At 68.4% G+C, this 51,532-nt stretch carries 48 protein-coding genes and 3 pseudogenes; 26 read left to right on the top strand and 25 right to left on the bottom strand.

Going from position 1 to position 51,532, the window contains the following annotated elements; genetic code table 11:
- The 3 genes from A5711_RS15830 to bioB form a co-directional block, all read right to left on the bottom strand.
- Positions 1 to 307 (bottom strand): DUF2567 domain-containing protein (locus A5711_RS15830; protein ID WP_156744962.1); only part of this gene is annotated, 307 nt, incomplete at its 3' end.
- A gap of 11 nt (positions 308 to 318) precedes the next feature.
- Complete coding sequence (locus tag A5711_RS15825; protein WP_067948084.1) at positions 319 to 546, bottom strand: hypothetical protein; 228 nt, start codon at positions 544 to 546, stop codon at positions 319 to 321.
- 14 nt (positions 547 to 560) lie between these two features.
- A complete protein-coding gene (gene bioB, locus A5711_RS15820) occupies positions 561 to 1,595 on the bottom strand; it encodes a biotin synthase BioB (RefSeq protein ID WP_067948082.1) in 1,035 nt (344 codons plus the stop codon).
- 131 nt (positions 1,596 to 1,726) lie between these two features.
- Here bioB and A5711_RS27280 point away from each other — a divergent pair, with 131 nt between their 5' ends.
- The 4 genes from A5711_RS27280 (at position 1,727) to A5711_RS15805 (ending at position 5,556) form a co-directional block, all read left to right on the top strand.
- Entirely contained in the window at positions 1,727 to 1,900 is a 174-nt protein-coding gene (locus A5711_RS27280) for a hypothetical protein (protein WP_197501001.1), read from the top strand.
- 78 nt (positions 1,901 to 1,978) lie between these two features.
- Positions 1,979 to 3,823, top strand: a complete 1,845-nt coding sequence (locus A5711_RS15815; RefSeq protein ID WP_067948080.1) for a hypothetical protein — start codon at positions 1,979 to 1,981, stop codon at positions 3,821 to 3,823.
- Positions 3,824 to 3,826: 3 nt separating this feature from the next.
- Complete coding sequence (locus A5711_RS15810) at positions 3,827 to 4,195, top strand: hypothetical protein (protein ID WP_067948078.1); 369 nt, start codon at positions 3,827 to 3,829, stop codon at positions 4,193 to 4,195.
- Positions 4,192 to 5,556: a hypothetical protein gene (locus A5711_RS15805; protein ID WP_067948076.1), complete on the top strand. Its 1,365-nt coding sequence runs from the start codon at positions 4,192 to 4,194 to the stop codon at positions 5,554 to 5,556. Before A5711_RS15810 ends, A5711_RS15805 begins: the two co-directional genes overlap by 4 nt.
- On the opposite strand, the gene A5711_RS15800 is transcribed toward A5711_RS15805, so the two are convergent.
- From A5711_RS15800 to A5711_RS15785, 4 genes are read right to left on the bottom strand one after another with little or no spacing between them, the layout of a single operon-like run.
- On the bottom strand, positions 5,553 to 6,062 hold the full coding sequence (locus tag A5711_RS15800) for a 2'-5' RNA ligase family protein (RefSeq protein WP_067948074.1): 510 nt from the start codon (positions 6,060 to 6,062) through the stop codon (positions 5,553 to 5,555). The genes A5711_RS15805 and A5711_RS15800 overlap by 4 nt on opposite strands.
- Positions 6,062 to 6,742, bottom strand: coding sequence for a dethiobiotin synthase (gene bioD / locus A5711_RS15795; RefSeq protein WP_067948072.1), 681 nt, complete (start codon positions 6,740 to 6,742; stop codon positions 6,062 to 6,064). The genes A5711_RS15800 and bioD overlap by 1 nt, the downstream gene beginning before the upstream one ends.
- Entirely contained in the window at positions 6,739 to 7,923 is a 1,185-nt protein-coding gene (locus A5711_RS15790) for an 8-amino-7-oxononanoate synthase (protein ID WP_067948070.1), read from the bottom strand. The genes bioD and A5711_RS15790 overlap by 4 nt, the downstream gene beginning before the upstream one ends.
- 6 nt (positions 7,924 to 7,929) lie before the next feature.
- Positions 7,930 to 9,234 (bottom strand): adenosylmethionine--8-amino-7-oxononanoate transaminase, encoded by a 1,305-nt coding sequence (locus A5711_RS15785; protein ID WP_067948068.1) that lies wholly within the window; start codon positions 9,232 to 9,234, stop codon positions 7,930 to 7,932.
- Positions 9,235 to 9,296: 62 nt separating this feature from the next.
- On the opposite strand from A5711_RS15785, the gene A5711_RS15780 reads away from it, so the two are divergent.
- From A5711_RS15780 to A5711_RS26920, 7 genes and pseudogenes are all read left to right on the top strand, one after another.
- Complete coding sequence (locus A5711_RS15780; RefSeq protein WP_067948065.1) at positions 9,297 to 9,749, top strand: hypothetical protein; 453 nt, start codon at positions 9,297 to 9,299, stop codon at positions 9,747 to 9,749.
- Positions 9,750 to 10,073: 324 nt separating this feature from the next.
- Positions 10,074 to 10,739 (top strand): annotated as a pseudogene (gene ripD, locus A5711_RS15775) (NlpC/P60 family peptidoglycan-binding protein RipD); the annotation flags it as partial.
- A gap of 370 nt (positions 10,740 to 11,109) precedes the next feature.
- The gene (locus tag A5711_RS15770) at positions 11,110 to 13,266 is read left to right on the top strand and encodes an acyltransferase family protein (protein ID WP_067948061.1); all 2,157 of its coding nucleotides are present in this window, start codon (positions 11,110 to 11,112) and stop codon (positions 13,264 to 13,266) included.
- 39 nt (positions 13,267 to 13,305) lie between these two features.
- Positions 13,306 to 15,504, top strand: a complete 2,199-nt coding sequence (gene glgX / locus A5711_RS15765) for a glycogen debranching protein GlgX (protein WP_067948060.1) — start codon at positions 13,306 to 13,308, stop codon at positions 15,502 to 15,504.
- A gap of 3 nt (positions 15,505 to 15,507) precedes the next feature.
- Positions 15,508 to 17,808: a malto-oligosyltrehalose synthase gene (gene treY / locus A5711_RS15760; protein WP_067948058.1), complete on the top strand. Its 2,301-nt coding sequence runs from the start codon at positions 15,508 to 15,510 to the stop codon at positions 17,806 to 17,808.
- On the top strand, positions 17,801 to 19,543 hold the full coding sequence (gene treZ / locus A5711_RS15755; protein ID WP_067948056.1) for a malto-oligosyltrehalose trehalohydrolase: 1,743 nt from the start codon (positions 17,801 to 17,803) through the stop codon (positions 19,541 to 19,543). The genes treY and treZ overlap by 8 nt, the downstream gene beginning before the upstream one ends.
- A 51-nt stretch (positions 19,544 to 19,594) precedes the next feature.
- Complete coding sequence (locus tag A5711_RS26920; RefSeq protein WP_156744961.1) at positions 19,595 to 19,747, top strand: hypothetical protein; 153 nt, start codon at positions 19,595 to 19,597, stop codon at positions 19,745 to 19,747.
- 7 nt (positions 19,748 to 19,754) lie between these two features.
- Here the strand turns inward: A5711_RS26920 and A5711_RS15750 are convergent, their stop codons facing one another.
- Entirely contained in the window at positions 19,755 to 21,083 is a 1,329-nt protein-coding gene (locus A5711_RS15750) for an aminotransferase class I/II-fold pyridoxal phosphate-dependent enzyme (protein ID WP_067948054.1), read from the bottom strand.
- A gap of 35 nt (positions 21,084 to 21,118) precedes the next feature.
- On the opposite strand from A5711_RS15750, the gene A5711_RS15745 reads away from it, so the two are divergent.
- The gene (locus tag A5711_RS15745) at positions 21,119 to 21,769 is read left to right on the top strand and encodes a pyridoxamine 5'-phosphate oxidase family protein (protein ID WP_067948052.1); all 651 of its coding nucleotides are present in this window, start codon (positions 21,119 to 21,121) and stop codon (positions 21,767 to 21,769) included.
- On the opposite strand, the gene ilvA is transcribed toward A5711_RS15745, so the two are convergent.
- From ilvA to A5711_RS15730, 3 genes are read right to left on the bottom strand one after another with little or no spacing between them, the layout of a single operon-like run.
- Positions 21,766 to 23,049, bottom strand: a complete 1,284-nt coding sequence (gene ilvA / locus A5711_RS15740) for a threonine ammonia-lyase (RefSeq protein ID WP_067948050.1) — start codon at positions 23,047 to 23,049, stop codon at positions 21,766 to 21,768. The two genes, A5711_RS15745 and ilvA, sit on opposite strands and share 4 nt — an antisense overlap.
- A 38-nt stretch (positions 23,050 to 23,087) precedes the next feature.
- Positions 23,088 to 23,525 carry a nitroreductase family deazaflavin-dependent oxidoreductase gene (locus A5711_RS15735; protein WP_067948048.1) on the bottom strand — a complete coding sequence of 146 codons (438 nt, stop codon included), beginning with the start codon at positions 23,523 to 23,525 and terminating at the stop codon, positions 23,088 to 23,090.
- A 10-nt stretch (positions 23,526 to 23,535) separates the two neighbouring features.
- Positions 23,536 to 24,108, bottom strand: coding sequence for a TetR family transcriptional regulator (locus A5711_RS15730; RefSeq protein WP_067948046.1), 573 nt, complete (start codon positions 24,106 to 24,108; stop codon positions 23,536 to 23,538).
- Between the two features lie 94 nt (positions 24,109 to 24,202).
- On the opposite strand from A5711_RS15730, the gene A5711_RS15725 reads away from it, so the two are divergent.
- Together A5711_RS15725 and A5711_RS15720 are read left to right on the top strand one after the other, a co-directional pair.
- The gene (locus tag A5711_RS15725; RefSeq protein ID WP_067948044.1) at positions 24,203 to 24,610 is read left to right on the top strand and encodes a hypothetical protein; all 408 of its coding nucleotides are present in this window, start codon (positions 24,203 to 24,205) and stop codon (positions 24,608 to 24,610) included.
- The gene (locus A5711_RS15720) at positions 24,607 to 26,052 is read left to right on the top strand and encodes an FAD-dependent oxidoreductase (protein WP_067948042.1); all 1,446 of its coding nucleotides are present in this window, start codon (positions 24,607 to 24,609) and stop codon (positions 26,050 to 26,052) included. The genes A5711_RS15725 and A5711_RS15720 overlap by 4 nt, the downstream gene beginning before the upstream one ends.
- Positions 26,053 to 26,054: 2 nt before the next feature.
- On the opposite strand, the gene A5711_RS15715 is transcribed toward A5711_RS15720, so the two are convergent.
- The 3 genes from A5711_RS15715 to A5711_RS15705 form a co-directional block, all read right to left on the bottom strand.
- Positions 26,055 to 26,840, bottom strand: a complete 786-nt coding sequence (locus tag A5711_RS15715; RefSeq protein ID WP_067948040.1) for a DUF6065 family protein — start codon at positions 26,838 to 26,840, stop codon at positions 26,055 to 26,057.
- A gap of 322 nt (positions 26,841 to 27,162) precedes the next feature.
- Positions 27,163 to 28,410 (bottom strand): HNH endonuclease signature motif containing protein, encoded by a 1,248-nt coding sequence (locus tag A5711_RS15710; protein WP_067948038.1) that lies wholly within the window; start codon positions 28,408 to 28,410, stop codon positions 27,163 to 27,165.
- Between the two features lie 85 nt (positions 28,411 to 28,495).
- Complete coding sequence (locus A5711_RS15705; protein ID WP_067948088.1) at positions 28,496 to 29,014, bottom strand: phenolic acid decarboxylase; 519 nt, start codon at positions 29,012 to 29,014, stop codon at positions 28,496 to 28,498.
- Between the two features lie 164 nt (positions 29,015 to 29,178).
- Here A5711_RS15705 and A5711_RS15700 point away from each other — a divergent pair, with 164 nt between their 5' ends.
- Positions 29,179 to 30,264: a diguanylate cyclase gene (locus tag A5711_RS15700; RefSeq protein WP_067948036.1), complete on the top strand. Its 1,086-nt coding sequence runs from the start codon at positions 29,179 to 29,181 to the stop codon at positions 30,262 to 30,264.
- 19 nt (positions 30,265 to 30,283) lie between these two features.
- On the opposite strand, the gene A5711_RS15695 is transcribed toward A5711_RS15700, so the two are convergent.
- From A5711_RS15695 to A5711_RS15680, 4 genes are read right to left on the bottom strand one after another with little or no spacing between them, the layout of a single operon-like run.
- On the bottom strand, positions 30,284 to 32,176 hold the full coding sequence (locus tag A5711_RS15695; RefSeq protein WP_067948034.1) for a lysophospholipid acyltransferase: 1,893 nt from the start codon (positions 32,174 to 32,176) through the stop codon (positions 30,284 to 30,286).
- Positions 32,173 to 33,999, bottom strand: a complete 1,827-nt coding sequence (fadD11, locus tag A5711_RS15690; protein ID WP_067948032.1) for a fatty acid--CoA ligase FadD11 — start codon at positions 33,997 to 33,999, stop codon at positions 32,173 to 32,175. The genes A5711_RS15695 and fadD11 overlap by 4 nt, the downstream gene beginning before the upstream one ends.
- 60 nt (positions 34,000 to 34,059) lie before the next feature.
- Positions 34,060 to 34,539, bottom strand: a complete 480-nt coding sequence (locus A5711_RS15685; protein ID WP_082974366.1) for a VOC family protein — start codon at positions 34,537 to 34,539, stop codon at positions 34,060 to 34,062.
- A 14-nt stretch (positions 34,540 to 34,553) separates the two neighbouring features.
- On the bottom strand, positions 34,554 to 34,943 hold the full coding sequence (locus A5711_RS15680; protein WP_066953289.1) for a helix-turn-helix domain-containing protein: 390 nt from the start codon (positions 34,941 to 34,943) through the stop codon (positions 34,554 to 34,556).
- 55 nt (positions 34,944 to 34,998) lie between these two features.
- Here A5711_RS15680 and A5711_RS15675 point away from each other — a divergent pair, with 55 nt between their 5' ends.
- From A5711_RS15675 to A5711_RS15650, 6 genes are all read left to right on the top strand, one after another.
- Complete coding sequence (locus tag A5711_RS15675) at positions 34,999 to 35,445, top strand: PPOX class F420-dependent oxidoreductase (protein ID WP_067948031.1); 447 nt, start codon at positions 34,999 to 35,001, stop codon at positions 35,443 to 35,445.
- Positions 35,446 to 35,495: 50 nt separating this feature from the next.
- Positions 35,496 to 36,371 carry an MBL fold metallo-hydrolase gene (locus A5711_RS15670; protein WP_231987490.1) on the top strand — a complete coding sequence of 292 codons (876 nt, stop codon included), beginning with the start codon at positions 35,496 to 35,498 and terminating at the stop codon, positions 36,369 to 36,371.
- A gap of 149 nt (positions 36,372 to 36,520) precedes the next feature.
- Entirely contained in the window at positions 36,521 to 37,327 is an 807-nt protein-coding gene (locus tag A5711_RS15665; protein ID WP_067948026.1) for an SH3-like domain-containing protein, read from the top strand.
- Between the two features lie 36 nt (positions 37,328 to 37,363).
- Complete coding sequence (gene scnC / locus A5711_RS15660; protein ID WP_067948025.1) at positions 37,364 to 38,071, top strand: thiocyanate hydrolase subunit gamma; 708 nt, start codon at positions 37,364 to 37,366, stop codon at positions 38,069 to 38,071.
- Positions 38,072 to 38,081: 10 nt separating this feature from the next.
- A complete protein-coding gene (locus A5711_RS15655; protein ID WP_067948023.1) occupies positions 38,082 to 38,444 on the top strand; it encodes a thiocyanate hydrolase in 363 nt (120 codons plus the stop codon).
- Between the two features lie 376 nt (positions 38,445 to 38,820).
- Complete coding sequence (locus A5711_RS15650; RefSeq protein ID WP_067948021.1) at positions 38,821 to 39,789, top strand: GlxA family transcriptional regulator; 969 nt, start codon at positions 38,821 to 38,823, stop codon at positions 39,787 to 39,789.
- A gap of 24 nt (positions 39,790 to 39,813) precedes the next feature.
- Here A5711_RS15650 and A5711_RS15645 read toward each other — a convergent pair whose 3' ends face one another.
- Positions 39,814 to 40,635: an enoyl-CoA hydratase/isomerase family protein gene (locus tag A5711_RS15645; protein WP_067948019.1), complete on the bottom strand. Its 822-nt coding sequence runs from the start codon at positions 40,633 to 40,635 to the stop codon at positions 39,814 to 39,816.
- 362 nt (positions 40,636 to 40,997) lie between these two features.
- Here A5711_RS15645 and A5711_RS15640 point away from each other — a divergent pair, with 362 nt between their 5' ends.
- From A5711_RS15640 to A5711_RS15630, 3 genes are all read left to right on the top strand, one after another.
- The gene (locus tag A5711_RS15640; protein WP_067948017.1) at positions 40,998 to 41,990 is read left to right on the top strand and encodes a GlxA family transcriptional regulator; all 993 of its coding nucleotides are present in this window, start codon (positions 40,998 to 41,000) and stop codon (positions 41,988 to 41,990) included.
- A gap of 131 nt (positions 41,991 to 42,121) precedes the next feature.
- Positions 42,122 to 42,943 (top strand): MBL fold metallo-hydrolase, encoded by an 822-nt coding sequence (locus tag A5711_RS15635; RefSeq protein ID WP_197520807.1) that lies wholly within the window; start codon positions 42,122 to 42,124, stop codon positions 42,941 to 42,943.
- Positions 42,936 to 43,676 (top strand): SDR family oxidoreductase, encoded by a 741-nt coding sequence (locus A5711_RS15630; protein WP_067948013.1) that lies wholly within the window; start codon positions 42,936 to 42,938, stop codon positions 43,674 to 43,676. The genes A5711_RS15635 and A5711_RS15630 overlap by 8 nt, the downstream gene beginning before the upstream one ends.
- A gap of 109 nt (positions 43,677 to 43,785) precedes the next feature.
- Here the strand turns inward: A5711_RS15630 and dnaE are convergent, their stop codons facing one another.
- The 4 genes from dnaE to A5711_RS15610 all read right to left on the bottom strand — a co-directional run bounded on the left by dnaE (position 43,786) and on the right by A5711_RS15610 (position 49,866).
- Complete coding sequence (dnaE, locus tag A5711_RS15625; protein WP_067948011.1) at positions 43,786 to 47,319, bottom strand: DNA polymerase III subunit alpha; 3,534 nt, start codon at positions 47,317 to 47,319, stop codon at positions 43,786 to 43,788.
- 65 nt (positions 47,320 to 47,384) lie between these two features.
- The gene (locus tag A5711_RS15620) at positions 47,385 to 47,816 is read right to left on the bottom strand and encodes an SRPBCC family protein (protein ID WP_067948009.1); all 432 of its coding nucleotides are present in this window, start codon (positions 47,814 to 47,816) and stop codon (positions 47,385 to 47,387) included.
- Positions 47,817 to 48,017: 201 nt separating this feature from the next.
- The gene (locus A5711_RS15615) at positions 48,018 to 48,821 is read right to left on the bottom strand and encodes an SDR family oxidoreductase (RefSeq protein ID WP_067948007.1); all 804 of its coding nucleotides are present in this window, start codon (positions 48,819 to 48,821) and stop codon (positions 48,018 to 48,020) included.
- Positions 48,822 to 48,825: 4 nt separating this feature from the next.
- Positions 48,826 to 49,866 (bottom strand): SDR family NAD(P)-dependent oxidoreductase, encoded by a 1,041-nt coding sequence (locus A5711_RS15610; RefSeq protein WP_067948005.1) that lies wholly within the window; start codon positions 49,864 to 49,866, stop codon positions 48,826 to 48,828.
- Positions 49,867 to 50,151: 285 nt separating this feature from the next.
- Here A5711_RS15610 and A5711_RS15605 point away from each other — a divergent pair, with 285 nt between their 5' ends.
- Both A5711_RS15605 and A5711_RS26390 read left to right on the top strand, forming a co-directional pair.
- Entirely contained in the window at positions 50,152 to 50,562 is a 411-nt protein-coding gene (locus A5711_RS15605) for a group 1 truncated hemoglobin (protein ID WP_067948003.1), read from the top strand.
- A 74-nt stretch (positions 50,563 to 50,636) separates the two neighbouring features.
- Positions 50,637 to 50,942: pseudogene (locus tag A5711_RS26390) on the top strand (lysozyme inhibitor LprI family protein); the annotation flags it as partial.
- 63 nt (positions 50,943 to 51,005) lie between these two features.
- Here A5711_RS26390 and A5711_RS26385 read toward each other — a convergent pair.
- Both A5711_RS26385 and A5711_RS15595 read right to left on the bottom strand, forming a co-directional pair.
- A pseudogene (locus A5711_RS26385) lies at positions 51,006 to 51,188 on the bottom strand (SAM-dependent methyltransferase); the annotation flags it as partial.
- Between the two features lie 20 nt (positions 51,189 to 51,208).
- Positions 51,209 to 51,532: MliC family protein (locus tag A5711_RS15595; protein WP_197520806.1), on the bottom strand; the 324-nt coding region annotated here is incomplete at its 5' end.

Raw genomic sequence — 51,532 nt, 5'->3', positions numbered from 1 at the left:
TCCCCGGCCCCCGGCGCTCACGCCACTGCCACCCCAGCACGGGCGCCACCACCGCCAGCACGGTCAGCAGGCCCAGCATCAGGCACGGCGCGTCGAAGAAGTGCTCGGACTCGGTGCCGAGGTAGTCGTGGACCCGTTCGCCCGCCCGCGTCAGCGCCACCACGGCGTGGATCGGCGGCGCGATCCACGCCCACAGCCCGCCGGCCAGCACCCCGGCCGCCGCGGACCCCAGCCCGGCGATGACGATGGCGCGCACCGGCGGCTTGCGCGGGGCGGTTGCGGCCGGCGGGGCGTCCCGACCCTCCATGGGCCCCAAGGTCACCGCTGGGCCTCCAAGTCGATGGAGTCGACCTGACCGTGCCGCGAGCACTGCGCCCGCCAGCCGTCGGGGCGGACCTGCACGATCATCCGGCGGCCGCATTCCGCGCAGAACCGGGGCGGCTCGAGGCCCAACTGCGCCGCGGTCGGCACCGCCGTGCCCCCCAGTTCCCCGGTGTAGACGTTGTACACGCCGGCGCTGACCGGAGCGCCCAGTTCCCGAACCACAGTCTCCAAGTTTCCTACAGGGTGGCGTTCAGGGCCTTGATGGGCATCTGCAGGTCGTCGAGCAGTTCCAGGTCGGCCTCGGCCGGGCGGCCGAGAGTGGTCAGGTAGTTCCCGACGATCACGGCGTTGATGCCGCCCAGGATGCCCTGCTTGGCGCCCAGGTCGCCCAGGGTGATCTCGCGGCCCCCGGCGAACCGCAGCATCGCGCGCGGCAGGGCCAGGCGGAAGGCGGCGACGGACTTCAGCGCCTCGGGCACCGGCAGCACCTCCAGGTCGCCGAACGGCGTGCCGGGACGTGGGTTGAGGAAGTTCAACGGCACCTCGTCGGGCCCCAGCTCGGCCAGTTCGGCGGCGAACTCCGCGCGCTGTTCGAGCGTCTCGCCCATGCCCAGGATGCCGCCGCAGCACACCTCCATGCCGGCGTCGCGCACCATCGACAAGGTCTGCCAGCGCTCCTCCCAGGTGTGGGTGGTCACCACGTTGGTGAAGAACGAGCGGGCGGTCTCCAGGTTGTGGTTGTAGCGGTGCACACCCATCGCCGACAGCTGCTCGACCTGCTCGGCGGTCAGCATCCCCAGCGAGCAGGCTATGTTGATCTCGACCTCGTTGCGGATCGCCTCGATGCCGGCCGCGACCTGGGTCATCAACCGCTCGTCGGGACCGCGGACCGCGGCCACGATGCAGAACTCGGTGGCACCCGACTTGGCGGTTTGCTTGGCGGCCTCGACCAGGCTGGGAATGTCGAGGCGGGCGCTGCGCACCGGCGAGGCGAACAACCCCGATTGGGAGCAGAAATGGCAGTCCTCCGGGCAGCCGCCGGTCTTCAGGCTGATGATGCCCTCGACCTCGACCTCGGGCCCGCACCAGCGCATCCGCACCTCGTGGGCCAGCGCCAGCAGGTCGTCGAGCCGGTCGTCGGGCAGCTGCAGCACCTGCAGCACCTGCTCCCGGCTCAGCCCCTCGCCGCGCTCGAGTACCTGTTCACGGGCAACCGCCAGGATGTCTGCGTCGTTGGCGCCGGTGGCCGGTCGAGTTGCCGCTTGAGTCACCCGTACTCCCCTGCATCGTCGGTGGCCGCGCACGCGGCCCCCCTGCCCACGGTGGGGGCAGCTGTGAATAAAAGTGTTCAAAGTAGGGTAACGGCCGCAGAACATGCCGCCCGCCGGGGTATCTCACGACAATGACCGATCCGCACGCCGCGTATGTGGCCCACCACATGATCTTGCTGGCGATCCCCGCGTTCTTGCCGGCGATCATCGTCGTCGGCGTGATCCTCTACGTCGCACTCAAGGACCGGCGCTCCGGCGATGACGAGGAGGCCGGGCAGCGCGACGACGACGAAATCGGTGATTGACCGGCCGCCGATTTGGGCATTCCGCTTCCTGCGAGCTGGATCACAGCTCGGGCCCTGTGGTGTTCGGAGGTTTTGACGATGAACTCGACGGAACTGACCTACGTTGCCGAAGCGCCTGCCCGCGGCGCCGGCCTGAACCAGGTGATCGGGCTGTCGGTGGCGGCGGTGGTGATCGCCGCGGTCATGCTGTGGGTCGGTTATGCCCACCGCACCCATCGGATCGAGTGGTTGACGCGGGTGGCCGACAAGCTCGGCGAGAAGTTCCACCGGCCCAATTGGGTGGCGCTGCCGGTCATGATCTTCACGACGTTCATCATCTGCGCCCTGTTCGGGTTCATCTGGGACGTCAGCTGGCACATCGGCAACGGGCGCGACCCCGGCCCGCTGGCCAACCCCGCGCACTACTTCATCATCATCGGGCTGTTCGGAATCTTCGTCGGCGGCGCGGTGTCGATGGTGCTGCCCTTCGACAAGCCGGGGCCCGCGGCGGTACGCATCACCCGCAACTGGTACGCGCCCGTCGGCGGCATCCTGATGGCCGGCTGCGGCATGTACGCGATGATCGGGTTCCCGCTCGACGACATCTGGCACCGGATCTTCGGTCAAGACGTCACCCTTTGGGGCCCAACGCATTTGATGATGATCGGCGGGGCGTGTTTCTCGCTGTTCTCGGTGCTGATGCTGGAGCGTGAGGGCGAGGCGCACGAAGCCGGGGAGGTATTCAACGGCGCGTTCATCTCGTTCCTGCGGTACCTGTCGTTCGGCGGGTTGTTCATCGGCCTGTCGGTCTACCAGATCGAGTTCGACTTCGGGGTCCCGCAGTTCCGGCTGGTGTTTCAGCCGATGCTGATCGCCGCGGCGTCCGCACTGGCCGCCGTCGCCGCCCGCCTGACGATGGGCCGCGGCGCCGCGATCATCGCGGCGGTGTTCGCCATCGCGCTGCGGGGCGCGGTCGCGGTGATCGTCGGCCCCATCCTGGGCGCCCCGATCAACTGGTTCCCGCTCTACCTGGGTCCCGCCCTCATCGTCGAGCTGGTGGCGCTGACGCCGTTGATCAAGCGCCCGCTGGTGTTCGGCGCCGTCTCGGGCCTCGGGGTCGCCACGGTGGGGCTCTGGCTGGAATCGCTGTGGATCGGGGCCGTCTACCACTACCCGTGGCCGACCAGCATGTGGGGCGAGGCGCTGGCGATGTCGGTGCCGGTGGCCGTCCTGACCGGGTTGTGCGGCGCGATGTTCGGCATGGTGCTCACCGGCGAGCGCCTGCCGGGCCGCCGGCTCGCCATCGGCGTCGTCGCGCTGACGGTGCTCGTGATCGGTTGCGCGGTGGCCAACGGGTTGCACATCCTCGTGCCGGGCAAGAACACCGCCACGGTGACGCTGACGGATCTGCCCAGCCCCGCCGGCCAGCGGATGGTGTCGGCCGACGTGATGATCTCGCCGACGACCATGGTCAGCGACCACCCGGACTGGCTGACGATCCTGTCCTGGCAGGGGCGGATGCAGAACGACCGCGGCCTGATGATCGACAAGCTCGCCAAAGTCGGGCCCGGGCACTACCGGTCCACCCAGCCGGTCCCGGTGTGGGGAGACTGGAAGACCCTGCTGCGGGTGCAGGACGGCCGCACCATGACGGCCGTGCCGATCTACGAGCCGGCGGACGATGCCATCCCGGCGCCCGAGGTCCCCGCGCTGGCGTCCAGCACGCGGCCGTTCGTCCTGGAGGTCACCATCCTGCAGCGCGAGCGTGACCAGAGCGCGCCGGCCTGGCTGTTCACCGCCGGTGGGATCGTGGTGCTCTTCCTGACACTGATGGTGATCACCGCCCTGACCTGGGGCGCGGGCCGGATCAACAACGCCGAGAGCGTCCCGACGGTGCCGGAGGCAGAAAAACAGCCCGTGCCCGGCACCCCCAGGGCGGCCTGATCGATGGGGATGCGTAGAGCCCTGGCTGCGGCGTGGGTGGCGGCGCTGGCGTGGGCGTTGATCGCGTGCGGCGGTTCGCATAGCCAGTCGCAGGCCACCGGCGCCGGCCCGACGATCGACGTCACCATCGCCAAGGGGCAGGTGACTCCCACCAACGCCACGCTGCAGGCCAGGGTGCACCAGCCGATCACGGTGAAGGTGACCAGCGACGCTCCCGACGAGCTGCACGTGCACTCGACGCCCGACCACAAGTTCCCGGTGGCCGCGGCGCCCAACCAGACGTTCCAGTTCAGCGCCGACGTGCCCGGCAACGTCGAGGTGGAGTTGCACCACCTGGACCGCACGATTGCGACCGTCCAAGTCCAACCGTGACCGGCGGCGGCGCGACCGTGGTGCTCGCGCACGGGCTCGGCGGATCCGGCGACCTGCCGGTGCCGTACCTGTACGCGATGGTCGGCGCGGCGTGGGCCCTGACGTTCACCTTCGCGCTGGTCGCCTTCGCCTGGCGGCGGCCGCGGTTCGATCCGCTCAAGCCCGGCCGCCCACTGCCGGCGGCGGTGACCGCGCTGGTTGACGCCCGGGCGACGCGGTGGACGACCGCCGGGCTGGCGCTGGTGTTCGCGGCGTGGGCGGTGGCGGCCGGGGTGTGGGGCCCGCGGTCGGAGACCAACGCCCTACTCGGTGTGTTCTACGTGCTGCTGTGGGTCGGCCTGGTGGCGCTGTCGCTGGCGATCGGGCCGGTTTGGCGGGTCATTTCGCCGATGCGGACGGTCTATTTGTTGCTGCGGCGGGCCACGCCCGAGCGCCTGCACCGCCCGCGGCGGTCCTATCCCGAACGCTGGGGCTACCGCCCGGCCGCGCTGGGCCTGTTCGCGTTCGTCTGGATGGAGCTGGCCAGCCCGAACCCCGCGTCGCTGCCGTGGGTGGGCGCGTGGCTGGGTGTGTACGCCGTGGCCATGCTGGTGGGCGCCTGGCTGTGTGGCCAGCGCTGGCTGGCCCGTGCCGACCCGTTCGGCGTGTACAGCATGGCGGTGTCCCGGCTGTCCCCGTTTCGCCGCAACCCGGCGAGCGGGAGGATCGTCATCGGGAATCCGCTCGACCATTTGCCGTCGCTGCCCGTGCGGCCCGGGGTGGTGGTGCTGCTCGCGGTGTTGCTCGGGTCCACGGCGTTCGACAGTTTCTCGTCGTCCCCGACGTGGCGCGGCTTCGCCGACGGGTTATCGCGCGACATCGGCCTGACGCCGGCGCCGGCGTCGTCGCTGCTGCGAACCCTCGGGCTGATTGTCTTCATTTCCGTTGTGGCGGTGACCTTTTCGCTCGCCGCGCGCGCGACGGGCGGCGTGGACCGCGACCAGCGCCGCGCCCTGCCCGGCCAGATGGCACATTCCCTGATCCCGATCGTGGTGGGCTACATCTTCGCCCACTACCTCACCTACCTCGTCGAGCGCGGACAGCAGGCCGTGTTCGCGCTGGCCGACCCGCTCGGCCACGGCTGGAATTTGCTGGGACTGGCGCACCAGCAGGTGGCCTACGTGTTGTCGGCGCACCCGCCGGTGCTGGCCGGGATCAAGGTGGCCTGCGTGGTGACCGGCCACATCCTCGCGGTGATCGCCGCCCACGACAAGGCGCTGCGGCTGCTGCCCAGCGGGCACCAGCTCACCGGACAGCTGACCATGATGCTGGTCATGGTCGGCTACACCTTCACCGGCCTTTACCTGCTGTTCGGCGGCTAGCGGATCAGGTAGTCGACCTTCTTCTCGCCGTTCCAGTGGCGCAAACCGGCGAAGCTCCCCTCGACGAGCTGGGGCCGCCCCGCGATCCGCAGCGACCGGCTCAGCGCCGGTCCCGCGACGCGACGGGCCAGCGTGACGTGCGGCGTCCAGTAGCCGGGCAGGCTGGTGGGGGCCGGCGCGGGGGCCAGGAGCTCGCCGCACAACCGGTGCACCTGCGCGTGGAAATCCAGCAACTCCGCCGTCGGCACGATGAGCCGGGCCAGGATCGCGTTGGACCGCCCGAGCAGCAGCGACGGGCCGACGGCACAGCCCAGCGGCAGCCGGCCGGTCAGCGGCCGGAGCGCGGCGTCGGCCTCCTCGGCGATGCGGTCGGCCACCGCGAGCGTGACGTGCGGCCGCCCGGCCGGTGCCTGACTGGGAATTCCCGCGCACGCCAGCGCGTCCCAGAGCCCGCGGATCGTCGCCTCGGTCTCGCCGTCGAAGAGCAGCTCGATGGAATGCACCATCAGCGGACCAGCGTGGCGACCCAGTCGCGGTCGAACGCCGCGGCGCTCATGGCCGCGAACTGCGCGGCGTCCATCGATCCGGCCCCCGCGGGCAGCGCGGCCCGCACCGGGGCCAGCCGGCCCAGCGCGGAGCGGTTCGAGGTCTCCACCAGCCCGGGGTGCACCGGCCAGCTGCCGATGACCAGGCCGGCGCACGAAACATCATGGGCGGCAAGCGATTCCAGCGTCAGCGCGGTGTGGTTGAGGGTGCCCAGTTCGGCGGTCACCGCGACCAGTGCCGCGGCGCCCAGCTCGACGGCCAGATCGCGCAGGGTGAAGCCTTCGGCGGCGAGCTCGACGAGCAGCCCGCCGGCCCCTTCGACCAGCGTCAGCCGCCCCGGTCGGTCCAGGCCGGCGATGAGCCGCAGCACCTGTTCACCGGTGGGCAGCGCCGCGCCGGCCAACTCGGCCGCGGCGGCCGGCGCCAGCGGTTGCGGGTAGCGGGCCAGCCCGGCCAACTCGGTCGCGCCGGACAGCCGGGCGACCTCGGCCAGGTCGTCGTCGCCGGTGTCGGTGCCGGTCTGGACCGGTTTGCACACCGCGACGTCGATGCCGGCCTGACGGGCGTGACAGGCCAGCGCGGCGGTGACGACGGTCTTGCCGACCCCGGTTCCCGTCCCCGTGACGACCAGGACGGTCAAGGGCGCGTCACAGCAAGCACGTCGGTGAGCACCCGCCGGGCGATGTCGAGTTCGGCCGCATCCAGCGACGCGCGGGCGGTCAGCCGCAGCCGGGAGGTCCCGGCCGGCACGGTCGGGGGCCGGAAGCAGCCCACCTTCACGCCGGCGTCCAGGCAGGCGGCCGCGGCGGCCAGCGCCACCTCCGGGTCCCCCAGGATCACCGACACCACCGCCGACTGCGGGATCTCGGGCACGTCGCACGCGTCGGCCAGCATGCGGGCATGCCGCAACACCGCCTCGGGCCGCCACGGTTCGGCCCGCAGCACACTCAGCGCCGCCCACGCGGCGCCCACCGCCGCGGGCGCCAGGCCGGTGTCGAAGATGAACGTCCGGGCCGCGTCGATCAGGTGGGCCCGCACCGCCGCCGGCCCGAGCACCACTCCGCCCTGACTGCCCAGCGCCTTGGACAGCGTCGTGGTCAGCACCACGTCGGGGGCGCCCGCCAGCCCGAGCTCGTACAGCAGCCCGCGCCCGCCCCCGCGCACGCCGAGGCCGTGGGCCTCGTCGACGATCAGCAGCGCGCGGTGCCGGCGACAGACCTCGTGCAGCTCCCGCAGCGGCGCCAGGGCGCCGTCGGCGCTGAACACCGACTCGGTGATGACGACGGCACGCTCCTCGTCGCGCCCGGCGAGGGCCGCCTCCACGGCATCGACGTCGCGGTGCGGCGTGATCGCCACCCGGGACCGCGACAGCCGGCAGGCGTCGACCAGGGAGGCGTGCGAAAGCTCGTCGGACACCAGCAGCGCGCCCCGGCCCGACAGGCCGACGACCGCGCCCAGGTTGGCCGCGTATCCGGACGAGAACAGCAATCCCGATGCGGCGCCGACGTATTCGGCGAGCTCGGACTCGAACTGCTGGTGCAGTTCGGTGTCGCCGGTGACCAGGCGGGAACCGGTGGAGCCGGCGCCCCACATGCGCAGCGCCGCGACGCCGCCCTCGATGACGTCGGGGTGCTGGGACAGCCCCAGGTAGTCGTTGGATGCCAAGTCCAGCTCGGTGGCGACGGCGGGCCGCGGCCGCAACGACCGGCGCAGCCCGGCCTCGCGGCGCTGACTTTCCACCGCCTCCAGCCAGGCCAGCGGCGTGGGGGTATCACCCGCTTGCGGGGGAGTCTCGATCGGTGCCCGCGGGAAGGCGTTCATGGGCCTTCAGCCTACGAGGCGCGCGACCTCGATCATCGCCGAGGTGATCTGGGCGACCTCGCCGTCCGAGCAGATGTAGGGCGGCATCGCGTAGACGAGGTTCCGGAACGGGCGCAGCCAGACGCCGCGATCCATGGCCGCCGGGGTAGCGACGGCCAGGTCAACCGGGCGTTCGCATTCGATGACGCCGATCGCGCCGCGCACCCGCACGTCGGTCACGCCGGGCAGCGCCCGGGCGGGTTCGAGCCCGGCCGTCAGGCCGGCGGAGATCTCGGCGACCCGCGCGCGCCAGTCCTGGCCGAGCAGCAGCTCGACGCTGGCCACCGACACCGCGCAGGCCAGCGGATTGGCCATGAAGGTGGGGCCGTGCATGAGCGCGCCGGCCTCGCCGGTGCTGATGGTGTGCGCGATCTCGGTGGTGCACAGGGTGGCGGCCATGCTGAGGTATCCGCCGGTCATCGCCTTGCCGACGCACATGATGTCGGGGCTCACCCCCGCGTGGTCGGCCGCGAACAGCTCGCCCGTGCGGCCGAAGCCGGTGGCGATCTCGTCGAAGATCAGCAGCACGTCGTGCCGCCGGCACGCCTCGCGCAGGTCGCGCAGGTAGCGGGGGTCGTGGAAGCGCATCCCGCCCGCACCCTGCACCACCGGCTCGACGATGACGGCCGCCAGTTCACCGGCCTGCCTGCTGAGTTGCTGCTCGAACGCCGCGCTGTAACCGGGGTCGTAGTCGCGCGGCACCTGCGGCGCGAACACCTGGCGGGCCAGGATGTCGGTCCACAGCGAGTGCATGCCGCCGTCGGGGTCGCAGACGCTCATCGGCGTGAAGGTGTCCCCGTGGTAGCCGCCCCGCCACGTCATCAGCCGGTGCTTGCCGGGCCGGCCGCGGCTGCGCCAGTACTGCAGCGCCATCTTGACCGCTACCTCGACCGACACCGAGCCCGAGTCGCTGAAGAAAACGGTGTCCAGCCCCGCCGGGGTGATGTCCACCAGCAGCTGCGCCAGCCGGGCGGCCGGTTCGTGGGTGAGCCCGCCGAACATGACATGGTTCATCACACCCAACTGCCTGGTCAGCGCCTCGTCCAGCACGGGATGGCCGTGCCCGTGGATCGCGGTCCACCAGGAGCTCATCGCGTCGAGCGCCTGGATCGGCCGGCCGTCGCGGATCAGGGTCAGCCAGGCGCCGCGGGCCGCGACGGCCACCACCGGCGCGACGGCTTCGCCGCCGATCGTGCTGTACGGGTGCCACAGATGCGCGGCGTCGATCGCGCTGATCTGCTCGGGCGTCAACCCGGCCGTCGCCGCAGGCATAGTGATCGAGGGTAAAGCAGCCGAGTCGCACAAAGTCCGCCCATCGGGGAGCATGGGATCCGATGGCTACGCCGCATTCGCCCGGCAAACCCGCCGCGGGCGCGTCCGAGACCGCGAAAACCAATTCCCCGGTGGTCGATTACGACGACGAAGCGCCGCGGGTCATTCGCGTGCGGCTGGCCCCGTGGGACGTCGTTTCCACGATCGCGCTGTTGGCGGTGCTCGTCATCCTGGCCACCGCGACGACGTGGCCGGACCGCCTGTTCGGCTTCCTCGAGCACGTGTGCGCGGACGAGACCTGCGGGCCGGTGCCCTTCGGGATCGACTACTACATCCGCCCGGTGGTGTGGGGTGGCATCGGCGCGGCGATCGCCGCCGCGGTCGTCGGCCCCCTCGTTTCCATGCTGAAGGGCTGGTACATGTCCTTCTGGCCGGTTCTGGCCCTCACGCTGGTCATGGTCAGCTCGGTCGTCGGCTCCCTGCTGACCACCTTCAGCGAACGCTATTGGCTCTAGGCCAACCGCCGCAGCGGTTGGTCCACCCATGGGTCCGACTGAGACCGAAATCACAACTGCGCATACGGGATTCGTGTCGCGCAGTCACCGTCCGGTCACGGTACGACAAAAAATCCCGCCGGAGCCTGGCGGCTACCACCTTCTGTTGTCAGAGTGGTTTCAGTGACTGATGTGAAAACAGGGGCGTCGTGCCCGCTGTCACATCCGCAAGTGTCATGCAGCGGCGCCGGCCCCAACGTGGGGGTCCTCGCCCAGGCATGGATCGGCGGCGGACGCGTGAAGTCACCGCGCTGAGGCCACTGAGCGCCTGAGAGGCCAAGAACAATGAAACGCATCTACGCCTTCGCGATCGGTCTGGCGATGCTGGCGGCCCCGCTGGTCGCCCCCGCGGTCGCATCCGCCGAGCCGGGTATCCGGCCGATGGACTACCAGCAGGCGACCGACGTGGTGATCGCGCGCGGGCTGTCGCAGCGCGGCGTGCCGTTTTCCTGGGCCGGCGGGGGCATCAACGGTCCCACCCGCGGCACCGGTTCCGGTATCAACACCGTCGGCTTCGACGCCTCGGGCCTGATGCAGTACGCCTACGCCGGCGCGGGCATCAAGCTGCCGCGTTCGTCCGGGGCGATGTACAAGGTCGGTCAGAAGGTGCTGCCGCAACAGGCGCAAAAGGGTGACCTGATCTTCTACGGGCCGGAAGGCACGCAGAGCGTCGCGATGTACCTGGGGAACAACCAGATGCTCGAAGTGGGCGACGTCGTCCAGGTTTCGCCGGTGCGCGCCAACGGCATGGCTCCGTACCTGGTCCGGGTCCTCGGGGTCCAGCCGGCACCGGCCCAGCAACTGCCGCAGCAGGTGCCGACGCAGACGCCGGCGCAGCAGGCCCCGCTGCAGCAGGCCCCGCTGCAGCAGCCCCCGCTGCAGCAACTGCCCGCGCAGCAAGCGCCGACGCAGCAAGCCCCATTGCAGCAAGCGCCGGTGCAGCAAGTGCCCGCCCAACAGCAGGCGCCGCTGCCGCAGGCCCCGGCCCAGCCGGCACCGGTGCAACCGGCGCCCGTGCAACCGGCACCGGTGCAGCAAGCGCCGCTGCAGCAGCAGTCCGCGCTAGCCCCCGTCCAGCAAGCACCGCTGCAGCAACTCCCGGCGCAACGGGCCCCGCAGGCCCCGCTTCCGCAGCTGCCGACGCAGCTGATTCCGCCGCAGCAGGCCCCGGTGCAGCTGTTGCCGCCCCAGCAATCACCGTTCCTGCCCCCGGCCCCCGGCACCGCCCGGTAGTTTTCCGGGCGCTTCGGGACCTGTCGGACACCGCCACCTGCTCCTAAACGGGAGCGGGTGGCGGTTTTCGGTAAATTAGCGGTCGATCATGTCGACCCTGTCCCCTGCTCCCCTGCCGATCGCGACCGAGGAACCGGCCGCTACGGGAACGCGGAATGCGGGGTTCTACCGCTACGACCTCGACGGGTTGCGGGGCATCGCGATCGCGCTGGTCGCGGTGTTCCATGTCTGGTTCGGCCGCGTCTCGGGCGGGGTCGATGTGTTCTTGGCGCTGTCCGGATTCTTCTTCGGCGGCAAGGTCATTCGCGCGGCACTGAATCCGGCCGTCACCCTGTCGCCGGTTGCCGAGGTGATCCGGCTCGTCCGCCGCCTGGTCCCCGCGCTGGTCGTGGTGCTGGCCGGGTGTGCGGTGCTGACCATCCTCGTGCAACCGGAGACCCGCTGGGAGACCTTCGCCGACCAAAGCCTCGCCAGCCTCGGCTACTACCAGAACTGGGAGTTGGCCAACACCGCGTCGGACTACCTGCGCGCCGGCGAGGCCGTCAGCCCCCTGCAGCACATCTGGTCCATGTCGGTGCAGGGCCAGTTCTACGTCGGCTTCCTGCTGTTGATCGCCGGCTGCGCGTACCTATTCCGGCGCCCGTTGGGCGCCCACTTGCGCACCCTGTTCCTGGTGTTGCTGACGGCGCTCACGGTGGCGTCGTTCGTCTACGCGATCGTGGCGCATCAGGACGACCAGGCCGCCGCCTACTACAACAGCTTCGCGCGCGCCTGGGAGTTGTTACTCGGGGCGCTGGTCGGCGCCGTGGTGCCGGCCATCCGCTGGCCGATGTGGTTGCGGACGGTGTTGGCCACCGTCGCGCTGGCCGCGATCGTGTCCTGCGGTGCCCTGATCGACGGCGTGCAGGAGTTTCCCGGCCCATGGGCCCTGGTGCCCGTCGGGGCCACCATGCTGATGATCCTGGCCGGGGCGAACCTGCAGCGTGATCCCGCCACCAGGGACCGGCTGCCACTGCCGAATCGTTTGCTGGCGGCCGGGCCGCTGGTCGCGCTGGGCGCGATGGCGTATTCGCTCTACCTGTGGCATTGGCCGCTGCTGATCTTCTGGCTGTCCTTCACCGGGCACCGGCACGCCAACTTCGTCGAAGGCTCGGCCGTGCTGCTGGTATCGGGCCTGCTCGCCTACCTGACCACCCGGCTCGTCGAGGACCCCCTGCGCTACCGCGCCTCCGGGAAGTCACCGGCGCCCACGCCCCCGTGGCTCGCACGCCTGCCCAGGCCCACGATGGCGCTGGGAACCGCGATCGTGCTCCTCGGCGTGACGCTGACCGCGACGTCGTTCACGTGGCGCCAGCACGTCACGGTCCTGCGCGCCGCGGGCAAGGAGCTCAGCGTGCTCAACCCGCAGGACTATCCGGGGGCGCGCGCCCTGACCGAGCGCGTGCGCGTGCCTGCGTTGCCGATGCGGCCCAGCGTGCTGGAGGTCAAGGAAGACCTGCCGTCCTCCACCCGCGACGGTTGCATCAGCGACTTCGTCAACCCGGCCGTGGTCGTTTGCACCTACGGCGACGTGGCCGCCGACCGCACCATCGCGCTCGCGGGTGGGTCCCACGCCGAACACTGGCTGCCCGCGCTGAGCCTGCTCGGCCAGATGCACCACTTCAAGGTGGTGACCTATCTCAAGATGGGCTGCCCGTTGTCCACCGAGGAAGTCCCGTTGATCATGGGCAACAACGCCGCCTACCCGCAGTGCCGGGAGTGGGTGGAACAGACGATGACCAAGGTGATCGCCGACCATCCCGACTACGTGTTCACCACGACCACCCGGCCGTGGAACATCAAGCCCGGCGACGTGATGCCGGCGACCTACATCGGGATCTGGCAGAGGTTCTCCGACAACAACATTCCGATCCTCGGCATGCGGGACACCCCATGGCTGGTGAAGAACGGCCAGCCGTTCGACCCGGCGGATTGCCTCGCCAAAAAGGGCGGCAGCCCCCAGGCGTGCGCGATCAAACGTTCCGACGTGTTGTCCGACCGTAACCAGACCCTCGACTTCGTCACCCAGTTCCCGCTGCTGAAGGTGCTCGACATGTCCGACGCGATCTGCCGTGCCGACGTGTGCCGCCCGGTCGAGGGAAACGTGCTGATCTACCACGGTGCCCACCACCTCACCCCCACTTACGTGCGAACCATGACAGGGGAATTGGGCCGCCAGATCGCGGCCAGCACCGGTTGGTGGTGACGCGCCCGGCCGCCGCCGAGCGCGGATAAGGTCATTAAGGTGCCGACCGACAAATACGCTTCAGAAACAGGCGTTACTGGTAACCAACAGCCGAAACTGGCCACCGTGTGGCCGGGGACCCCCTATCCGCTCGGAGCTTCCTATGACGGCGCGGGGACCAACTTCTCGTTGTTCTCCGAGGTAGCCGAGCGGGTCGAGTTGTGTCTGATCGACCACGCCGGAGCGGAGTCGCGGATCCCCCTCGATGAGGTTGACAGCTTCGTCTGGCACGCCTACCTGCCCAACATCACCCCCGGCCAGCGCTACGGCTTCCGGGTGTACGGGCCCTTCGACCCGTCGGCCGGCCATCGGTGCGACCCGAGCAAGCTGCTGCTCGACCCGTACGGCAAGGCCTTCCACGGCGACTTCACCTTCGGGCAGGCGCTGTTCTCCTACGACCTGAACGCGGTCCACCTCGACGACCCCAATGCCGACAACGCCGACCCGGGGACTCCCCCGATGGTCGACTCGCTGGGCCACACCATGACCAGCGTGGTGAGCAACCCCTTCTTCGACTGGGGTTCCGACCGCGCGCCGCTCACCCCCTACCACGAAACGGTGATCTACGAGGCCCACGTGAAGGGGATGACGCAGACCCACCCGGGCATCCCCGAGGAACTCCGCGGCACCTACGCCGGCCTGGCCCACCCCGCGGTGATCGATCACCTCAAGTCGCTCAACGTCACCGCGCTCGAGCTCATGCCGGTGCATCAGTTCATGCACGACTCGCGGCTGCTGGACATGGGATTGCGAAATTACTGGGGCTACAACACTTTCGGGTATTTCGCGCCGCACAACCAGTACGCGTCCAACCGCAACTCCAGCGTCGCGGAGTTCAAGTCCATGGTGCGCAGCTTCCACGAAGCGGGCATCGAGGTCATCCTCGACGTGGTGTACAACCACACCGCCGAGGGCAACCACCTGGGGCCGACCATCAACTTCCGTGGCATCGACAACGCGGCGTATTACCGGCTGATGGACACGGACCTGCGGTTGTACAAGGACTACACCGGCACCGGCAACAGCCTCAACCCGCGCCACCCGCACGTATTGCAACTGATCATGGATTCGCTGCGCTACTGGGTGACCGAGATGCACGTCGACGGCTTCCGCTTCGATCTGGCCGCCACACTCGCACGCGAGCTGCATGACGTCGACCGATTGAGCGCGTTCTTCGATTTGGTGCAGCAGGATCCGATCGTCAGCCAGGTCAAATTGATCGCCGAACCGTGGGACGTCGGCGAGGGCGGCTATCAGGTGGGAAATTTCCCGGGTTTGTGGACGGAGTGGAACGGGAAGTATCGCGATACTGTGCGTGACTACTGGCGGGGCGAGCCCGCAACCCTTGGCGAGTTCGCGTCCCGGCTGACCGGGTCGTCGGACCTGTATGAGGCGACCGGCCGGCGCCCCAGCGCCAGCATCAACTTCGTCACCGCCCACGACGGGTTCACGCTCAACGACCTGGTGTCCTACAACGAAAAGCACAACCTGGCCAACGGCGAAGACAACCGCGACGGCGAAAGCCACAACCGCTCGTGGAACTGCGGCGTCGAGGGACCCACCGACGACCCGGACATCACGGCGCTGCGCTGCCGCCAGATGCGCAACTTCTGGGCGACGCTGATGCTCAGCCAGGGCACGCCGATGATCGCGCACGGCGACGAGCTGGGCCGCACCCAGAACGGCAACAACAACGTGTACTGCCAGGACTCCGAATTGTCTTGGATGGATTGGTCATTGGTCGACAAGAATTCGGACCTGCTGGCGTTCGCACGCAAGGTGACCACGCTGCGCAAGAACCATCCGGTGTTCCGCCGCCGCCGGTTCTTCGAGGGCGAGCCGATCCGAAGCGGCGAGGAGGTCCGCGATATCGCCTGGCTGAATCCGAGCAGCCGCGAGATGACGCATGAGGACTGGGGCGAGAGCATTCACAAATGTGTGGCGGTGTTCCTCAACGGCGAGGCCATCACCGCACCCAACGCACGCGGCGAACGAGTCGTCGATGACTCATTCCTGTTGTGCTTCAACGCCGGTGACGAACCCGTGGAGTTCGTGATGCCGAACGACGACTATGCCCAGGAGTGGACCGTGGAACTGGACACCAACCATCCGTCGGGTGACGCCGACCAACTGGTGCATGCCGAAGAGAAAGTCTCACTGCCCGGACGTTCGCTTCTGGTATTACGTAAGACCATGTGACGCATGGCCTTTCCTATTCTCTCGACTTACCGGCTGCAGCTGCGTGGTGAGGCCAGCGGATTCGCGTTCACCTTCGCCGACGCGGAAAACCTACTGGACTACCTGGACGAACTCGGGGTCTCGCACCTCTACCTGTCGCCGATCATGACCGCGGCCACCGGGTCGAACCACGGCTACGACGTCACCGACCCGACCACGGTCTCCCCCGAACTCGGCGGGCGCGACGGGCTGGCGCGGCTGTCCGCGGCGGCGCGAGAGCGCGGCCTCGGCCTAATCGTCGACATCGTGCCCAATCACGTGGGGATCGACCAGCCCCAACAGAACGCGTGGTGGTGGGACGTCCTGCGGCACGGCCGTTCCTCGGACTACGCAACGTATTTCGACATCGACTGGGACCTCGACGAGGACGGCCGGATCGTGCTGCCCATCCTGGGTTCCGACGACGACGCGGCCGACCTCAAGGTCGACGGGGACCTGCTCCGGTTGGGTGACCTGGCGCTGCCCGTCGCGCCCGGTACCGGCGAGGGCACCGGTCCCGAGGTGCACGACCGCCAGCACTACCGGCTGGTGGGCTGGCGCAACGGCGTCTGCGGCTACCGGCGTTTCTTCTCGATCACCTCGTTGGCCGGGCTGCGCCAGGAAGACCGGGCCGTGTTCGACGCCACCCACGCCGAGGTGGCCCGGTGGGCCGCCGAGGGACTCGTCGACGGCCTGCGCATCGACCACCCCGACGGATTGTCTGACCCCTGCGGCTATTTGGCGTGGCTGCGCGAATCGGTTGGACCGCGGGCGTGGATCGTGATCGAGAAGATCCTCGCGGTCGACGAGGCGCTGGAGCCCACTCTGCCCATCGGCGGCACCACCGGCTACGACGTACTGCGGGAGATCGGCGGCGTCTTCATCGACCCGAATGGCGCCCCGGCCCTGACCGAGCTGGTCGAGTCGGCGGGGTTGGACTACGGGGCGGCGCCGCAGATGTTGGCGGAACTCAAGGTCCGCGCGGCCACCGACACGCTGGCAAGCGAGCTGCGAAGGCTGCGCCGCAGCATCGTGGCGGCGGCCGGAGCCGATCATCCGCAACTGCCAGAAGCGATCGCCGCGCTGCTCACCCATATCGGCGTCTACCGCTGCGACTACCCGAGCCTGTCGGCGATCATGCCCACGGCGCTGGCCGAAACCCAGTCGCAGGCACCGGAATTGGCACCCGCGCTGCAGGTGCTCGCCGCAGCGCTGGCCCACAGCGGGGAACCGGTCACCCGCCTGCAACAGCTCTGCGGCGCCGTCACCGCCAAGGCAAGCGAGGACTGCTACTTCTACCGCGACGCCCGCCTGGTTTCGCTCAACGAGGTGGGTGGCGAACCGCATCGTTTCGGTGTCGGCGCGGCGGAGTTCCACCAGAGCTCCGCCGACCGGGCCCGCCTGTGGCCGCAGACGATGACGACGCTGACCACCCACGACACCAAACGGGGCGAGGATGTCCGGGCCCGGATCGGGGTGCTGTCGCAGGTCCCGTCGCTGTGGGCCGAGTTCGTCGCCCGCTGGGAGGCGGACGCGCCGTCCCCCGATCCGGCGACCGGCCAATTCCTGTGGCAGAACATCTTCGGCGTCTGGCCGGTCAGTGGCGAGGTCAGCCCGCAGCTGCGCGACCGCTTGCACGGCTACGCCGAAAAGGCCATCCGGGAGGCGGCCTGGCATACCTCGTGGAACGATCCGGACGCCGAGTTCGAGGACGCGGTACACCGGTGGCTGGACACCGTGTTCGACGGTCCGGTGGCCGGCCAGCTGACCAAACTGGTCAACCAGCTCAACCCGCACGCCGCCAGCGACGCGCTGGGCCAGAAGCTGCTGGCGCTGACCGTGCCCGGGATACCGGACGTCTACCAGGGCACCGAACTCTGGGACGACAGCCTCGTCGACCCGGACAACCGCAGGGCCGTCGACTACACCGCCCGGCGGGCGGCCCTGAAGGCGTTGGAACATCCCAAGATTCGGGTCGTCACGACGGCGCTTCGGGTGCGACGCTCCCATCCGGACACCTTCCTGGGCGGCAACTACATCCCAGTGCTGGCCAGCGGCGACGCCGCCGAGCACGTACTGGCGTTCCGCCGGGGCGAGGACGTCCTGGTGGCGGTCACCCGCTGGACCGTGCGGCTGACCGAGACGGGCTGGGGCAACACGGTGCTGCCGCTGCCCGAAGGGACGTGGAAGGACGCACTCACCGGGGCCATCGCGGACGGGCCTACCTCGGCGGCCCAGTTGTTCGCCGACCTGCCCGTCGTCTTGCTGGAGCGCCACAATGACTGAACTCTGGGTCTGGGCACCCAAACCGGAGCTGGTCCGGCTCGACGTCGAGGGCCGGGTGCACGCGATGACGCGCGCGGATGACGGCTGGTGGCACGCGGAAGTCGACGCGGCGCCCGACGCCCGCTACGGGTTCCTGCTCGACGACGATCCCACCGTGCTGCCCGACCCGCGCTCGCCCCGGCAGCCCGACGGCGTGCACGCCCGCTCGCAGCTGTGGGACCCGGCCGCCGCACAATGGACCGACGGCGACTGGCAGGGCCGGCCGGTCGAGGGTGCGGTGATCTACGAGATGCACCTGGGCACCTTCACCGGCGCCGGCACCTTCGACTCGGCCATCGAGAAGCTCGACTACCTGGTGGACCTCGGCGTCGACTTCGTCGAACTGATGCCGGTGAATTCCTTTGCGGGAACGCACGGCTGGGGATACGACGGCGTGCTCTGGTACAGCGTGCACGAGCCCTACGGCGGCCCCGACGGTTTGGTCCGGTTCGTCGACGCCTGCCACGCGCGCGGCCTGGGGGTGCTCATCGACGCGGTGTTCAACCACCTGGGCCCGTCGGGCAATTACCTGCCGAAGTTCGGCCCCTACCTGTCGTCGGCGAGCAACCCGTGGGGCGAAGGCATCAACATCGCCGACGCCGACTCCGACGAGGTGCGCCGCTACATCATCGGGTGCGCGCTGCGCTGGATGCGCGACTTCCACGCCGACGGCCTGCGCCTGGACGCCGTGCACGCGCTGGTGGACACCACCGCGATCCACATCCTCGAGGAGCTCGCAACCGAAACAGATTGGCTGGCAGAGCAATTGGGCCGCCCGCTGTCGCTGATCGCCGAGAGCGACCTCAACGACCCGCGGTTGATCACCCCGCGCGACCGCGGCGGCTACGGGCTGACGGCGCAGTGGGCCGACGACATCCACCACGCCATCCACACCGCGGTGTCCGGTGAACGCCAGGGTTACTACGCGGACTTCGGGTCGCTGGCCACGCTCGCACAGACGCTGCGGCACGGCTACTTTCACGCCGCCACGTATTCGTCGTTCCGGCACCGCCGGCACGGTCGGCCGCTGGACACCACGGCGGAGTCGGGGATCCCCGCCACCCGGCTGGTCGCATACACCTGCACCCACGACCAGGTGGGCAACCGTGCCCTCGGGGACCGCCCGTCGCAGAACCTGACCGGCGGCCAGCTGGCGATCAAGGCGGCGCTCGTGCTCGCGACACCCTTCACCGCAATGCTTTTCATGGGCGAGGAGTATGCGGCGTCTACCCCGTTCCAGTTCTTCAGCTCGCATCCCGAGCCGGAGCTGGCCAAGGCCACCGCGGAAGGGCGCAAGGCGGAGTTCGCCGAACACGGCTGGGATGCCGACGAAATCCCCGACCCGCAAGACCCGCAGACCTTCCAGCGCTCGAAACTCGACTGGGACGAGGTCGACACCGGCGAACACGGCCGATTGCACCGGCTCTACCGCGACCTGATCGCGTTGCGGCACAGCGACCCCGACCTGGCCGACCCCTGGCTGGAGCATCTCGCGGTCGACTACGACGAGGAGCAACGCTGGATCAGCGTGTCGCGCGGCCGGCTGCGCATCGTGTGCAACCTCGGCGCCGAGGCGACGAAGGTGCCCGTCGCCGGGGACGTGGTCCTGGCCTGGGGTGATCCCGCGGTCGATGCGGACAGCACGGTGCTGGAGGGCCATTCGTTCGCCATCCTGGCGGTGCGCGAACGGGCGTAGGCCTGTGGATGACGGTGCGCGGCCGGCCGCGTGACCGCCGATGATTCGCCCATGAATCAATTCCTAAGGTGGATCGGCTTGCTCAGGAAGGAGAAGCCGTTGCCGGCTCCCCTCGTCGTGGTCAACGAGACCCCGCCGGAGCCCAGCGTGGCGCTGTTGTGGACGGGCCCGGGCCTTGGATGCGTTGGCGGCGAGGGGCGTTGACGCCCGGCTAGACGCTGGGGCGGCCCGAGCCGTGCACCGCCTGCGCGATCGCGTCCGCCAGGGGGTCGACCTCGTCGGCGTGTACGTCGGCGATGGTGACCCGGATGCCCGCCGGCGTGCGGATCCGGAACCGCGTGCCCGGCGCCGCGGCCCAGCCCGCGCGGAGCAGCCGGGTGATGGTGACCGTCTCATCGGGCACGGGAATCCATACGTTGAGGCCGGAGCGCGCGTGGGCGGCGACGTCGCGCTCGGTCAGGGCGGCGCAGAGCGCGCGGCGGGTGTCGGCGTATTGCCGCTCGGCCGCGCCGACCAGGCGCGCGGCCACCGGGTCCGACCACAGGCTGACGGCCAGGTCCTGCAGCAGGTGGCTCACCCAGCCCGCGCCGAGCCGCAGTCGGCCGTGCACGCGCTCGACCGTGCGATGGTCACCCGCGAGGACGGCCACCCGCAGGTCGGGTCCGTAGGCCTTGGACGTGGATCGCACGAACGCCCAATGCTCGGTCACGCCGGCCAACGTACGCAGCGGCGCGCCGGAGATGCCCGCGCAGTGATCGTCTTCGACGAGCAGCAGATCCCCGGCCCGCTGCGCCAACAGGGGCCGTAACGCGTCGGCGCGATCGGCGGATAGCGCCGCACCCGTCGGGTTTTGGGCGCGATTGGTGACGATCAAGCCGCGCGACCCGCGGTCCAGGGCCAGCGCCAGGTCGTCGGGCAGCGGCCCCTCGTCGTCGACCCGGACCGGCTCGGCCGAAAGGCCCAGCGCGGCAAGCAGATCGAGCAGATTGGCCCAGCCCGGGTCCTCCACCGCGACCCGGTCACCGGGGCGCAGATGCGCGGTCAGGACGCGCTCGATCCCATCGAGCGCACCGCTGGTCACCGCGAGGTGATCGGACGGCACGCCGTCGGCGGAGAGCGCCGCCCGCGCGAACTCCGCCAGGGCCGCCGAGATCGCGGGCTCGCCGTACAGCACCGGACGGCCCGCAATCGGGTTGGGCAGCGTGGCGCCCGCAAGGGGCAGCAGGGCCGGGTCCGGGTTGCCGGTCGACAGGTCGCGCACGCCGGCGGGGACGTCGAGCGCGAGGAGGGATCGGGGGGTAGTCGCCGGGCGGTGCCGCACCCGCGTGCCGCGCCGGCCGGCGGTTTCCACGGCCCCGCGATGACGCAGCAGGCGGTAGGCAGCGGCGGCGGTATTGGCGTTCACGCCGAGCCGGGCGGCCAAGTCGCGCACGGGCGGCAGCGCATCCCCGGGCGCCAGCGCGCCCGCCGAGATGGCGGCTTCGATGCTGGCGGCTATGGACTCCGCACCCGTCCCGGTTATGCTGCTTTGTACTGGCACACTAATGATTATGTACTAGAACAAAGGCGACCGCCATGCAAACCGGATACGAGCCGACGCCGCGCACCACGCCCACCCGATACCGGGAGCGAGCGCGCTATGACCGCGAGTCCGTCCACCAGATCCTGGACGAGGCGCTCATCTGCCACCTGGGCTACCTCAGCGCCGGCCGGCCGGTGGTGCTGCCCACCACCCACGTCCGCCTGGGCGAGACCCTCTACCTGCACGGTTCCACCGGCAGCGGTCCCCTGCTGGCCGCCCGCGCGACGCCGTCCGGCCTGCCGGTGTGCGTCACCGTAACCCTGGTCGACGGGCTGGTGCTGGCCCGTGCCGCGATGCACCATTCGGTGAACTTCCGGTCGGTGATGGTGCTGGGCACCGCGCGCGTCGTCGACGACGAGACGGAGCAACTGCGGGCGCTCGCCGGCCTGCTGGATCACGTCGCGCCCGGCCGCGCCGCCGACTGCCGCGCCCCGAACGCGCGCGAACTGGCCGCCACCGGGGTTCTCGCCCTCGACCTCGTGGAGGTATCGGCCAAGGTGCGCACCGGTGCCCCGGTCGACGATCCGGAGGATTGCGCGCTGCCGCACTGGGCGGGCGTGGTGCCGCTGAGCGTGACGGCGGGCGCGCCGGTGCCGGCCGCGGATCTGGATCCAGCCACGCCGGTGCCGGGATATCTGGCTTAGAACAGCAGGTAGCGGTAGGCCGGCGAGCCGGGCTCCAGGCGTTCGACGTGCAGCTCCGTCGCCCGGATCCGTGCCAGCAGGCCGTCCAGATCGGCCGACGAGGCCAACTGGATGCCCACCAGCGCCTCGCCGGTCTCGCGGTTGTTGCGCTTGATGTACTCGAACAGGGTGATGTCGTCGTCGGGTCCCAGTACCTCGTCGAGGAACCGGCGCAGGGCTCCGGGTTCCTGCGGGAAGTCCACCAGGAAGTAGTGCTTGAGGCCGAGGTGGACCAGCGATCGTTCCAGCACCTCGCCGTAGCGGGAAACGTCGTTGTTGCCGCCCGAGATGAGGCACACCACCGCGGACCCGGGCTCGACGTCGGCCTCCAGCAGTCCCGCGACCGACAGCGCGCCCGCCGGCTCGGCGATGATGCCCTCGTTCTGATAGAGGTCCAGCATCGCGGTGCACACCGCTCCCTCGTCGATCGTGGTGATCGACACCATGTCGCCGGCGGCGGCCAGCGCGGCGTAGGTCAGCGTGCCCGCGCGGCGCACCGCCGCGCCATCGACGAATTGGTCGACGTGGTCCAGTGTCACGGGTGCGCCGGCGGCCAGCGCGGCCATCATCGCCGCGGCCCCGGCCGGTTCGACGCCAAGCACCGATGTGTTCGTCGTCCGCTCGGCGAGGTAGGTGGTGATGCCGGCGATGCAGCCGCCGCCGCCCACGGGGACGACCACCAGGTCCGGCTCGTCATCCAGTTGGTCCAGCAGTTCGACTGCGATGGTGCCCTGACCGGCCATGGTGCGCGGGTCGTCATAGGGCGGCACCAGCGTGGCGCCGGTGCGTTCGACGTCGGCCAGCGCGGCCTCGGCGGCCAGGTCGTACGTCGTTCCGCCCACGATCAGTTCGATGAAGTCGCCGCCGTGGTAGCGGATGCGGTCCCGCTTCTGCTGGGGAGTCTTGGCGGGCACGTAGACGCGGCCGTGCACCCCCAGCGTCCGGCACGCGTAGGCGAAGCCCTGCGCGTGATTGCCCGCCGACGAGCACACCACGCCCGCGGCCAGCTCCTCGTCGGACAACTGCACCAGCAGGTTGTAGGCCCCGCGCAGCTTGTAGGAGCGCACCACCTGCAGGTCTTCGCGCTTGAGGTAGACGTTCGCGCCGGTGATCGCCGACAACCGGTCGCTGTACTGCAGCGGGGTCGGCGTGACCACCGAGGCGATCCGCTTCGCCGCGCCGTCGATGTCAGCCGCGGAAAGCGGCGCGACGCTCGGGTGATGGCTCAGTTCGGCGGACACTGCTCAATGGTGCCATGGCAGCCGACCAAGTCCGGAATTCAGCCGACCGGGCTCAGCACGAATACCGGGATCTGGCGGTCCGTTTTCTTCTGGTATTCGGCGTAGTCCGGCCAGGCCTCGACGGCACGCTCCCACCAGAGTGCCTTCTCGTCGCCGAACACCTCGCGAGCGTCGTATTCGCGAGTGGTGCCGCCGTCCTGCAGCTCGACCCGGGGGTTTTTGACGACGTTGTGGTACCAGACGGGGTGCTTCGGGGCTCCGCCAAGGGAGGCGACGATCGCGTACTCACCGTCGTGCTCGACCCGCATCAGCGGCGTCTTGCGCAGCTTTCCCGTCTTGGCCCCGACCGTGGTCAGCACGATGATGGGTTTCCCCTTCATGTCGGTGGCTTCGGTCCCGCCCGACTGCTCGTACTTCTCGGCCTGTTCGCGGGCCCAATCCCATGGGCTCGGTGCGTACTCCCCTGAAAGTGGCATGGCACCAACTCTATGCCGACGGCCCCGGGGGTGCCGGGCCCGTCAGATAGCGCGCGAGCACCGGGCGCACCCATTCGGTGAGCGTCGCGTCGTCCATTCCGGCCAGCGCCGGCACCCCGACCACATAGCGGGCCATCGCGATGCCCAGGACCTGGGAGCCCACCAGTGCGGCCCGCTCGACGGCGCGGTCGGGGGTGACGGTCGCCAGGGCCGGGGCTACCTGCTCGACGAAAACCGCCAGGAGCGTGTCGGCGGCCGTGCGATTGGTCGCGGCCGCGCGCAGCAGCGGCAGGAAGGAACCGTTCGGATCCCATACCTGGACGAACAGCGGCACCAGCACGTCCGCGAGCTGTTCGGAGGCGACGCCGGAGAGATCCGGGAAGCTGACCTCGAGCCGCGACACCGCGGCGAACAGGTCCGCCTTGCTGCCGAAGTAGTGCATGACCAATGCGGGATCCACGCCGGCCTCCGACGCGATCGAGCGGATGGTGGTGCGTTCGAAGCCCTGGGTGGAGAACTGGGCGCGCGCGGCGCGCAGGATCGTGGCGCGGGTGACCTTCCCGTCGCGGGCTTTCGTGGGCATGAGCGGATTGTATTCAACAACTGTTGACACGGCCAGAGCGTGAGCCTAGCGTTGAGTTCAACAATTGTTGAACTCACGCCGAGGAGGTCGGACCATGACCGTGACTGTCATCCAGATCGGGCTCGATCCGGACGTGATCGACTACTCGTCGCCGGACTTCGCGCAGTTCGCGGGGCTGTCCAGGGAGGCGCTGCGCGCCGCCAACGACGACAACGTCGCGGGGCTGCGCGCGGCAGGATACGAGGTCGACAACTGCCTGATCGCCTTCGGCGCCGCTGGCGCCGACAAGGCTCGGCGCTGGCTGGAAGCCAAGCGCTACGACGCGGTGTTGATCGGCGCCGGCATTCGCCTGGCCGCCGGCAACACCCTGCTGTTCGAGTCGATCGTCAACGCCGCGCACGTCACCCAGCCGGGCTGCCGCTTCGTATTCAACCGCGCGGCGCAGTCCACCCCCGGCGATATCCGGCGCTGGTACCCGGAGCCGGAAGGAGCGGCGCGATGACGGCCAACGACGTCGACGTCCTGGTGGTGGGGGCGGGTCCCACCGGCCTGACCGCCGCGGGCGACCTGGCTCGCGCCGACCGGTCGGTCACGGTGCTGGAACGCTGGCCGACGGAGAACCAGTCGAGCCGCGCGTTCGCCACCATGGCGCGCACGCTGGAACTTCTCGAGGCGCGCGGACTGGCCGACGACCTGCTGGCCCTCGGGCACCGCGCGCCGCGCGTGCGGCTGTTCGCCGGCGCGCAGATCGACCTCACCCATCTCGACTCGCCCTACTCGTTCGTCTTGGTCACCCCGCAGACCAACGTCGATGCCGCGCTGCGCCGCTACGCGCAGGCCCAGGGCGCCGAGATCCGGCGCGGCATGGAGGTGATCGCGCTCGAGCAGGACGCCGACGGGGTGACGGTCACCGCCCGTCCCAAGGACGACGAGGATCCCGCGCACCGGCAGACGTGGCGGTCGCGGTACGTGATCGGCGCCGACGGCGCGCACAGCACCGTTCGACGGTTGGTGGGCGCCGGATTCCCCGGCAAGACGGTGCTGACGTCGATCGTGCTGGCCGACGTCAAGCTGACCCACGGACCGGCCGGCGGGGGCCTGACGGTCGGGGCGCCCGGAGATGTCCTCGCATTCCTGGCTCCCTACAACCACCAGGACCCGGACGGCTCGTGGTATCGCGCCATGGTGTGGGACCGCGATCATCAGCTCCCCGACAGCGAACCGGTCGAGGATGCCGAGGTCGTCGACGTCCTGGCCCGCGGCATGGGCACCGACTACGGTGTGGTCGAGGTCAGCTGGAAGTCCCGATTCCATTGCGACGAAAGGCAAGTCGAGCGGTACCGGCACGGGCGGGTGTTCTTGGCCGGCGACGCCGCGCACGTGCACTCCCCCATGGGCGGCCAAGGCATGAACACCGGGATCCAGGACGCCGCCAACCTGGCGTGGAAGATCGACGCGGTGCTCGGCGGCGCCGACGACCGGCTGCTGGACAGCTACCACGACGAACGCCACCCGATCGGCAAGCGCGTTGTGATGCAGTCCGGGCTGATCGCCCGCGCCGCCACGCTGCATCCGCGGCCTGCGCGGTGGATGCGGAACCTGTTGGCACCCAGGCTGCTTCGCATCCCCGCGGTGCGGGACCTGGCGGCGGGCAGTTTCGCGGGCACGACGCTGCGCTACGGCCGCCGCGGTCTGGTCGGCACCCGCGCCACCGCGATTTCGCTCGCCGAGGGACGGTTGACCGAACTGCAGCGCACCGGAGGTTTTGTCCTCGTGCGCGAACACGGCGCCCCACCGGTTGATGCGCCCGGGATGCTGCAGGCGGAGCGGACCGACCGCGGGCCTGCCGTACTGGTGCGCCCCGACGGATACATCGCCTGGGCGGGATCATCGGCCCAGGCGCCGACGCGAATCCCGGAGCTGACCGCGACGCACGCGGGGTGAGCCTATTGCTGTTTGTCGCCCGGTGACTCGGCGAACGGGCGCAGATGGATGCGCGTCTGGTGATCGGGGGCCCCGGCCTCGCCGTCGGAGTGCCTGCCCCGCGTGTAGTCGCCTTGCCACGGCACCTTCTCACCCAGGGCGGTATTCGTCGCCGCCTGCGCCCGGCCCAGCTCGTTGCGTGAACGCAGGAAGAACTCGTGCTTGCGGCGAACCTCGTCGTCGGCCTCGATCGGCCTGATTTCCGGGGCGAACTCTTCCAGCTCGGCCCGCCTTTGCGGGACGATCATGCAGATCGGCTCGTCGACCTCGAAGCGCACCGGCATCATCTTGCGGGTGATCTGCCAGCTCATGCTGAAACTCGATGTGGTCCAGTCCGTTTCGACGATTCCCTCCAGCGGCGAGACGGCGTCCTTGGGATAGTTCGCCGGACCCCGGACCAACAGGTTGTAGCCCGGCGGGGTACGGAACAACATCGGCAGGTGCCAGGTCAGGATGCCGTAACCGAAGTGGCTGAACGGCAGGAGCTGACCGGGGTCGCGCCGGTCCGGGGCGATGATCACACCCATGCTGTCATCCCCGCCCATCCACGTCGCGGTGAAGGCGGACCGGTTGCGCAGCTCCCAGCCGCTCTGGTTGGCGATCAGTATCGGCAGGCACCTGTTCGGCCAGCCGTTGCGCATCTGCGACATCCACGGCCGGCTGATGGGGGCCGGTGTGATGGGCGGCGCGTTGTCCTGAGTGGTGAACGCGATCAGCGGGCGGGTCGGCCCGCCGGGTTTGTCACTCATCGACTCCTCGATTCGGTGGGTGGCCAGGCGTCGTCCGTTCGATGCTGCTCTCCAGTGTGACCTCCGAGCGCAGACTCAAGTGTGCGAGCCGGTAGGTCGGACCATGGCAGCGGGTCGCTGGGCCGTCGGCGGCACCGCCTCGAACGAGATGGCGGAGTCGAGCACGTAAGGCGCATAAATGTCGGCGATAGCGACCGCATCGTCCGGCGTTGCCATTCGGATCATGGGAAGAGCTTGCCCATCACCTTCTCGCCGAACCTGCGGTGGGTCGGATTCCTCCTCGCGGCGGGCAGCCACCGGCGGTCGGTCCGCTAACGAAGGTCTAGTTGCTGCTTGGTGGCGGCTGCGGCTGGAAGGGTTCGTACCACCACCAGTCGGCGCGCTCACCGGTGGGCCCGGGGCACGGCGGGACGTCGGGCGGGGCATGGCTGGGCGCACGCGCAAGCGATCCCGCGCTGAGCGGCCGGCCCGAGCTGTCGGAGACGACGAGATCGTCGGCGGGTCCGGTGATCGTGATGGCGCCGCGGTGGTGCAACCGGTGGTGATAGGGACATACCAGCACCAGGTTGGCCAACTCTGTTGGGCCGCCGTCTTCCCAATGCCGGATGTGGTGGGCGTGCAGACCGCGGGTAGCGCCACAGCCGGGAACCACGCAGGTGGGGTGCCGATGCTCGAGGGCGCGGCGAAGCCGCCGGTTGATCTGGCGGCTCGCTCGGCCGGCGCCGATGAGCTCACCGTCGCGTTCGAACCACACCTCGCACGTGGCATCACAGGTCAGGTATCGGCGTTCGGCGTCGGTGAGCAGCGGACCCAGATGCAGCTCCGCGGCGCGCTGCTCGAGATCGACGTGCACGACCACCGTGGTGTGCTGCCCGTGCGGCCGGCGGGCCACCTCGGCATCCCATCCCGACTCGACCAGGCGCATGAACGCCTCAAGGGTGCCCGGCAACGGCGGCATGGCATCGGATGTGACGCCTGGACCGCCGCGATCGCGCTTCCACTCGGCGACCAGCGCGTCACGGTGAGACGCCAGCGCCGCGTCGAACTTCGCCGCATCCAGGGGCGCGAGTTTGACCCTCCAACAAGTGAACTCGTCGCTGGAAGTCTTGGTGATCGACGGTAGCGGTTGCGGGCGAGAATCGGATTCGGGTCGCGGTTCCAGCTTGACCGCCGTGCGCAGCTGGCTGACCGTGGCGACCCTGGCCAACTCCGCGTAATGCTCATCAGAGCCGTCACTTGCCCGCGCCGCGATGACCCCGACTTGATCCAGCGACAATCGACCTTCCCGCATGCCCTGGGCGCAGCGCGGAAACGCCTCGAGTCGGCGCGCGACATCGGCGATCGTGTGCGCGTTCGACGACGAGCAGCCCAGCTTCCAGGCCACCAACGCCTCGACCGACCGCGCACCCGTGAGACCGCACAGCCCGTCACGATCCAGCTCCGCGAAGATTTCGACGATGCGGCCATCGATCGCGTTGCGCTGACCGGTCAACTCCGCCAACTCGTCGAACAACACCTCAACACGATCCGCGGGACTGACTACCGCGGGAGGCGATGCGATCGAGGACATGACTTCATCATCGCAAAGGGGTACGACAACTCTCGGCTACCAAACTTGTGGAGTGCCGCCAGGCCCACGGACGCCCCCCACTTTGTCAATCGGTGCGGTCGGCCCAGCCCGGTGGAAGCTGGTCGGGGGCTACATCGATCACCGATTCGTCGTCGGCACCCACCCGCTCGAACAGGGTGATGTAGGCGAACTCGGGCACGGTGAAGATCGGGTAGGTCGGCCCCGCGTCGCGGTAGGCGCGCATCTCCTCGAGATGGTCGTTCTGGAAGCACACGGTGCGCTCGCCGTGCTGGCGGATCCACTGGGGAAAGAAGATCACGCCGTGGATTCGCCGCTTGCCGGGCATGACGTTGACGGCCACCGACGTGCCCGTGGGCTCGGTCCACGAGATCTTGTAACTGTCGACGTCGAGCGCCACCAGGTCGACCTCTTGGCCCTTGACCCACCGTCCGCCGACATGGCCGGAATGGATTCGGTAGTCGATCGTGCGCTCGTTCTTCACATACATCTCGTAACGCCACCCGTTGGCGTAGGTGTAGATGAACCGGCACCCCACGATGCCCGTTAAGTTCTGCGGCGGAATGGGATTGTCGACGGTGGTCATGGTGAGATTCCGTTCAGCGGCCGGTTGGTTGGACGGGTCGGCAGTGCCCACGATGCGCGGAAGCGCCAGTGCGGTCAGGCGGGGACGGCCCGAAATTCTGAATGCCTCCCGATTCTGTCGGTGGTAAGTACCATACGGCGAAGGTACGGGTGAGGGGCCTCGCGATGCACTGGATCGGCGTGTGGTGGCGTCAGCCCGACCACTACGACTGGTTCTCTGACTACCTCGGCGCACGCGGATTGAAGCCATTCATCCGCTACCTGATGGTCGGCATCCTGTCCATCCTGGCCGCGGCGACGCTGCTGATGCTGGGCAGCCGTTCGGGTATGCAGACACCCGTGGGGCGCGGCCTGGCGGTGGCGTTCGTCGCCTTCCTGGCGGGCATGGCAATGGTGTGGGTGCGGCGCTGGCCCGGGCGCATTGAATCACAAGTGTTTTCGATAGTGGGCACACTCGGCATCGCCGCCACGTGTGTGACCGAGGCCGACCCGCGCAGCGGGATGCTGAGTTGCGCCGCGTTCGGTGGTCTCGCGGGCTATGTCGCGTTTTGTCACTCCGCGCGCCTGCTGGTCTTCACGCTCGGCAGCGCGCTGGGTGCGGCGGCCGTGTGCGCCGCGCGAATCGCCTGGTCCGGTGACGCGTCGATGGCGGCGGCCAACTTCCTGTTGCTCAGCGCGGGCATCCTGGCGGTGCCATTCTGCGGCCAGGTACTGGTGCACTGGCTGTCGGTCGACGCCCTGAAGTCCTCGACCGATCCGCTAACCGGCTTGCGCAACCGGAGGGGCTTTTACCGATCGGCGTCGAAAATGTCGGCCGCCGACCGACGCTCGCAATGCCTGAGTGTCTTGATGGTCGATCTCGACAACTTCAAACGGGTCAACGACACCTACGGCCACGCCGAGGGCGACCGCAGCCTGGTGGCCGTAGCCGACAACCTGCGGCGAATCGGCAGCGTGGGAACACTGATCGCCCGGGTGGGCGGGGAGGAATTCCTGGTCGCCCAGACCATGGACACCGAGCAAGCGCTTCGAATGGCGGAAACCGTACGCGCGGCCATTGCCGCGACGCCCTGGGGCGTGACAGCCAGCGTGGGTGTCAGCAGCTTCCGGCTCCCGACCGGCAGCGAGGTTCTCGACCGGCAGGTGATCGAACGGCTGGTGCACGCGGCCGACCTGGCGATGTATGAGGCGAAACGCGCTGGCGGGAACCAGGTTCGGCATGCCGACCTTCCCACGCCGCCGGTGCGCTGAATGCCGCGCTGGTCCCCGCTTACCGCGCCCCGGCCAGGCCCGCGATGGTGTTGACCCGCCGGACGGCGGTGGCGATCTCGTCGGCGAACTCGCGCCGCCGCCGCGCGATGTCTAGGTCCTCGAAGCCGTCCACCAGCTCGCGGTGCCGGGCCAGTCGCAGCGCGGTCTTGAACAGCTCCATCGACCTCGACTCGGCGCTTGCCATCCTGCGCTGCAGCTCCCACTGCTTGCCGACCTCGAGGCACTCGGCGAGAAAGGCGTTCTCGTCGAAGGATTCGTCCTCGTAGGCGGCCAGCCGGTCGGCGACGATGTGGTAGGCGTCCAGGAACGGCCGCAACACCAGGTGCGCCAACAGCAGGTCGGCCTTTTCCAGCAGCCCGCGCACATCGGCCGCGCTGGCGGCCTTGCTCGTGTCTTCCACCCGCCCGAGCAGGCGCACTTCGTCGGCGAGCTCCTTTTCGAATTGCGCACGCGCGGAGAAGAGAAACTCGAATTTCAGCAACTCGCGCAGGGCCAGCGCCTCGTCTCGTACGCGTGTCGGCTGCACCAGCCCGTCCACCGAAGCCTCGGCGTCTTCGATGGCCGCCAGCAACGCCGTCTCGGCGATGGCGCGATCGACCACGATGTGGATGGCGGTGTTGCGGTAGAACGCCGCGACCAGGTGCTGGTCTGCCCCGATGCCCCAAACCGGTTCGGTGCCGGCGTCGTACACGCTGACCACGCCCGAGGCGACGAGCTGATGCAGCGTCCAACGGATGGTCGAGCGATTCGTCAGGTCGGCGGCGCCGGCCACGCACCAGTTTCGGGCCGCGATGTAGCTCGCCAACGGTCGCACGGTGGCCAGCACCTCGCTGATGGACAACGAGCGGTCGGCGCCGAGCAGCGCGAGGCTCACCACCGCGGTGGGGGTGACCGGGGTGGCGCGGTTGATCCGGTGCTCGACGTCCAGCGCGATGCGTTCGATCTCGGTGCCCGTTCCGGACTCCTCGGCGCGCAGCTCCTCGAGCCGCTTGCGCAGCGGCAGCGGTTCGCCGAAGTCCAGGTACGCGCGGCCCAGCCGCTCGCCCTGCTGCCGCGCCAGCCGGATCAGGAAACGGAAGTCCTCGGGCCGTTTCGCGGCTCCGTAGGCCTCGGTGGTCATGGCCTCGACCTCGTGCAGCTGGTCGTACACGATCGAGGTGGGCACCAAATAGACTTCAGGGCCGTCGATTTCGTCGACGGCGTCGCTGATGTAGCGCAGGATCCCATACACCGGGGGACGCAGCTTGCCGGTACGGGTGCGGCCGCCTTCGATGGACCAGGTGAGATTGGCGTGGTTCTGCACCAGCTGCGCCGCGTAGGCGCGCAGCACGAACCGGTACACGGGAATGTCTTTGGTCTGACGGCGGATGAAGATCGTGCCGGTGCGCTTGGCCCAGGCGCCCATCGGGAAGAAGTTCAGGTTCGCCCCGCCGAAGGTGAGCGCGGCCGAGAGCCGGTTGGCCTGGATCACCTCCGGCAGCAGCAGACCGTCCAGGTAGGAGCGATGCGAAAAGGCAAACGCCAGCGTGGCTTTGCGATCCAGTTTGCGCAGCTGCGCGATCTGGTCCTCGTCGACCAGCACGTCGTAGGCCCGCATCAGCCAGCAACTGAAGCTGCGCCACGCCCTGACCGCCCGCTCGTCCAGCGAGGGTGCCATCTCCCGCAGGTAACTGGCGGCCTCGGCGCGCACGCTCGCCAGGTCGCGACCCAGCTCGTCGGCCAGCCCACTCAGCCGCTCGTCATACCACGGGGCGGCCAGCAGCTGGACGACCTCCACCGGGTCGGTCGTCAGCGGTGTCGTCGACTCCTCGACAATGCCGGTGCGCTGCAGCAGCTTTCGCACGCCGACCCGGCCGAACTCGCGCGCGGTCGCCCCCGGTCCCCCGCTCATGCCGGTTGCACCGTCGCGGCCGCCGACGGCTCGTGCACGTCCGGGTGTAGTTCGGGCGCGTAGAGCTCCTCGATCTCGCTCGCGTACTTCGCCATGATCGGCTTGCGCTTGAGTTTCATGGTCAGCGTGATCTCGTCTCCCCCGGGCTCCCAGAGTGAGGGCAGTATCCGGAAACGCTTGATCTGTTCCACCCGTGACAGTTTGGCGTTGCCCTTGGCCACCCCCGCGGCGATCCGGGAGATGACTTCAGGATGACTCGCCAGGGCCGCGGGCGACGCGTCGGCCAGGCCGTGCTGGGCCGCGTATGGTCCGACCGATTCGGCGTCGAAGACCATCAGCGCGGCGTTGTACGGCCGCCCGTCACCGATCGTGATCATCACGCCGACCATCGGACACGCCGCCAGCACGGTGTTCTCAATGTTGGCCGGCGACATGTTCTTTCCGGCGGCATTGATGATCAGCTCCTTCTTGCGGTCGATGATCCTCAGGTAGCCCTCGTCGTCGACGTCGATGATGTCGCCGGTGTGCAGCCAGCCGTCGGCGTCGATGGCCTCCGCGGTCTTGGCGGGTTCCTTGCGGTAGCCCTTCATCACCAGCGGACCGCGCACCAGATATTCGCCGTCCTCGGCGATCTTGCCCTCCAGCCCGGGCAGCAGCTTGCCGACGGTGCCCAGGCGCGCGTCGCGCGGATGGCTGACGGCGGCGACGCAGCTCAGCTCCGACATCCCCCAGACCTCGGCGATGGGAATGCCGATGCCGAGGAAGAACGCCAGCGTCTCCTTCGGGATCGGGGCCGCACCGGACACCGCCCAACGGAGTTCGCCGAAGCCAAGCCGCTCGCGCAGCTTCGACAGCACCAACTCGTCGGCCTGGGCCCATTCGGCGGCCAGCTCGTCCGGCATCTGCTCGCCGGCCAGCAGGGCGGCGGCGCGCTTGCCGGCCACCGACATCGCCCACTGCAAGGCCTGACGCTTGACCTCGTCCGTCTCGTTGGCGACGGCGAATTCGATTCCGGCCTTGAGCTTTTCCCACACCCGCGGCACCCCGCCCCAGACCGTGGGCCGCACGTCGGGCAGGGCGGCGGCGATGGCGCGGATATCGGAGACGACCGTGACCTGGGCGCCGAATACTTCCAGGGCGTACAGACCCATCACCCGGTCGGCGATGTGCGCCGTCGGCAGATACGACGTGACCCGGTCACCGAACCGGGACGGCAGGACGGCGTTGAGGGCATACGCCTCGAACAGCAGATGGGCGTGGGTCATCTCCACGCCCTTGGGGTTTCCGGTGGTCCCGGACGTGTAGATGAGGGTGACGACGTCGTCGGGCCGCACCGCCCGCCAGGTCGCCTCGAAGTCGAAATCGGGCTGCGCCGCGGCGTACAGGTCGTCCAGCGAAATGGTGCCGGGCGGTGACCCGTCGATGCAGACGATGTGTTCGATGGGCGCGCCGCTGGCGCGGATGCGGTCCACGTACTGCTCCTCGCAGATCGCGACCTTCGTCCCCGCGTTGTCGAACAGGTACGTCAGCTGCTCGGCGGGCAGCGTGTTGTACACCGAAAACGAAGTGGCGCCGAGGTGTTGGGCGCCGATCTCCAAGGGGTAGAACTCGACGCGGTTGGCCATCATCAGTGACACGGTGTCGCCCCGCCGGACCCCCAGGCCGGCCAGTCCGGCGGTGACTTTGCGCACCTGCGCCGCGAGCTCGCTCCACGTCATGGTCTGGGTGTCGCCGGGGGTGCGGAGCGCGACGGCATCCGGATCGATCGACGCGCTGCGCTGGAATGCCTCGCACAGGGTGGCCGGGCGCTCGGCTGTCGTCATGGGTGTCCTCTCAGCTCTGCCTTCGTGAGCGTACGTCCGTGATCGGGGACGCGGAATGGATCACGCTGGATCCGGGCGCCAGAGCTGCAGCGTGCTCGATATGCCGGCGGGCAACTCCAGCAGTTCGATGGGGGTGCCGTCGGGGTCGTAGATGAAGAACATCCGCACCCCGCCGATGTCGACGGGCGGCTCGGCCCGGACGTCGGGGTGCTCACGCCGCACGGCGTCGAAGGTGGCGTCGAGGTCGTCCACCCGGAACGAGACGTTGGTGTAGCCCAGGTGCGGCCCGCGCGGGCACTCGGGGACCGCGCCCAGCGACAGCAGCTCGACCATGGCGGCGCCGATCAGCCCGCCGACCATGCGCCCCCGCTGCGCCACCCCACCGGTCACCGCATCCAGGCCGGCGCCGTCGAGCTCGACGTCGAACACGACGTCCATGCCCAGCACCGCGGTGTAGAAGGCCAGCGACGCCTCCATGTCGGAGACGCCGATGCACACATGGGAGAAGCTCTGCACGGGGATGGTGGGCGGCTGACTCACGGGAGCTCCTTTGCTCAGGCGGGCAACGCGGTATGAATTCCACAGGTACACGCATCAATTGAGGGACACGTGCAGCGCATACCCCACTCGATGACCGCCCGGGCCTGGGCCAGCGACTCCATTTGGGCATCGATTTCGGCGAGCTTGGCCTCCGCCAGGGCGCGGCTCGCCGGCCGCCCCGGTGCGTCGTCGGCGAACAACAGCTGGATCTCCTCCAGCGCGAAGCCGGCCGACTTGCAGAGCCGGATCACCTCGAGCCGGGCCAGCACCGAATCGTCGTAGCGGCGCTGCCCGCCCAGCCGCCCGGGCGGCGGCACCAAGCCGATCTGCTCGTAGTAACGCAGCGTTGTCGCCGCGACCCCGGCCTGGCGCGCCACCTCGCCGATCGTCAGCCGTGGACTCATCGGCCTCTCCTTCGACGCTTGACTTAGAGCCAACTCTAAGTCGTTGACTGATCTTATGCACACACATCCACTCAATGGGCTGGGCGCGGCACGCTACGCGCTGCTTCGATCGTTCCGCCGCGACGGCACCCCCGTCGACACCCCGATCTGGTTCGGGCTGGATGGCGACGCGTTGGTATTCCGCACCAAGGTGGGGCCGAAGACCCGGCGGTTGACCACGCGCCGCGACGTCGAGGTCACCGCGTGCGACCATCGCGGCCGGGTCCGTCCGGGCGCGACGACGGTGGCGGGCCACGCCACGATCCTGTCGGGCGACGACGCCGCGCGGGCCAACCGCGTCCTGCGCAAACGGTATGGCTGGCAGTGGAACATTGTGCCGCTGATCAAGGTCCCGGGCGTCACCAACGTCCACCAAGACCTGTGCGTCCGCCAGAAGCTGAGCCGTGCGCGCAACCGGGGCGTGTGGCCCGACAGCGTCATCGTCCGGGTGGACGTGCCATGAGGCACGAGCCGGTCCGCTCCCCCTCGCTGCGCCAATGTTGCTCCGCCGCAATGGGATCGGTCTGGGGCGCGGTGCGTCCGCGACGGCCCGACCAGAGGTTCCTGCGCAGCGTCGCCGACGCGGGGCTGCCCGAGCCCAGGCGCACCGTCACGGTGACCGCGCTGCCCCAGGTGCCGCGACCGGTGCCGACCGCGGCGATCGTCGAGGGCACATTCACGCCCGGGCGCGTCGGGAACTCGATGACCTCGTTCGTCGTCAGCCATCCGGACGCCACCTTCATCGTCGACCCGGCCGTGTGCCGCGACGTCGAGCGGCGGGCGATCGCCCAACTACCCGCGGTGCTGCGCGTTGCCGTCCGCCCGCCCGCCGACACCGTTCCCACGGTCACGGCCCTGACCCGGCTGCCGGAGCCGCCGGCGTTGGATTTCGCCTTGCCGACCCACGCGCACTGGGATCACGTGTCGGGGTTGCTGGATCTGCCGGATCTGCCCGTTCATCTGCACCGCACCGAACGGGACTGGATCGGGTCCGGCCGCGTCGCGCCCGTCGGCGGTGTCCGCGATTCGCTGCGCCGACGGCCCGTGGTCGACTACGAGCTGGACGGGCCGCCGGTGCTGACCTTCGCCCGAAGCCGCGACCTGTTCGGGGACCGGTCCGTCCTACTTGTCGACCTGCCCGGCCACACCCCGGGCAGCGTCGGAGTGCTCGCCCACACCGGGCGCGGCTGGATCCTGATCGCCGGCGACGCGGCCTGGCACTGGCTGCAGATCGAGAAGGTCCGCCAAAAGGCAAGCTATCCGGGCGTTTTGGTGGACGAGGATCGCGACGAGGCGTTCCGGACGCTGCAGCGACTGCACCTTGCTCGGCATGCGGTGACCATCATCCCCACCCATGACCATCAGGCGGCACTGGGGTTGACCGCTTAGCGCGTCGCGAGTGTGCGGCCGGCGGCACAGTCGACATGCGGTGGGCGCAGATTGGCCACGCGCGGATAACCCGAGCGGTGTTACGGTGGGTCTTCGGGGTTATGCACTCTCGCTTCTACTTTGAGGTAGCGATCGTGGCGAATTCTGTTATGGGCGACATGGTCAGCCAACTGCGCGTCGCCTTTCACCGATTGCAGGACTGGGCCTACCCGGACGAGATACATCACGATCGCTTCCGCGCCTTCATGAAGACACCCCACGACGTGGGTGGCGAGCCCGACGCCCCTGCGGTCTTCGAGGAGAAAGAGGAAGAGCAATGGGAGCTCGACACTTTCGTCACGTGTGAGGTCCTCGGCTGGCGGGGCATCTGGACGTCGGAGGAGCGCAGAAGGCTCGGCAACGTCGATGTCGGAAGGACGCTGTATCAGGGCTTCCCGTACTACGGCCGTTGGGTTTTGGCGGTCGCCCGGTGCCTCATCGACAAGCGCCACATCACGTTGGGTGAGTTGATCGAACGGGCGGCCGAAGTGCGCGGGCGCGCGGAGGGCGGCGCGACCCCGTTGGAACCGGCGCCTCGCTGTATCGGCGACGCGGCGGCGGTCCCCAGGAACCGCCATCACGTCGAGGCGGTCGGCAAGGGCGACCCGCAGTGCTTCGACGGCCTCGCCGGTGACGCGCGTTTCGCGGTCGGCGACCCGGTGGTGGTGCGAGACCTGCCCACCATCTTCTACACGCGCACGCAGGAATACCTGCGGGGCAAGCCGGGCACGGTCGTCCGGGTGTCCTACGAGAGCCCGGCGCCCGAGGACGAGGCGTTCGACCGCGAAGACCAGCGGCCGGAGTGGTTCTACATCGTTCGCTTCAAGATGACCGACCTTTGGGAGCCCTACGCGGGCGCGCCGAACGACACGCTGCAAGCCGAGATATCGGAACGCTGGCTGCAGCCGGCTTCCTAAGCCGAGCCGACACCCATCACCAACCAGGATGGCGAGATGACAGAGCACACCCACGAACCTGAACGCCACGCGGCACCGATGGTCGACGAGGTCACCGACTTCGAAGTGCTGGAAATCGCTCTGCGCGAACTGGCAATCGAGAAGGGTCTGTTCACCGCCGAGGATCATCGGCGCTACACCGAGTTCGTCGAGCAGATGGGGCCGGCGCCGGGCGCCCGGCTCGTCGCGAAGGCCTGGGTGGACCCGGACTTCAAACGGCTGGCCCTGCGGGACGGGATCGCCGCCAGCCGCGAGGTGGGCATCGACTGGCTCCATCCGACCGGCTTCGGCACACCCAGCGACTTCACCGCACTGCACATCCTCGAGGACACCGAAACGCTGCACCACGTGATCGTGTGCACGCTGTGCTCCTGCTACCCGCGTCCGCTGCTGGGCAACTCCCCCGAGTGGTACCGGACGCCGAACTATCGACGCCGCATCGTGCGATGGCCCCGCCAAGTCCTCGCCGAGTTCGGCCTGTATCTGCCGGAGGACGTCGAAATCCGGGTCGAGGATTCGAATTCCAAACACCGCTTCCTCGTGCTGCCGGTCCGGCCGGCGGGAACCGACGGGTGGAGCGAGGAGCAGCTCGCCGAGATCGTCACGCGCGACTGCATGATCGGCGTTGCCCTGCCCAAGCCGGGGGTGACCTCCAGCATCGAACGCCCCGTGCATCCCGCGGTGCGCCCCGCCGAGAATTACTGACGGCCCGCCGATGTCAGCCGAGATCGACGTCACCGCCGTGCGGGTGCCGACGCTCGAGCAGGTCGCCGAGCGCGACCAGGTGTGGGCGCGGATGGCGGAGAAATATGGCGTGAGCAATCCGGTGCCGCCCTGGAAGTCCAGCCTCGACGGGATGTGTGAAGCGCTCGACAGGCAGGGAACGGCGCTGGAGCTCTTGATGCGCCGGACCGACGAGGATCGCCTCGGCGAAGGGCGGTACGCGGCCCTGCCGTATCCGGAGAGCCAGCTCGTCGCGCTGGCGCACTCCCTGGTGGCCCGCAACGTCATCGACGAGGCGGCCCTGGCTCAGCGCATGGAATCGGTCCGTGCGCGGCTGCAGTCCGGCGACGCCTGACGCCGCGACGCCTAGCCCGCGAGTGTGCGGCTGGTTTCACGCTCGGGCGCGACTGTAAAACCAGTTTCACATTCGGCTTCGAGAGCGCGACCGCATTGCTGCCCAGGCAAAGTCAAGTACCTCGGGCGCTTTGCTGGACGCGGACCGCGCCGAAGCGTTCAAGACGCTGCACCGAGTTTGGTTTTTCCAATAGCGCTGTGCTTCAGCATATTTCGGCATAGTTGGACCGATAGCGGGACGTGGCCGGGCGGCGAGATCCCGATCAGGCTCGCCCCTGCCTGGTGGTATCGGCTCATTACCATGAGACATGCGGTCATACCGGCTAGCAGCTGTCGCAGGCAACCGCTGGGGATGCCTACCGAAGGACGGAGGTTCCATGGCACGTGATCCCAACACGATCGCCTGCCTCCTATACAGCGGTGTGCCGATGTTCGAACTGTCGGTGCCCATCACCGTCTTCGGCATGGACCGCTCCGAGAGCGGGGCCCCGACTTTCACGCTGCTCCCGATCGCCGCAGAGAACGGGCCGTTGGTCAGCACCGGTGGCGTAACCATCCATGCCCCGTATCGTGTTGACGACATGCGAGGCGCCGGCATCGTCATCGTGCCGGGGTGGCGCGGTCCACACGAAACGGTGCCTGAGCAATCGGTGCAAGCCATCCGCGCCGCACACGCCGATGGTGCGGTCATCGTGGGTTTGTGCACCGGCACGTTTGTGCTCGCGGCCGCCGGACTGCTCGACGGACGGCGCGCCGCGACACACTGGCAGGACGCGGCGGCACTGGCCGCGCGCCACCCGGAGATACGGGTGGATCCCGCGGTTCTTTACGTCGACGACGGTGATGTCATTACCGGCGCGGGTACCGCAGCGGGCTTAGACACCTGCATCCACGTCGTTGCACGATTCTGGGGCGTCCGAGCCGCCACAGCGATCGCCAGCCGGTTGGCAATACCGCCGCAGCGATCCGGTGCGCAAGCTCAACTCATCTCCAGTGCAATCCAAGCCGGCAGCGTCGGCAACGGACTGAGCGAAATTTTGGAATACATCGTCCGCAACTTGAACCAGCAGTTGGATATCGATGCACTGGCGGCCGAATTCAACCTCAGCCGCCGCACCTTCGACCGCCAATTCCGGGCGGCGACCGGGCTTTCCCCGATTCAATGGATCCTGCATCAACGCATATTACGAGCGCGCCATTTACTCGAGGAAACCGATTTCACCGTCAATGCGATCGCCCACCAAGTCGGTTTGTCGAGTGCGGTGTCCCTTCGACCACTCTTTCGCCGGGTGGTCGGCGTTAGCCCACAGGTTTACCGCGCCAGCTTCCACAGCCGTAAGCCCTAGCCCCCCGACAATAGCGACGAGCTTTCAAATTTCGGCCAATGCGACGCCCAACTCGTGTTCGGTGCTCTCGTCGGTCTGTAGGTTCTTCGCAAACAACGCCCGGATCCGGTTCTGGAATTCGGGCCGAGCCGCACCTTCAAGGAACAAGTGGCCGTCCTCGTCGAGTGCCGAAACCGACGGGAGGGTGATCGCGTTGACGCGAAGCTTGGCGTCGGCTATTCCCGCCAGGGGAAACCGGGCGATACGGCGCGCCAGCCGATCCACGAACCGGTCGAGAGTCGAGTCGGGCAATGCGCGATTGATCCACCCGTACCTTTCGGCCACCTCAGCGGAATAATCGTCTGAACTCAGCAGTACCTCAAGGGCGCGACCGCGACCCATCAGCCGCGGCAGGTGTTGGGCGCCGCCCGCACCGGGGACGGCGCCGACGCCCACTTCAGGCTGACCGAATACCGCGCGCTCCCGCGAGGCGAAGCGCATGTCACAGGCGAGGATCAGCTCACTGCCCGCGCCACGCACCATCCCACGCACTGATGCGATGCTGACTTGATGCAAGGTGCTGATCCGGCGAAAAAGCACGCCTAAAGTTGCACCTCCCAGGCGAGCAGCCGCGGCCCTTACTCCGGGCACATCCAACATGTCGACGTGAGCGCTGAAAAAGTTCGGGCTCGCGCTGTCAAAGACTACGACCGACACCTCGTCACGGTGGCTTTCCGGGAACTCGATCAGCGCGACGAGGTCTCGAACCAGAGCTGCGCCGATAAGATTAAGCGGCGGGTCCTCCAACGTAGCGACTAGCACCTTTTCTTCCAGACGAAGTTGGACAACCTCAAGTGACGGCGTCATCTGCTTCTACCCCCTAAGTGAATTCCAGAATGAATTAATTGCCTTCGGTGGAGACGAGAATCGCTTGGCACCACGTCGAGTGCAACGCGCGCTCGAAGGCGACAAGAGAAACCTTAAAGTCTGCCCTCATGTCGGGCCGTGACATCTCCGGCCAAATAGCGATCAACCTCGGCCAGGGCGTCCACGGCGCCGCACCGTTGAGGACCGGTTGGCCTCTCCCGAACCGTGAACACCGCTGCGGTGGTGGGATCTGATCGCAATGTGACCGTCGCCGGTCCCTGCCGCGTCAACCCGGGTCCCTCGGCCCGGCAGAAGCGATCACGAAAAGTCAGGCCGCTCAACACGAGGGGGAGAATGAGACCATGGCCCACGACCATGTACCCGTCGCAGTGGTGATCTTCGATCGGGCCCCCATGTTCGAGACCGCGGTTCCAATGAGTGTGTTCGGAAGTCACCTCGCCAGCCACGCTCCGCACTTCCGACTGCAAGTCGCCGCTGGCGAGGACGGTCCGTTGAACACAACCGGCGGACTGATCGTCGAGGCGCCGTTCGGGCTCGAGGCCGTCCGCGAGGCGTCCATCGTCGTGCTGCCCAGCTGGCGCGACGTTGCGGAACGCCCGCCCGAACCAGCACTGGAGGCTATCCGCGCCGCGCATGCCAACGGCGCGACTATAGTCAGCTTCTGCTTGGGCGGGTTTGTCTTGGCCGCAACCGGGCTGCTCGACGGTCGGCGCGCAGTAATGCACTGGTATCACGCTCCGACGCTGGCCGCGATGTACCCCAAGGTGAGCGTTGACCATCAGGCGTTGTTCATCGACGACGGCGATATCGTCACCGGCGCCGGTACCGGCGCTGCCCTGGATGCATGTCTTCACTTGGTAGAGCGAAAGTGGGGCAATAGGGCGGTGGTCGCGATTGCGCAACGAATGATCATGCCGCCGCGGCGTTTTGGCACGCGTGCTCAAGTCATCGACACCGCACCGTTGAGCACCCAGTCGCCGGCAGCGCTCGCCGAGGCGATGGCTTTCGCCATGGCCCACATCGCCGAGCCGTTCGCCATCGACGCCCTGGCGGGCCGAGCGCGGATGAGCCGACGCACGTTCGACCGGCGGTTCCGCGAGGTGGTGGGAATGTCACCCATGCGGTGGCTCCTGCAGCAGCGCGTGTTCTGCGCCCAACAGTTGCTAGAAGGTGGTGACGAACCCGTCGAGGAGATTGCGCGACGCGCGGGATTCCCCAACGGGTTGTCGCTTCGCCGTCACTTCCGCCGATACATGGGCATGAGCCCGTTGGCATACCGGCAGCAACGCCGATCGCGCGCGAATGTGAGCCGCTGCCGCCCGGAGTCCTCTTAGCGCAAGCGCATCACCCCGGGCCCTGACGCCGAATTGAATGGCCTCTGCGCGGGGCAATCTGGCTGAAATCGATCGCTAGCTAGCCTGTTGCTTCCTAGTCCCCCGCCATTCGGCGACCAAGAATCGGTTGCGTGACTCAATCAGCAACCAGCAAGAGTTCCGCCGTGTCGCGACTGCAGACGACCGTTCAGCTGGTGGGGGGACCGACCGCGGTATTCGACATCGGCGGATTGCGGCTGCTCACGGACCCGACGTTCGACTCCCCGGGTGACCATGTGATCGGCACGCGAAACCTGGTCAAGACGGGCCACCCCGCGGTCGACGCTGCTCGTCTCGGCGACATCGACGCCGTCCTGCTATCGCACGATCAGCACCCGGACAACCTCGATAACGAAGGCCGCGAACTGCTCAAGCGGATGCCGCTGGTGCTCAGCACCGCGGCGGCCGCACAACGTTTGGGCGGAGCCGTGCGTGAGCTGCCCATCTGGCGCCACCACCGGATGCCACGTCCCGACGGTGGCGAGTTGAACATCACGGGTGTTCCCGCGCAGCACGGCCCGGCAGGCACTGAACACCTCACCGGCGAGGTGCGAGGATTCGTCATCTCCGGCGACGGGCTACCGACCGTCTACATCAGCGGTGACAACGCCTCGCTGACCGTGGTGCGCGAGGTCGCGGACCATGCCGGCCCGATCGACATAGCCGTGCTTTTCGCTGGGCGCGCCCGCAGCCCGCTGATGGACGCTTACTTGACGTTGAGCGCCGACCAAGCCGCGCAGGCTGCGGAGATCCTCGAGTCGCCGGTGGTGATCCCGATGCATGTCGACGGCTGGCAGCACCTGACCCAAGACGCCGACCTCATCGCGGCGGCGTTCGCTCGGCGCGGTTCGGCTGACAAATTGCTTGTCCTGACGCCTGGCGCAGTGACGCCACTGCCGAACCCTTATGCCTGACAACATCTCCGGGAAAGTTGTGCTGATCCTCGGCGGAGCCGGTGGCATCGGCTTAGCAACGGCTGAGGTACTGGCGTTGCGCGGGGCCGGCATTGCGCTCGCCGACATCGATACGGCCGGCGTCAAATCGGCAGTCGACCGCCTCACCCACAGGGGCGCAACCGTGCGGGCCTACCCCGTCGATGTACTGCTGCGCGACAACACCATTCAGCTGGTCGAGGCCGTCGTGAATGATCTTGGCCGCCTCGATGTTCTGATCAACTCCGCCGGGATCATGTTCATTCGACCGATAACCGAGCTCAACCTCGACGAGTGGGAACTCACCATCGATCTCAACCTGAAAGGCACGTTGTGGGGCGTCGCAGCGGCGCTGCCCGTCTTCCTCGCCCAGCGCCGAGGTCACATCATCACGCTCGGCTCGATTCACGGGCTCAAGGTGTTCCCCGGCGGAGCCGTGCACTCCGCCTCCAAATTCGCCGTGCGGGCCTTCAGCGAAGGCCTCCGGGCAGAGCTGGCAGAACACGGCGTGCGGGTGACCACGATCATGCCGGGCGCGGTCGCGACCGGCATGGAGCAGCGGACCACCGGCACCGACCAAGACCGGATGCGTGCCATCTACGCTCATGCGATCTCACCGGCGGCGGTGGCCGAGGCCATAGCCTTCGCGGTCGAGCAACCCGATTCCGTCTCCATCAGTGAGCTCGTCGTAAGACCGACAGTCCAAGAGCTGTAACGCACCAGCCCACACTGGCCGTCTAGGTATCGGCGGCAGCTCGGTGAACAGACCCTGGCAGTGAAGCCGCTTTCAGCAAGAGTGCGACTGGCCGCACGGGCGGGGCGACCTAGCTGCCCAGGCAGCCCGGGCCGAGCAGCTCCTTGAGGTCCCCCATCAGCGCGGGCGACGGCGTCACCCGCAGCGAGGCGTCCAGCTCCAGGGTGGTGATCCGGTCACCGCTGATGAGCCGCAGGTGCACCTGGGACGTGCCGGGGTGGCGCGCCAGCACCTGCTTGAGCGCGCTGACCTTGTCGATGGTGCACTGCCGGGTAGGCAGGCTGACAGCGATCGGCCGGTTCGGTTGGGCGTTGGAAAAGTCCGGCACCACAAGCTCATTGGCGATCAGGCTGATGCGGTCGTCGCGGATGGCCACCTTGGCGTTGATCAGCACCACCGCGTCGTCGGCGATGTCGGCGCCGTAGGTGGAATAGGCGTGCGGGAAGAACATCACCTCGATGCCACCGGTGAGGTCTTCCAGTTGTGCTGAGGCCCAGGGCATTCCGTTCTTGTTGACCCGCCGGTTGACCGACGCCAGGATGCCGCCGACCCGCACCTGGCTCTCGTTGGGGACGTCGCCGTCGAGGATGGCTGGGATCTGGGTGTCGGTCTGCGCGGCCAGCAGGTGCGCCACGCCGTTGAGCGGGTGCCCGGACACGTACAGGCCGAGCATCTCGCGCTCCAGGGCCAGCTTGTGTTTGTCCTCCCACTCGTCTTCGGGCACCTTGATGGTGAACACCGACTCGGTGCAACCGTCATCGCCGCCGAACAGGTCGAACTGCCCTATGGCCTCGGCCTTTTTGGTGCCCAGCACCGAATCGACGGCGTCGGTGTGCACCAGGAAGAGGCCCTTGCGGGCATGACTCAGCGAGTCGAACGCGCCGGCCTTGATCAGCGACTCGGTGACCTTCTTGTTGCAGGCCGAGATGTCGATCTTGTTCAGGTAGTCGGAGAAGTCGGTGAATTTGCCCTTCTCGTTGCGGGTCTTGATCAGCGAGCCGACCACGTTGGCGCCGACGTTGCGCACCGCGCCCAGCCCGAACCGGATGTCCTGGCCCACCGAGGCGAAGTTCACCAGGGACTCGTTGACGTCCGGCGGCAGGACGGTGATGCCGAGCTTGCGGCAGTCGGCCAGGTAGACCGCGGCCTTGTCCTTGTCGTCGCCCACCGAGGTCAACAGGCCGGCCATGTATTCGGCCGGATAGTTGGCCTTCAGGTAGGCGGTCCAGTAGGAGACCAGGCCGTAGCCGGCGGCGTGCGACTTGTTGAACGCATAGCCGGCGAACGGAAGGATGGTGTCCCACAATGCCTTCACCGCTTTTTCGGAGAAGCCGTTGGCGGTCATGCCTTCCTGGAAGCCCTTGTACTCCGCCTCGAGCACCTCGAGCTTCTTCTTGCCCATGGCCTTGCGCAGCGCGTCGGCCTTACCCATCGTGTAGGAGGCGACCTTCTGGGCGATGAACATGATCTGCTCTTGGTAGACGATCAGACCGTAAGTCTCCGAGAGGATCTCGCGCAGCGGCTCCTCGAGCTCGGGGTGAATCGGCTTGATCGCCTGCCGGTTGTTCTTGCGGTCGGCGTAGTCGTTGTGGGCGTTCATGCCCATCGGGCCGGGGCGGTACAGGGCGAGCACGGCGACGATGTCGTTGAACTCGGTCGGTTGCATGCGGCGCAGCAGGTCGCGCATCGGCCCGCCGTCGAGCTGGAACACCCCCAGAGTGTCGCCGCGGCCCAGCAGCTCATAGGTGGGCTTGTCGTCCAGCGGCACCGATTCCAGGTCGAGGTCGATTCCCCTGTTGGCCCTGATGTTTTCCAGCGCGTCGCCGATGATCGTCAGGTTGCGCAGGCCCAAAAAGTCCATCTTCAGCAGGCCGATGGCCTCGCACGACGGGTAGTCCCAGCCGGTGATGATGGCGCCGTCCTGCGGCCGCTTCCACAGCGGGATGGCCTCGGTGAGCGGCTCGCTGCTCATGATCACGGCGCAGGCGTGCACGCCGGCGTTGCGGATCAGGCCCTCCAGGCCGCGGGCGGTCTGGTAGATGGTGCGCACATCGGGGTCGGTCTCGATCAGGCCGCGCACCTCGGCGGCCTCCTTGTACCGCTCGTGCGCGGGATCGGTGATGCCGGACAGCGGGATGTCCTTGGCCATGATCGGCGGCGGCAGCGCCTTGGTGATCCGGTCGGCGATGGCGAAGCCGGGCTGGCCGTAGTGGATTCGCGCCGAATCTTTCAGCGCCGCTTTGGTTTTAATGGTGCCGAAGGTGATGACCTGGGCGACGCGGTCCTGGCCCCACTTGTCGGCGGCGTAGCGCACCATCTCGCCGCGACGACGGTCGTCGAAGTCGATGTCGATGTCGGGTGCCGACGGGCGCTCGGGGTTGAGGAACCGCTCGAACAGCAGGCCGTGCGGGATCGGGTCGATGTTGGTGATGCCCAACGCGTAGGCAACCAGCGAGCCCGCCGCCGAACCGCGGCCGGGCCCCACCCGGATGTCGACCGAGCGCGCGTAGTTGATCAGGTCGGCGACGATCAGGAAGTAGGACGGGAAGCCCTTGTCGCAGATGACCTTGATCTCGTAGGAGGCCCGGTCGATGTAGTCCTGGCCGACGCCGGACGGGAAGCGTCGACGCAGTCCCGCCATCACCTCGTGGTGCAGCCAGGTCGCCTGGTCGTGCCCCTCGGGCACCGGGAAGATCGGCATCCGGTCGCGCGGTGTCCACACGTCGTCGTAGGGCTGGACGCGCTCGGCGATCAAGAGCGTCGAGTCGCACGCGCCGGGGATCTGGTCGTCCCAGAGTTGGCGCATCTCGGCGGCCGACTTCAGGTAGTAGCCGTCGCCGTCGAACTTGAACCGGTTCGGATCCGAGAGGGTCTTGCCGGTCTGCACGCACAACAGCGCCTCGTGGTTGTGGGCGGCGTCGCGGGTGACGTAGTGGCAGTCATTGGTGGCCAGCGGCGGGATGCCCAGCTTGCGGCCGATTTCGAGCAGGCCCTCGCGGACCCGCTGCTCGATGGACAGCCCGTGGTCCATCAGCTCGAGGAAGTAGTTGTCCGCGCCGAAGATTTCTCTCCACTTGGCGGCCGACTCCAGCGCCTCGTGGTCGTGCCCCAGCCGCAGACGGGTCTGCACCTCCCCGGACGGGCAGCCCGTGGTGGCGATGATGCCCTCGGCGTGTTCGGCGATGATCTCGGCGTCCATGCGCGACCACTTGCCGAGCTGGCCCTCGAAGGAGGCCAACGACGACAGCTTGAACAGGTTGCGCAGCCCGGTGGCGTTCTCGGCCACCATCGTCATGTGCGTGTAGGAACCGCTACCCGAGACGTCGTCGGACTTCTGACCGGGATCGCCCCAGGTGATCCGGCGGGTGTCGAAGCGCGAGCCCGGCGCGATGTACGCCTCGACCCCGATGATCGGCTTGATCCCCGCCTTGGTCGCCGCGTTGTAGAACTCGCTGGCGCCGAACATGTTTCCGTGGTCGGTCATCCCGACCGCGGGCATTCCCAGCCGCTCCACCTCCGCCAGCATCGGCGAGATCTTCGCGGCCCCATCCAGCATCGAGTACTCGGTGTGGTTGTGGAGGTGCACGAAGGAGGAGTGGTTCATAGGGACGCCAGTCTATGACTGAGGACCGACGCCTTTCGGGCGTGTCGCGAAGTGTGTCTGCGTTTCTATCCGTACAACTCGACGAAGTTCTTCAACGACTTCTGCACGTCCCCCTTGACGGCCCGCGCCGCGGCCGAACCGACCGGCCCGAACAACGCGCGCCCGCCCAGCTCAAGGCGCAGGCCCAGCGTGGATCCCTCTTCGGCGGCTTGCACGGTGAGCGTGACGGCGTACTTGGCGCCGCCCTTGCCGGACCCCGAGAGCGCGACCTCGTGCGGCGGATCCCACGTGGTCACCGTCCAGGTCACCCGGTTGCGGAAGCCCTTCGCCCGGGCCACGCCCACCACCTGGACGCCCTCGCCGAGCTCCTCGGGCAGATCACTGCGCCACCCCTCGTGCATCACCAGCCAGTCGCCCAGGTCCGACAGGTCGGAGACGCGGTCCCACATCTCCTGCGGGGTCATCGGCACATCGGCGGTCAGGTCTACAGCGGCCATGACCGGAGCCTAGCGCGACCGCATCGTCACACCCGTCACTCAGGCCCCTGATCGGCGGGATGCGGAGCAGTGCCCGCCTCACAGCGACAAAATTGGCTACCGCCCTTGGAATCCCGGTTGTCGCTGTGAGGCGGGCACATCGTCGATCGCCCGGCGCAGCGACGGAAGTGACGGCTGTGACCGGGCGATCCCGGCACACGCTCAGCGGTTGGGTCCCCCGCGGAAGCGGCTGCCGATCCGGATCCCGGGCAACAGCAGGGTGCGCGGCACGAATCGCCCGCCGGTGCTGACGACCTTGGGCACGACGCCGGGCACCACGCTGCGCCTGCCGCCCAGCATCCCGCCGATCGCCGCCTCGGCAACCTCTTGGGGTGAGACCTGCGCGATGGGAATGCTGAACCGCTCGGCGTTGGCGATCTCCGCCCACTCCGTCGGCACCGGCCCCGGGCACAGGCACGTCACCGACACTCCCGTCCCGTGCAGCTCCTCGTGCACGGCTTCGGAGAAGGTCTGCACGAAGGCCTTGGTCGCCGAGTACACCGCCATGTAGGGCACCGGCTGAAAACCGGCGATCGACGCGATGTTCATCACCGCGCCGGCGCCGCGCTCGACCATGCCGGGCAGGGCGGCGTGGGTGAGTTCCATCAGGGCCAGCGCGTTGAGGGTGACCTCCTCGCTTTCGCGCTCGAGTGGCAGCTCGTGAAAGACCCCGCTGGTGCCGAACCCGGCGCTGTTACACAGGCCGGCGATCGGCTCGGCGCGCAGCCGGTCCGCCAGCTTCGCGCGGCCCTTGGGATCGCCGAGGTCCAACGGCAGCACCTCGACGGCCACCGAGTATTCCTGGCCCACCTCGTTGGCGAGTTCGTCGAGGCGTTCCCGGCGCCGCGCGACCAGCAGCAGCGGGAAGCCGCGACGGGCCAGGCCGCGAGCCAGTTCGGCGCCGATGCCCGACGAGGCGCCGGTGATCACGACGGTGGTGTCGATGTCAGGTTTCGGAAGGCTCATGATGTCACCAATGTATCCCGCGCGTCGCCCGCACAAACGTTTCGCTGCGTTTGTCGAATTGCGGTGAATCGCTTGGAGATTCGTCGCCCTTGGCGGCGTGGGAGTCGCCGAACATGGCGAACGCGCGGTTGCGCACCCGGTCCATCACCGCCGGGTTCACCGCGTCGGCGACGGCGGCGAATTGCCCGAACGGCGAGCTGGCCCGGCGGGGCCGGTGCACGATCGCGTCCGCGATCACCCCGGCCGCCTGATCCGGCGTCAGCGCCGGGAACTTGTCGTAGAGCGTGGTCGGGCTGATCATCGGGGTGCGCACCAGCGCCATGTGCACGGTGGTGAACTTCACGTCGTCATTCACGGTCTCGGCCTGCAGGGAGTCGCACAGGCTGTCCAGCGCGGCCTTGCTGGCGATGTATGCGCCGAAGCGCGGCGCGCGGGTCTGCACGCCGACCGAGGAGACGTTGATGATGTGCCCGAACCCCCGTTCCCGCATGCCGGGGATGAATTTGAGGATGAGCTGGACCGCGCCCAGATAGTTCAGCTGCATGGTGCGCTGATAGTCGTGGATGCGGTCGTAGGACAGCTCCAGCGAGCGCCGGATCGACCGCCCCGCGTTGTTGATCAGGATGTCGACACCCCCGAGGTCTTTGAGCACCTGATCGGCCATCTCGGCGATCGCATCCATGTCGGACAGGTCGCACGGGTAGACGTGGGCGGTGCCACCGTTGCCCTCGATTTCAGAGGCGACCTTCTCCAGGTTCTCGCGGGTGCGGGCGACCAGCACGACCACGCCGCCGGCTTCCGCGATCCGCTTCGCGGCGGCCTCGCCGATGCCCGACGATCCCCCGGTGATCAGGACGGTCTTGCCTTTGACCGCCTCGTCGAGCGTGCGGCCCTGTACCGCGTCGAGCAGATTCCTCAGATAGAAGGGTCGGTAGCGGCCCGCGGAGTTCGGCGTGTTGACGATGTGGGATACCGCCGCGATCGGCTTCTCCACTAAGTTCGCGAGCGGCTTTTCGACGAGATTCGTTAAGTCACCCAGGTTCATCGGCTTTCGCTCCTGATGATGTCGGCCCCCCGACCGCAGCTGGCCTGCCCGTTGACCATGAGCTCCTTGCGGGGCGGTGTGAACGATGTGACGTGCGTCATTAAGCCAACCTAGGACATCGGGTCGGGGGCCCGATGCACATTGCTGGCATGTAACGCGGGCCCCGCGTCTCACGCCGCGGCCTGCACGACGGTCAAGAGTGGGCAATCCGCCTGTTACGCAAAGACATCCGTGCGTGACCGCGAACTAACTGACGGGCAACGCCGAAATGTTCCAATCGGACTTATGAAAATTCTGGCACGCTTCCGCAAACCACAGCCGGCCGCCGTCTACGACCGGATCGGCGGGCACGAGGCGATCGAAGTCGTGGTCGAGGACTTCTACGTCCGTGTGCTTGCCGACGATCAACTCTCCGGATTCTTCACCGGGACCAACATGAACCGGCTCAAGGGCAAGCAGGTCGAGTTCTTCGCCGCGGCCCTCGGTGGGCCCGAGCCCTACACCGGCGCTCCGATGAAGCAAGTGCACCAGGGGCGCGGCATCACGTTGCACCACTTCAACCTGGTGGCCGGGCATCTGTCCGACGCGCTCGCCGCGGCCGGGGTCCCGCCCGAAACGGTGACCGAGATCATCGGCGCCATCGTGCCGCTGGCTCCCGAGATCGCGACGGGCGAGGCGAACAAAGCCACCGTCTGACCGCTGCGCCGAGATTGCCGGCAATCTCGGCGTGTCGCGCGCGAGCTGCGGCCCGCAACCGGTACTCAGCACGTATGCGACTGCTCGCCGTCATCGTTGCGGCCTTGATGCTGGGCGCCTGCGGTGCGAAAACGACCCCGCCGTCGGCCGGCACCACCACCGAAACAACCACCACCACTGCCCCGCCGACCGCGGCGGCACTCGACTGCGCCAAACCGGCCAACGCGGCGCAGCAGCTGGTGTGCCGCGATCCGCAACTGACCGACCTCGACCACCGCCTGCAGGCCGCCTACCAGCAGGCCCTTGCCCGGCCAGGCGCGGACCAGGCCGCGCTGACGTCGGCGCAGAACGGCTGGGCGACCACGCGCGACGGGTGCACACAGAACCCCGAAGCGCGCACCTGCCTGGTCGAGGTGTATCAGACGCGGCTGGACGAACTGGCCATCGCCGACCCCGGTGTCGATGTCGCAGGCGGCCGACACGCTCGCCAGCCGTTGGCTCATCTGCCGCTGGTAACCCCACGACGGGCGTTCTTCGGTGGCCCGCCCGTCCAGCCAGGAGAAGTCCCAGCCGTCGACGGGAGCCGCGTCCGCCTCAGCCACGAGGTCGTCGAATGTGCGACCCATGCCCAGCATGCTAGGCACGCTCACGGCGCGCGGCAGACGAATTTGGTGCCGTTCAAATCGAGCTTGACCTCGCCCTGGTGCTCCCAGTACTCGTAACCCTGCCGGCCGTATCGGGCGCCGCTGCCCGAGGGCTCGAGGAAGAGGATCTCCTGGTTGCCCTTCCAGTTGAGCACCGCCGCCGGCGGGTCGAGGTCGTTGTAGAACTGCGCGGTCAACGGCCCCGCGTCGGCGGGGCACTGGTAGGTGACGACGGGCGGGCTCAGGGTGCCGGGGTCGGCGATGGCCAGTTCGTCCAGCCGCGTCTGATACACCTCGACCAGGCAGGTGCGCGCTTCGGGGTTCTG

The organism is Mycobacterium sp. E2238 (assembly GCF_001672665.1).
Lineage (GTDB): Bacteria > Actinomycetota > Actinomycetes > Mycobacteriales > Mycobacteriaceae > Mycobacterium.
The sequence above is the reverse complement of the archived record's forward strand: the minus strand, read 5'-3'. Positions and strand labels throughout refer to the sequence as shown.

What these genes read in the sequence shown, in the direction of transcription:
- A5711_RS26920 (WP_156744961.1), top strand. Translation starts at nt 19,595, where the DNA reads ATGAATCAATTCCTAAGGTGGATCGGCTTGCTCAGGAAGGAGAAGCCG.
- A5711_RS15810 (WP_067948078.1), top strand. Translation starts at nt 3,827, where the DNA reads ATGGGGATGCGTAGAGCCCTGGCTGCGGCGTGGGTGGCGGCGCTGGCG.
- dnaE (WP_067948011.1), bottom strand. Translation starts at nt 47,319, where the DNA reads ATGAACCACTCCTCCTTCGTGCACCTCCACAACCACACCGAGTACTCG.
- A5711_RS27280 (WP_197501001.1), top strand. Translation starts at nt 1,727, where the DNA reads ATGACCGATCCGCACGCCGCGTATGTGGCCCACCACATGATCTTGCTG.
- A5711_RS15630 (WP_067948013.1), top strand. Translation starts at nt 42,936, where the DNA reads ATGCCTGACAACATCTCCGGGAAAGTTGTGCTGATCCTCGGCGGAGCC.
- A5711_RS15780 (WP_067948065.1), top strand. Translation starts at nt 9,297, where the DNA reads ATGGCTACGCCGCATTCGCCCGGCAAACCCGCCGCGGGCGCGTCCGAG.
- A5711_RS15610 (WP_067948005.1), bottom strand. Translation starts at nt 49,866, where the DNA reads ATGAACCTGGGTGACTTAACGAATCTCGTCGAAAAGCCGCTCGCGAAC.
- scnC (WP_067948025.1), top strand. Translation starts at nt 37,364, where the DNA reads ATGACAGAGCACACCCACGAACCTGAACGCCACGCGGCACCGATGGTC.
- A5711_RS15745 (WP_067948052.1), top strand. Translation starts at nt 21,119, where the DNA reads ATGCAAACCGGATACGAGCCGACGCCGCGCACCACGCCCACCCGATAC.
- A5711_RS15705 (WP_067948088.1), bottom strand. Translation starts at nt 29,014, where the DNA reads ATGACCACCGTCGACAATCCCATTCCGCCGCAGAACTTAACGGGCATC.
- A5711_RS15665 (WP_067948026.1), top strand. Translation starts at nt 36,521, where the DNA reads ATGGGCGACATGGTCAGCCAACTGCGCGTCGCCTTTCACCGATTGCAG.
- A5711_RS15730 (WP_067948046.1), bottom strand. Translation starts at nt 24,108, where the DNA reads ATGCCCACGAAAGCCCGCGACGGGAAGGTCACCCGCGCCACGATCCTG.
- fadD11 (WP_067948032.1), bottom strand. Translation starts at nt 33,999, where the DNA reads ATGACGACAGCCGAGCGCCCGGCCACCCTGTGCGAGGCATTCCAGCGC.
- A5711_RS15815 (WP_067948080.1), top strand. Translation starts at nt 1,979, where the DNA reads ATGAACTCGACGGAACTGACCTACGTTGCCGAAGCGCCTGCCCGCGGC.
- A5711_RS15720 (WP_067948042.1), top strand. Translation starts at nt 24,607, where the DNA reads ATGACGGCCAACGACGTCGACGTCCTGGTGGTGGGGGCGGGTCCCACC.
- A5711_RS15715 (WP_067948040.1), bottom strand. Translation starts at nt 26,840, where the DNA reads ATGAGTGACAAACCCGGCGGGCCGACCCGCCCGCTGATCGCGTTCACC.
- A5711_RS15770 (WP_067948061.1), top strand. Translation starts at nt 11,110, where the DNA reads ATGTCGACCCTGTCCCCTGCTCCCCTGCCGATCGCGACCGAGGAACCG.
- A5711_RS15620 (WP_067948009.1), bottom strand. Translation starts at nt 47,816, where the DNA reads ATGGCCGCTGTAGACCTGACCGCCGATGTGCCGATGACCCCGCAGGAG.
- A5711_RS15675 (WP_067948031.1), top strand. Translation starts at nt 34,999, where the DNA reads ATGCACACACATCCACTCAATGGGCTGGGCGCGGCACGCTACGCGCTG.
- A5711_RS15680 (WP_066953289.1), bottom strand. Translation starts at nt 34,943, where the DNA reads ATGAGTCCACGGCTGACGATCGGCGAGGTGGCGCGCCAGGCCGGGGTC.
- A5711_RS15605 (WP_067948003.1), top strand. Translation starts at nt 50,152, where the DNA reads ATGAAAATTCTGGCACGCTTCCGCAAACCACAGCCGGCCGCCGTCTAC.
- A5711_RS15650 (WP_067948021.1), top strand. Translation starts at nt 38,821, where the DNA reads ATGGCACGTGATCCCAACACGATCGCCTGCCTCCTATACAGCGGTGTG.
- A5711_RS15790 (WP_067948070.1), bottom strand. Translation starts at nt 7,923, where the DNA reads ATGAACGCCTTCCCGCGGGCACCGATCGAGACTCCCCCGCAAGCGGGT.
- treY (WP_067948058.1), top strand. Translation starts at nt 15,508, where the DNA reads ATGGCCTTTCCTATTCTCTCGACTTACCGGCTGCAGCTGCGTGGTGAG.
- A5711_RS15645 (WP_067948019.1), bottom strand. Translation starts at nt 40,635, where the DNA reads ATGACGCCGTCACTTGAGGTTGTCCAACTTCGTCTGGAAGAAAAGGTG.
- treZ (WP_067948056.1), top strand. Translation starts at nt 17,801, where the DNA reads ATGACTGAACTCTGGGTCTGGGCACCCAAACCGGAGCTGGTCCGGCTC.
- A5711_RS15785 (WP_067948068.1), bottom strand. Translation starts at nt 9,234, where the DNA reads ATGCCTGCGGCGACGGCCGGGTTGACGCCCGAGCAGATCAGCGCGATC.
- A5711_RS15695 (WP_067948034.1), bottom strand. Translation starts at nt 32,176, where the DNA reads ATGAGCGGGGGACCGGGGGCGACCGCGCGCGAGTTCGGCCGGGTCGGC.
- A5711_RS15710 (WP_067948038.1), bottom strand. Translation starts at nt 28,410, where the DNA reads ATGTCCTCGATCGCATCGCCTCCCGCGGTAGTCAGTCCCGCGGATCGT.
- A5711_RS15735 (WP_067948048.1), bottom strand. Translation starts at nt 23,525, where the DNA reads ATGCCACTTTCAGGGGAGTACGCACCGAGCCCATGGGATTGGGCCCGC.
- A5711_RS15725 (WP_067948044.1), top strand. Translation starts at nt 24,203, where the DNA reads ATGACCGTGACTGTCATCCAGATCGGGCTCGATCCGGACGTGATCGAC.
- A5711_RS15615 (WP_067948007.1), bottom strand. Translation starts at nt 48,821, where the DNA reads ATGAGCCTTCCGAAACCTGACATCGACACCACCGTCGTGATCACCGGC.
- A5711_RS15800 (WP_067948074.1), bottom strand. Translation starts at nt 6,062, where the DNA reads ATGGTGCATTCCATCGAGCTGCTCTTCGACGGCGAGACCGAGGCGACG.
- A5711_RS15670 (WP_231987490.1), top strand. Translation starts at nt 35,496, where the DNA reads ATGGGATCGGTCTGGGGCGCGGTGCGTCCGCGACGGCCCGACCAGAGG.
- A5711_RS15655 (WP_067948023.1), top strand. Translation starts at nt 38,082, where the DNA reads ATGTCAGCCGAGATCGACGTCACCGCCGTGCGGGTGCCGACGCTCGAG.
- A5711_RS15640 (WP_067948017.1), top strand. Translation starts at nt 40,998, where the DNA reads ATGGCCCACGACCATGTACCCGTCGCAGTGGTGATCTTCGATCGGGCC.
- A5711_RS15700 (WP_067948036.1), top strand. Translation starts at nt 29,179, where the DNA reads ATGCACTGGATCGGCGTGTGGTGGCGTCAGCCCGACCACTACGACTGG.